The sequence below is a fragment of the Paenibacillus sp. PAMC21692 genome (assembly GCF_014303795.1).
GTDB lineage: Bacteria > Bacillota > Bacilli > Paenibacillales > Paenibacillaceae > Pristimantibacillus > Pristimantibacillus agaridevorans.
On sequence record NZ_CP060293.1, the window covers coordinates 110001 to 167671 of the forward strand.

The following is a 57671-nucleotide window of genomic DNA, read 5'->3' on the forward strand; positions in this document are numbered from 1 at the left end:
TGTCACCTCATCCGCATATTCCAGGTCGCCGCCCACAGGCAAGCCATGGGCGATTCTTGTGACCTTGATGCCAAATGGCTTCACCAGCCGTGACAAATACATCGCCGTCGCTTCTCCCTCAATATTGGGATTCGTCGCAAGGATCAACTCCTGAACGCGCTCGTCACTCAATCGTCGGAGCAGCTCAGCGATGCGAATCTCGTCAGGACCAATGCCTTCCATTGGGGAAATCGCGCCCTGAAGGACGTGATAATAGCCGTCGAATTCCTTCATCCGCTCCATCGCGACCAGATCCTTCGACTCCTGAACAACGCAGATGACAGAGCCGTCACGGGACTTATCCTGGCATATCCTGCAAGGATCGGTATCGGTAATATTGCAGCAGACCGAGCAATAGAACAAATTCCTCTTCACGCTGACCAGCGCTTTGGCGAAATCGATCACATCGTCTTCCTTCATCCGCAGCACATGGAACGCGAGTCTTGCCGCCGTTTTGGGACCAACGCCCGGGAGACGGGTAAAGGCATCAATCAGCTTCGCTATCGGTTCCGGGTAATACAAAAAAGTGCAGCTCCTTTCAGCCCTTCAGCCAGCCATAACCATATTCGGAGCCGTTCGTTACCCGAGCGGCTGCTCTATTAGAACAAGCCGGGGATTTTCATGCCGCCCGTAAATTTGCCCATATCCTTGTTCGCCAGTTCATCCGCTTTCGTAAGCGCGTCATTGACGGCGGTCAACACAAGATCCTGAAGCATTTCGACATCATCCGGATCTACCGCTTCCGGCTTAATAACAATGCTAAGCACTTTCTTGTGTCCGCTCACTTCAACCGACACGACGCCGCCGCCTGCCGAACCTTCAACGACTTTGGTTTCGAGCTCTTCTTGCGCCTTCATCATCTGCTCTTGCATCTTCTTCACTTGCTTCATCATTTGATTCATATTGTTCATTAGTAGTCACCTCGTAAATTAGTATAATTAAGTCTTATCCTTCACAACAACCAAATCTTCTCCAAAGAGCTTTACGGCTTCCTCGATCCATTCTGCCCTTTTGGGAGGTGGGGCGTCTACCGCCTCATGCTCCAATGCGAAATCTCCCGGCTCTTGGGAAGGAGACTCCCCGGCGCCATCCAGTCCCGTCTGCCAATCCTTCTGCATCACGGTTACAAGACCATACGGCTTCCCGAGTACATCTCCGGCAATTCGTTCAATGATTTCACGGTGGTTCGGCTTCTCGGTCGTTTCTCTATGAATTTCATTTTTGAAGGCAAGAAGCAGGTTGCTCTCCGACAAGGATACGAGCTCCCCGTCCTTGAGCCAGGCATGCAGCGTCACCTTCTCTTCCTTGACCCGCTGCAGCACGTCGCCCCACTTCATGCGGGCCGCTCCCGATTCGGGACTGCCTGCGGAAGCGAGATAGGCGTCGAGCTTCACCTTGGCGCGAGCGATGCCGCTTCCGCCGCCGAAGGCTCCGCGGGAAGGGGAACGCGTCGCCGCCGCTCCCTGTCCCCCGCGTCCGGCTGCTTCTCCCGCCGCTGCAATGGCTGCCCCGCCGCTGAGCAGTCCTTCCAGCTTGCGTTCAAGCGCAGCGATCTGCTGTCGCATGGCCTGCACCTCGGACGAGCTCGCCCCGCCTCCGGAAGGCGGCGGAGCGCCAGCGCTTCCAGCCGAAACCTTTGCCCCTTCGTCAAGCGTACACAGCTTGAGCAAGGCAACCTCGAATACGGTCTGCGGCTGCGCGGCGTGCCTAAGCTCCATCTGATACTTGTTAAGCGTATCGATCATCGCGAACAACCGTTCAGGCGAATACGCCTCGGCCATTCCCTGGAACTTGTCGCGATCCACGATTCGCTCGGTGGCGGCTCCGCTGTTCGGCGCCAGCTTAAGGACCAGCAGGTCGCGGAAATAATAAATCAAATTCTCCAGGCACTTGTCCGGACTCTTGCCTGCCACCGTAAGGCCTTCGACCAGCGGCATAATAGCCGCGGCATTTCGCTCTTGCACCGCCTGTGCGAGCTGATAGAATTGCTCGGACGCCAGCCCGCCCGTCACATCGACGGCTGCCTCCAGCGTAATGCGCGAATCCCCGAACGCCGCAACCTGCTCCAATAAGCTGATGGCATCCCGCATGCCGCCTTCCGACAATCGCGCAATATATGCGATCGCATCCTCGTCGGCTTCGATACCTTCTTCCGAGCATATCTGCAGCAATCGTCCCGTCTGCTCTTGAAGCGACACTTGGCGGAAGTCGAACCGCTGACATCTGGATATGATCGTAGCCGGGAGCTTATGAGGCTCCGTCGTCGCCAAGATAAAGATGACATGTCCCGGCGGTTCTTCCAACGTCTTGAGCAGAGCATTAAACGCTTCGGAGGTCAACATGTGCACCTCGTCGATGATGTACACCTTGTATCGAACCTCAGATGGGGCATACCTGACTTTATCGCGTATGTCACGGATCTCGTCGATGCCGCGGTTGGATGCCGCGTCGATCTCGATCACATCCATAATATGTCCTGCCGTTATGCCTTTGCAAGCGTCGCATTCATTACATGGCTCTACGGTTGGTCCATGCTCGCAGTTTACCGCCTTGGCCAGCACTTTGGCCGTGGTCGTCTTGCCGGTCCCTCTAGGTCCGTTAAACAGATACGCATGAGATACCCGATCCTCGCGAATGGCATTCTGCAGCGTCTGTATAATATGTTGTTGTCCAACCATGTCCTGGAACGTCTGAGGACGCCAGGCACGATATAAAGCGATATGTGTCACGCGGCTCTTCCCTTCCGGTTGCATCAGATTCCCTTATTATACTACATTGCAGAGGGAAGCGTAAGCGCTAACCAAAGCTTGCCTGAGTATACCGGAATGGCAAACAACTGCTTGTCCGTGTTGACGTGCAAATATGCCGCTTAGCCGGCTCTGCGCTTTTTTAGCCAAAAATGCCCGCAATTGCCGAAACCGGCAACTGCGGGCATTTGTTCAGGGCATTCAAGCCCTTATTGATTAGGCAGAACCGTGCACCTGCCCCCGATATATACGACCCAAGCGGCATTCTTGCTACACAGCTCGAGTCAGGCACTCCCCCGGCACATGAACTAACTTGCTTACGGCTGCTTCCTTCCGGACCTGACCGGGTTCACAAGCGTCCATTGCGGAGGACCCGACTGTCAACACTGCTTGCAAGCGCCAAGCCTCACATCAGTATAACCTCAGACAGGAATTCAACCTCGCTACAGCGGATTGCGAGTTACAGGGCACCGCTACCTCCCCGTCTAGCACGGCAAAAACAAGTATAGTACATTCCGGGACAAAGCGCAACCGATGGCGAAATTTACAACGGCTTGTTTAGACTTCAACAAGACGATCTTCGTATATTGCATTTTGGAATGCCGTGTATACAAGCCCGTCAACGACTCGCTTTTACATGCACTTCGTATCTCGGCATATTCGTCTGTACGATCGCTTGGGCCCGCGCGCGCAGCTTCTCCAGCTGCGCATCCGTCATTTCCGGATCTGCCGTCAGCCGGACATGCAGCTCGCTGCCGTTAAAGCTGACCCGCGTGGAACGGATGCCGGCAACCGGCTTCAGCACTTGCTCGATCATCCGGGTATCCTTTTCGTACAGGAGCGTCGTATTGCGGTTCATCAAGCTTGGGTTGCTATTGGAATAACCCATATATCCGTCATGGCCGTAGCCCTTCTCTTTTCCCGGTTCCGCGCCGGAGCACCCCGCTCCAAGCAACAGCGCCGCGCCGATCAAGCCGGCAAGCATCCATTTATGCAGAGCCGTTCCGGACCCAGTATGCCTATCCAATTTGTCCATTAAAAAAACCTCCCTTATAACCATAGGATGGCTGAGGGAGGTCCTTGTATTCTGCCAAATAAAGGCCGAATTGGCGATAGGAATTAAATGCCGTATTTCTTCTTGAAACGGTCGACGCGGCCGCCGGCATCCAGGAACTTCTGCTTACCCGTAAAGAACGGGTGGCATGCGGAGCAAATCTCTACGCGAAGAGTCGGTTTAATGGAACCAGTCTCGAACGTATTGCCGCAAGCGCAAGTTGCTGTAACGACGTGGTATGTCGGATGAATACCTTGTTTCATCTCGTTCACCTCTTTCTGCCCTGAGCCACATGCGGGCCCAGAGTATAAATCACACAATGTGGATTATAGCACGACGCGGCTCTCCATGCAATGATTAACCACTGTATGGCTACAATTCCTCACAGTGGTTGTTCCACGCATTTATAGAACTATGGGATTAACACATTTTTGGGACGGCGAAGCCCGACAGGCGGCACATGCGTGTAGGAGCCGATGACGACATCCGGCAATTCTTCCCGGAAAATCTCGAGCATCGTCTTCATTCCATAAATTTCTCCTTGCGCCTTGGGGATAAGCGCCAGGTAGCTCTCGGGATCGATATTGAGATTCCGCATTTGGATCAGCTTGAGCCCCGTGCGTTTCGCGAAGCCGATCATGGCCTCAATCTCTTCCTCGCGATCCGTCACCCCGGGGAAGATCAAATAGTTGATGGACGTATACACGCCCTTGTCGGTTGCGTATCTGAGCGACTTCTCGACATTTTGCAGCGTATAGCCGCGCGGCTTGTAATACGCATTGTAATGATCGTCGAGCGCGCTGATCGTACTGACGCGCATCAAATCCAGACCGGAGTCCACAATGGCGCGAATGAAATCGGTTAGTCCAGCGTTGGTATTAATATTGATGTAACCGTTCGAGGTTACCGCGCGCACCCGTCTCATCGCTTCCACGATGATCTTTACTTGCGTGGACGGCTCGCCTTCGCAGCCTTGGCCGAAGCTGATAATAGACTCCGGCTCTCGAAGATGCTCCAGCATGATGTCTACGACTTCGTCCACCGTCGGCTTGAAGTTCATCCTTGTCTGAGGAGCCAGAAAACCGCTGTCGTCCGGTTGCTCCGAGATGCAGCCGAAGCAGCCGGCATTGCACGAATAGGAGACAGGCACGGCGCCCTCCCAACGATTTAGAAACGTATTGGATGCCGTGAGACACTCATAGCCGAGCGCGCAGTTGGACAAGTGTTTGTACAGACGATTGTCCGGATACTTCTGCAGCAGCCGCTCCACTTGCACGCCAAGCTCCCGACGATCGCAGTTCAGCGGATCCCAACGCTCCGGATCGTCGCATTGCTCGGCGGCAACATGGAAACCGCCGTCCTTCCAGACAACGGCCGTGTAGCCGAAGAGCGGCAGCTTCTCGTTTTTGTCCGCCTTCACGTAGCCGGGCAGGCATAGCCGCGTATAACCTTGGGGCAGCAACGCGCCGACAGCTTGGGCGCCGCCGGGCAATACTTGCATCTCTCCGCTGTCCGGGTCAAGGCCGACGGGACGCGTAAACGGCAAGCTGACCAGCGTCGCTCCTTCCGGAAGAGGAATGAGTTCCTCCTCCATCATCTCGACGACCATGTCGCCGCTGCGTCCTAGACCGTAAAAATCGGGATGGTCGAACACATTGCCGTGTTCGTCCGCATATACGAGATTCATGATGTCCTCCTTCCAGCCGGGCTGCGGCCTTCTATGACCCCTGCGTCGAACGCGCTACGGGTCTGCGGCCTGCGGATGTCGACGAGGATGCGGGGCTCTTCGCCGGCGGTCTGTCGTTCCTGGACGGCTCGGCCGTCGTATCCAGCGACATAAGGAACTGTTCGTTGTTGTCGGAGTCCTTCAGCTTTTTGAGGAAATTATCGACGAAGTCCGGCGAGTCGCTCATCGTTTTGCGGATGGCCCATATCTTATCGAGCTCTTCCTTGGTCAACAGCATTTCTTCCCGCCGAGTACCCGATCTGCGCATATCCAGCGCCGGGAAGATTCGGCGTTCCGCCAGCTTGCGATCCAGATGCAGCTCCATATTGCCCGTACCCTTAAACTCTTCATAAATGATGTCGTCCATACGCGAGCCCGTCTCGATCAAGGCCGTCGCCAAAATAGTCAGGCTTCCGCCTTCCTCCACGTTGCGCGCCGAGCCAAAGAAACGCTTGGGACGGTGGAAGGCTGCCGGATCGATACCGCCGCTCAATGTGCGGCCGGATGGCGGGATAACAAGGTTGTAAGCACGCGCAAGGCGCGTGATGCTGTCCAAAAGAATGACGACATCCTTCTTATGTTCGACCAATCGAAGCGCGCGCTCGAGCACAAGCTCGGCAACCTTGATGTGATTCTCCGGAAGTTCATCGAACGTCGACGCGACAACTTCGCCTTTTACCGAGCGCTGCATATCGGTCACTTCCTCCGGACGCTCGTCGATGAGCAACACGAACAGCTCAATATCAGGGCGATTCTCGGAGATGCTGTTGGCGATCTCCTTCAGGAGCAGCGTTTTGCCGGCCTTTGGCGGAGCGACGATAAGTCCCCTTTGGCCAAGTCCGACAGGGGCTAACAGGTCCATCATACGGGTGGATAACTTCGACTTAGAGGTTTCGAGCACTAATTTCTTCTCGGGATATAGAGGAGTAAGAGCAGGAAAATGGAGTCGTTCTGCCGCCGTTTCAGGGTTTTCCCCATTAACGGCATTTACTTGGAGCAAGCCGAAATATCGTTCGTTCTCCTTTGGAGGCCGACACTTGCCGGAAACAAGATCGCCGCTTCTCAGATCAAACCTACGGATCTGGGATGCCGAAATATAAATATCTTCCTTGCTGGGCAAATAGTTGATGGGTCGCAGAAATCCGAATCCTTCTTGCAGGACGTCCAATACGCCTTCCATAAACATAAGTCCGCTCTTCTCCGCTTGCGCCCGGAGGATGGCGAATATAAGTTCCTTCTTCTTAAGTTGACCGTAATAAGCAATTTGATATTGCTTGGCGAGCTTATACAGCTCCGTCAACTTCATCTCTTCCAGATCCGCAATCTGAAGATCCGACATATTCTCACCACTTTATTCGAATTGTTGAAAACCTTTTAATTCATCATTACCAGATATTACCCAATTTATTCCAAACTGTTTTCGCGCCATACTTCCGCACCCAGCCTGGTCAGATTCTCCACCAGATGATCGTATCCCCGGTCGATGTACTCTACGCCGGTAATTTCGGTCACGCCATCCTCCACGGTCAATGCCGCTACAACCAACGCCGCTCCAGCCCGCAAATCCGCCGCCTTTACCTTGGCCGCATTGAGCTTGCCGCCTTCGATAATGGCGGAACGTCCTTCCACGCGGATATTGGCGCCCATGCGCGTAAGCTCCGGCACATGCTTGAACCTCGTTCCGTAAACGTAGTCCGTCAGAATGCTGACGCCTTTCGCTTGCGTAAGAAGCGTTGTCATCGGCGATTGCAGATCGGTTGCGAAGCCCGGATAAACCAACGCTTTCACATCGATGGCCGTGTATTCCGGCGAGCCGATAATCCGAATGGATTCATCCATCTCCACCACCTGCACGCCCATCTCCTCAAGCTTGGCCGTCATGGCTTCCATATGCTTGGGAATAACATTATCTATAAGTACGTCGCCGCGCGTTGCTGCGGCCGCAATCATATAAGTTCCCGCTTGAATGCGGTCGGGAATGATGGAATGCCGGCAGCCGTGAAGTTTTCTGACACCTTCGATACGAATCGTCTCCGTTCCGGCACCTTTCACATTTGCTCCCATGGCGTTCAACAAAGTAGCTACATCTATGATTTCAGGCTCTTTTGCCGCATTTTCGATAATGGTGGATCCTTGGGCCCGAGAGGCCGCAAGCATAATGTTAATCGTTGCTCCGACGCTTGCAACGTCCAGGTAGATCTTGGCTCCGCGCAGCTGCGCGGCCTTAATATGGATGGATCCATGCTCATTCGTTACGGTAGCGCCCAACGCTTCGAAACCTTTAATATGCTGGTCTATGGGACGGGGCTCGAAATTACAGCCTCCGGGCAAGCCTATAATCGCTTCTCCAAATCGGCCTAACATGGCGCCCATCAAATAATACGAGGCTCTAAGCAGCTTGACCTTGCCGTTTGGCATTGGCCTTGCAATAAGCTCGGAAGGATCGATTCGCATCGTATCCCCATCGCGAGTAACCGTCGCGCCAAGCTCTCGCAGGATGTCGCTATAAACCGCAACATCGCTAATCTCAGGCAAATTGTCTAATACAACTTCCGATTCCGCCAATATTGCAGCAGGAACAAGAGCGACCGCGCTGTTCTTGGCTCCACTGATCTGAACCGTGCCGCGCAGCGGTCGACCTCCGCGAATCATCAATTTCTCCATGAAAAGTAGGTTCCTCCTCTTAAGCTTAGAAGGCAGCAAAACTAGCAGCTTTAATGATTGACAGGCAGAAAGTATTGCGGCGCCCTTGTCAGAGGACGCCACATTTTCTGTTAAAATTCTAATCTAATTGGGACAAGGTAAAACGGCTGTTGCCGTCTTTCGGCGGTGTAGTATGCAAGAAATAGAGGTCAAGTATGAAGTAAATCTATACAATCCTGTATTTCAAAAAACCGCCGCAGCCATAAGGCCTGGAGCTTGAAGGCTCGTCCTGTCGGCATTGTTCAGGCGGTCACTCTGAGCTATTATATCACACCGATGCGGCAAATGGTAAGATCTCTTTCCTTTCCGAAATAGCAAAAAGAAGCAACGCCGCGCGCCGCGCAAGCGATGCTTCCTTTTTCAAAATATAAGAAAATATAAGTTTTTGTCTCCTTATACTTGTTCTTATATTTCATCGGTAAACGCGCTCGTCCAAAGGACGGCGTAAGCCGTTTATCCTTGTTTCATTAAGAACCTACAGCGAACCGGCCCGACGAGCTGCCTCCCTGCAGATGGCGATTCACTTCCATTCTCATCTCGTCGATATCGAACGGCTTGGTGAAGTGCATCAGCGCGCCGAGATCCGTCGCTTCCTTAATCATATCGAGTTCGCCGTAAGCCGTCATCATAATGACCTTGATGGAAGGATCGATCGTTTTGATATGCTTCAGGATCTCCAAGCCATCCATGCCCGGAATCTTCATATCGAGCAATACCAAATCCGGTGAATCGCGTCGCACGATCTCCAAGGCGATCTTGCCGTTCGCAGCTTGAAACGTATTATAGCCTTCGCTGCTGAACACTTCTAACAACAAGACCCGAATTCCGTTCTGATCGTCGACAATCAATACCTTCTTCTTATCCAAGCTCCTCAACTCCCCGAGAATGAACGTCGTAATCTTCATCAAACGATAAGAGACTGCTCCGTCAATTTTTTATATCTATTCGAGAGAGAGAAGGGATTATCCTGCTATGGCATACAAAAAATTACTGGATGGAAGAAAGGATGACAAGAATGTGTCAACTTCTCGCTAATTAGCGCGCCAAACGCTCCGAATACGATAGTGCCGATTGCACGAACCCTCTAAACAGCGGCTGCGGGCGATTCGGTCTGGACGTAAATTCCGGATGAAATTGTACCGCAAGGAACCAAGGGTGATCCTTGAGCTCGACCATCTCTACCAGGCGTCCGTCCGGGGAAGTGCCGGAAATGATCAGTCCCGCGGACTCAATTACTTCCCTGTATTCATTATTGAACTCATACCGATGACGGTGGCGTTCGTACACCAGCTCGTCCCCGTATTCGCGAATCGCGATCGTCTCGGATGCGATTTTGCACGGATACAGGCCAAGGCGCATCGTACCGCCCAAATCCTCGATATCCTTCTGGTCTGGAAGCAGATCGATAACCGGATACGGCGTAGAGGAATTAATCTCCGAGCTGTTTGCTCCCGCAAGACCAGCCACGTTGCGAGCGTACTCGATAACGGCGACTTGCATCCCGAGGCAGATGCCGAAGAAAGGAATCTTCGCTTCGCGCGCATACTTGATGGCGCAAATCTTGCCTTCGATGCCGCGATCCCCGAAGCCGCCCGGCACCAGAATGCCGTGTATGCCTTCCAGCGCGTCCGCGACGGTATCGTCGGTCAGCAGCTCGGCATCGACCCAGCGGATCTTCACTTCGGAATCCGCAGAGATGCCGGCATGTCCAAGCGATTCCACGATGCTAAGATAGGCATCATGCAGGGCAACGTATTTGCCGACGATTGCGATCTCCGTTGTGTGATGCAACGACTTCACTCGGGCGACAAGGCTCTCCCATTCGCGCATGTCGGGCTGCTCCGTCTGCAGCTTAAGATGGTTTACGACGAACTCGTCGAGTCCTTGCTCGCGGAGCATGAGAGGCACCTCGTACAAAGTCGACGCGTCGCGGCATTCAATGACCGCGTTTTCGTCGATGTCGCAGAACAAGCCGATTTTGCGCTTCATGTCCTCGGCAAGAGGATACTCCGTGCGGCAGACGATTACGTTCGGTTGGATCCCGATGCTGCGCAATTCCTTAACGCTGTGCTGAGTCGGCTTCGTCTTTACTTCGCCTGCTGCCTTAATGTAAGGAATAAGCGTTACGTGGATATACATAACGTTGTCCCGGCCGATATCGCTCTTGATCTGGCGAATCGCTTCCAGGAAAGGCAGGCTCTCGATGTCGCCGACCGTACCGCCGATCTCCGTAATGACAACGTCAGAGCCATGCTCCTTGCCCGCGCGGAAGACGCGATCTTTGATTTCGTTCGTGATATGCGGGATGACTTGCACCGTTCCACCCAGATAATCGCCGCGGCGTTCCTTGGTAATCACGTTGGAATAGATCTTGCCCGTGGTGACGTTGCTGTTCTTGGACAGGTTGATATCAATAAACCGTTCGTAGTGACCGAGGTCAAGGTCCGTCTCTGCGCCGTCGTCCGTGACGAATACTTCGCCGTGCTGGTACGGGCTCATCGTGCCCGGGTCGACGTTGATGTAAGGATCAAACTTCTGGATAGTAACTTTAAGCCCTCTGTTCTTGAGCAGTCTGCCTAGCGATGCCGCGGTGATTCCCTTGCCCAGGGAAGAGACCACGCCGCCGGTTACGAATATATATTTGGTCACTGTGATGATACCCTCCATGCTCCTATGTTAATAAATAGTTTACCCAAATCCGCTGCCTTATGTCGCACATGCGCCATGAATATGTAGCGCGCAAGGCCTATGATGCTATCCGATTGAATCCAAGATGAATCGGCTGTCGCCGTCTTTTGTCGGCGCAGCGCGTTTCATTTCGACAATTCTAAGTCCAAATAAGTTGCTAAAACTTATAAATTCTTAGAATTCAAACAAAAAAAGTGACACCCGTAGCTACGGGGGCACTTTTCTCTTATCGCATGTCATATGCGTATTATTGGTTAACCGAATCTGAAGCCCATGCAATAGTGTACTCTGCTTAATAGTACATGTCAAGCGAAACTAGGCGGACTTTCGATTACTTATCGTCGTCGTCATCTTCGTCGTCGAAAGAGTCCTCTTCCTCGTCTTCTTCGGCGTCGAGTTCGTCTTCGCCTTCTTCCAGATCCTCTTCCTCGATGTCGATCTCCTCTTCGACCTCGGCCTCTTCCTCGGCCTCCTCGAAGTCTTCGGAGTCCTCGTCGTAGGCATCGTAATCTTCTTCCTCAGCCGCGAAATCGTCCTCTTCTTCTTCTGCGAACAGATCCTCGTCATCGAGATCGTCGTCGTCGTTAATGATGCGCGTACGCTTCGCGTTGCCCACCGGATCCTCGGAGCGCTCTACCGGATACCAGCGCTTGAGTCCCCACATATTGCTGCCGACGCAAGCGAATCTTCCATCGATGTTGATCTCCGTATATACCTGAGCGATAAATTGATTGATGCCTTCCTGGGACAGACCGCGAATCTTGGCGATCTCCATCATCAAATCGCGATAATAGTATGGCGTGTTGGCCGCTTTGAGCACCTCGAACGCCAAGTCGACCATTGGCATTTCCTTCACGCGTTCAGGATCCAGCTTCAATGTAATATTGCCGCCGCTCATATGGACACATCCTCTCTTACTTGCTCTGGAATGATGTACGTTGCCGTACCTTATGCATTCTCGGACGAAGCTTCCGAGCCCGCTCCTAGCCGAGCGGCCGTTCTCCTTCGCACGCATTAGTCAAACTATAGTAAAACCTATTTCAATCGAAAAATCAAGTGCAGGCCTTTCTCTGAGCGCAGCTCGTCCGACAGCCGTTCGACGAGCACCCTTCGTGCGTCAGTGCGGGAAATGTCGGAACATGCCGGATCTGAGCGGTCACGGCAAAAAAGCGAAGGGAAGCTCCCTTCGCTTTGACTGTATCCATCCGACTCGCGTCGGAGATGCAAGAGCGTATCCAGCTCTTCATTCATCCTATGAGCGAACGCGGATTTTGCCACGGTCTGACGCCTATTTATTTGAAAAAAGGCAAGTGGCTCATGCCGTCCCGCTCCATCCTTCATACAATAGTGCAGCATCGTCCTTCGGGAGGGGGAGCTCTATTGAATATCGCCGCATTCATTCGTTCGCTGCAGCAATCGCGTTCGATATCTTCCACAGAAACTACAAAACGCATTATCCGATTCAAGCATGTCAGCGATTATCGCACGTTCGTGCGGCAGTTGTCACAAAACGACAAACTTAGGCCGCTGCGCAAGCTCGTAAGCCCCCTGCCCATCATAAGAGGTATCGTCTGCCAATTGCCAGCTTCAACCGTGCTTGATTGCTCTGGAGGACACATCTGGATGGAGAAGGACTGCCTCATCAGCGTCAACCCCTCCTCTCAGAAGTCGCTCGCGCTCGATAACGGCATGCCATGGGGCGTGCAACAGATCAAGGCGCCGCAAGCATGGGGCGTCACGACCGGACATCGCGTCAAGGTTGGCGTCATCGATACCGGAATCGACTTTAATCATCCCGATTTGCGACATTCGCTGCTTCGGGGAATCAACCTGCTAAATCGAAGCAAAATGCCTTACGACGACAATGGACACGGCACGCATATCGCGGGTACGATCGCCGCGGCCAATGGCATGCATGGCATGATCGGCGTGGCTCCGCGTGCGCTGATTGCTCCGGTCAAGGCGTTCGACCACAACGGAAGCGCCTTTGTCTCCGATATTATACTCGGCATCGAGTGGTGCGTTCGCAATGGCATAGACGTCATCAACATGAGCTTCGGGATGAAGAACAGAAGCAAGGCGCTGCTAGGAGCTGTAACAAACGCCTACAACTCCGGCGTCATCATCGTCGCTTCCTCCGGCAATGACGGCAAGCTTCGCTCCGTCGACTATCCCGCCCGTTATCCTCAGACGATCTCCGTAGGCGCCACTAACCGCTCCCGCAGGGTCGCGCCCTTTAGCAACCGGGGGGCGCATATCGATATCTACGCTCCCGGCGAGAAAATCACATCGGCATGGCTGAGAGGAAACTATAATGAGATGAGCGGCACCTCTATGGCAACTTCTCACGTGAGCGGGGCCATAGCCCTGCTGCTGTCACTCTACCCGCATCTGACGCCGGCGGAGATTAAGCTCATCATGAAACGTTCCATGCAGCCGCTACGCAACGCCAAAAATCGGCGAAGCAGTACCGGCGAGCTGGACATCGTCCGAATGCTGCAAGCCGCGGAGAAGCTATAAGCTTCTTGCGCGGCTTGTCGTTTTTTCCTTTTTCAACCGCCGGATGCCGCCCTGACCTTGGGACACTTCCGGCAATACTCCGGCGCCATCACGTAATACAAGCAGCATGTCAATCTCGGCCTGGCCGAATAAATACCGGAAGCTCGCGCCGCACCTCCCATGAACTTAGCCAGTGGATTACGTTTTTCACCGAATAGGGATGCCGACGAAGGGCTCGACATATAGACATAATCTTCCCCGGCATGCGGGCCCTCGAACTCCTCCTCTTCGTACGGCGGAGCGATCCGCACGGCGGCGTTTTCCCACAAAATCGCCATCGGGACTCGAGCGCACTCCGACAGCTTCTTAAACAAAGGGGCCACATGGTCGGCGAACAATCCGCAGAGCACGTCCTCTCTCCACTTCTCCCGCTCTCCGGCCAACGGTACCGTCACAGTCAAGCCTTCCACTGCCAGCTCGGGAAAGCTGGACTTGCCCTCGGCGCAGCCACTGTAGTCCGGCGAGATTAAGCGGCATTGCATGGGCGTCAGCATCAGCCCTTTATTGAAACCGGTCATCGCATGCAGCACGGGCGCGACTAGCAAGTAGCCATACCTTTTCGCCAGCATGGAAGCCGTCACCCTCCGGGACGGAGCCCCGATATGCTTCCCCAGCCAATCCAGATAGTCCCCGCACATCTCCTTGCTCAGCAGATCCGATACCCGCACGTCCGCCAGCAAAGGAGGAAGATCGGCCCCATCCTCGATCATTCGGAATTCTCCAGGGAGCTCCCTCCGTTCCTCCTGCGATAAAAACGTTCTTCCGTTAGTGGTCGCCAAGCAGCGTTTCTCCCACCTGATCCACGATCATATTAATTGCGATCGGGCCGTAGTAAGCGATCCATAACGTCGTGTCGACGTTGTATATCCGGTTGTGCTTAACGGGCTCCAGCGACTGCCAGGTTTCCGTCTTCTGGTACTCCTCGGCCTCTTCCTTGAACATATCGTCGGTCAGCAGGAAGTAATGGTCGGCCCCAACGCCGGGCAATGCCTCCAACGCGATCTGATAAGCGGTATCGTCCACCTCGGTTACCGCTTTCGGAGCGATCAATCCCAAGTCCCCGTATAGAATCGCTCCCGTGCGATGATCCGGCGTATGCACTCGAATGCCGCCGTCTCTAGGCCTTAGCAATGCGATGCTCTCCCCGTTCATCTTGGCCTGCAGCTTCTCCTTGAGGCTGGACACCTTCTCTTGGTAAGCCTTAAGCACGTCGGCGGCAGCCTGTTCCTTGCCGACGATCTTCCCGAACGTAACCAATGTGTCCTTCCAGTCTTCGTCGAAGTCGAGCACGATCGTCGGGGCGATCTTCGAGACGCTGTCATAGATTTTCTCCTGGAAGCCGGTAATAATGATCAGATCGGGATCCATCGCCACGATGGCCTCGAGATTTGGCTCGTCGCGCGTGCCCAGCACCTTGACGTCCGCCAACTGATTCGCCAGATATTCCGGGAAGTCCTCCGAAGAGCCCGCCGCTGTGACGCTGCCCGCCGGCTGTTCTTGCAGGGCGATCAACTGATCGACGAACTTCGTGTCGAGAACCGCGATGCGCTCCGGCTTCTGCTCCAGCACGATGTCATCCTTCAGATGCTTAATGGTAACGGGGTAACCGGCTTGCTCCGCTTGGGCCGGACTGGGAGCGGCCGTCGAGGACGCTGTGGACGTCGGAGACGCCGTGGACGTCGGGGACGCTCCTTCGTTCGTATTGGACCTCGCTCCGCCGTTTCCGCCCGAACATGCCCCCAGAATCAGGGCCAGACTCAGAATTAGACTAACGGCCAGCATGGATTTCGTACGTTTGATCACTTGCCATTCTCCTCCGCTTGGATATTGATAATGATTCGCACTATCAACATCACTATAAGGGAGTTTGGCCGCCTCTCCAATGGGATTTCGCGACAAGCTGGATGCACTTATGCGACAGGACCGGCGGCATTGGAGCGGAGAGATGCCGTAATGCTTCTTGAAGGCGCGGCTGAAGTAATAGCTGTCTGAGTACCCCGTCGCCTCCGCAATCTCGCGCAGCGTTGCCTGCGTCCCCGTAAGCATCGCCTGAGCCTGGTCCATCCGAATTCCGATCAAATACTCCATCGGACCAACCCGGTGCCGCTTTTTGAACTGCCGCTGCAATTGTCGAGGTCCTGCTTCCAATACGATTGCGAGCTCTTGGAGGCCTAGAGGCTCCGCGTAATGGTCTTTCAGATAACGAACGGCCCTGGCGACAAGATCCGGCCGGTACACGTCCGTGCCTCCCTGCTCGTGAACTTGCCGCAGCATTTCGTACACCAATTGATGGAACAAGGCTCTGACGTGGAACCGGTCCAAGGCGGAGGGAGCTTGCCACAGCCCCAGCATCTGCTCCGACTTCGCATACAGTACCAGCGGGTACCCCGGCACAAAGCCGTACGAAGACTGGAACGGATTGTTTTTCTTCAGAATAGCAGCCAATTCCTTGCGTTGCGGCGGCGCGGGAGCCGCTTTGTAGAAGATCAGATCGTATTGCACCGCTTCCCTGACCTGAACGATGTCCAGCAGCGAGCCCTTGCCTGCATGGCAAGCGTAAGCGCCCCGAACCGAGTGGCGGCGCTCGTCGATATAAATATCCGCGCACCCTTGATGAATCAGCAGGAACCCGCTGGCGGGCATGCGGAAGGAAGCCCGCTTCTCTTCCGGCCCGATCCTGGAACGCCTGATATCCAGCACTCTGATCGCGGAATGATTCCACAGCTTCAAATGATCCTCCAACGAAATCCCTCTATTTCCCTCCATGACCATCTCATTCTCCCACTCGTTTAACTCGCCGCGCCCCCGACCGGTTTTGATTGGTCGGGTTGCTTCCGATTCGATTTGATATGGCTCGTTTTGCTTCATTTAGATTGATTCGATTCGATTCGGATTGATTCGATTTGCATCGATTATATCAATAATAATTCTCATTATCAATTAAAGTAGTCATCATAACACCAACACCAACACCAACACCAACACCAACACCAACACCAACACCAACACCAACACCAACACCAACACCAACACCAACACCAACACCAACACCAACACCAACACCAACACCAACACCAACACCAACACCAACACCAACACCAACACCAACACCAACACCAACACCAACACCAACACCAACACCAACACCAACACCAACACCAACACCAAGGGTAGCTGAATAAAACAAACGTGTCCAGTCACTTCCCGCCTATCGGACATAGAGATGCTGTCGATTCATTGTGTGCAAAACCGGAAATGAAGCTGCAATCAATCGCCGGCAACCTGTTTACGGAAATGAGGGCCCTTATATGGAACGTTTGGCGTGATAATAAAATCTAACGGAACTCTGCGACGTTATTCGTGAGAAATCCAGGCAAATCGCGAGCTTTTGCCCATCATAAGGGCTGTCAGTTCCATTAGATTTGCGAAGTGCCGCTTTTTGCCGAAATAACGCCTTTCATTTCCGTTGCAGTTGCTCCCGTTTATTTCTTTCTGGACACTCGCCCGCAATTTCACCTTTGCACAATTAATAGACAGCCTCTTCCTGTCTGTTAGATTTGATTATAGTTAAAAATCGGACAAATAGAGTCGCTGGTGTCTGTTAGATTCTCCACCCTTATGTTCACAAGTCATGGAGTATTATCATTTTTTATGCAACAAGGAGAAACGGCTGCGCCTTCTTTTGCCGGGCAGCTCGTCCGCTCGTTTCATGCCGAGAATTCCAAGTCCAGATAAGGTGCTATGGCTTTAAATTCGCGGGACAGGGTGATACGGCTGTCTCCGTCCTTTGGCGGCACAGTAAGTTTCTTTCCGAGAATTATAGACAAAGTATGGAGAAAACCGATACTTTCCAATAATTCAAAAAAAAGAACCTCCCGTCCCGTCGCTTAGACGAGTCCGGAAGGTTCCAGTATTTATAGCCCTAGCAAAGCGAGCGTCTACTACATCCGTTCCGGCGCCGATACGCCGACGAGCCGCAGCACGTTGGCGATCGCGAGGCGGACAGCGCCTAACAAGGCCAGGCGCGCCTGCGTTTGCTTCGCATCGTCCGTAATGACGCGTTCAGCGCGATAGTAGCTATGGAATTCGGCTGCCAGTTCGTACACATAGCGGATCAGGCGATGCGGCGCGTAACCTGCGGCAGCTTCCGCAATCTCTTGCGGCAGCTCGCCGATCTTGCGGATCAAATCGAATTCCGCTTCGCTGTTCAGCTTATCCAGCGCGACGCCCGCGATACCCGCGAAATCGATGCCCTGCTCCTCGGCTTGGCGGAAGATGCTGCAGATGCGCGCATGGGCATATTGCACATAAAATACCGGATTCTCGTTGGATGTCGAGATCGCCAGATCCATATCGAAGTCCAGATGGGAATCCATGCTTCTCATCGTAAAGAAGTAACGGATCGCGTCTACGCCTACTTCGTCCATCAGATCTTCCATCGTGACGGCTTTGCCGGTACGCTTGGACATCTTCATCTTCTCGCCGTTCTGGAACAGGCTGACCATCTGCGCGATCAGCACGGTCAGCTTCGCCGGGTCGTTGCCCAACGCTTCCATCGCCGCCTTCACGCGAGGAATGTAGCCATGATGGTCCGCGCCCCAAATATTGATCATACGATCGAAGCCTCGGCCATACTTGTCGCGGTGATACGCGATGTCAGGCGTAAGGTAGGTGTAAGAGCCGTCGTTCTTCACGAGCACGCGGTTCTTGTCGTCGCCGAACGGCACCGTGTTTAGCCAGGTTGCTCCTTCTTCCTCGTAGACGTGTCCGGATGCCTTTAGCGCCTCCAGCCCTTGTTCGACAAGCCCGTTCTCGTATAGCGAAGTTTCGCTGTACCAGACGTCGAAGCCAACCCGGAACCGGCCGAGGTCGCGCTTGATCTTGTCGAGCTCCTTCTCAAGCCCGAAGTTGCGGAAGTACGAGAAACGCTCCTTGTCGGATAGTCCCAGCAGACGGTCGCCCTCTTGCTCCGCAAGCCCCTTGGCGAAGCCGATAATGTCTTCGCCGTAATAGCCGTCTTCCGGCATCTCCGCTTCTTGTCCGAGCGCCTGACGGTATCTTGCCTCTATCGATACGGCCAGGTTTTCGACTTGTTTGCCGGCATCGTTAATGTAATATTCGCGCGTGACGTCGTAGCCGGCGAAATCCAGCACGTTGCACAGCGCATCGCCGACGGCCGCTCCGCGCGCATGCCCCAGATGCAGGCTGCCTGTCGGGTTCGCGCTCACGAATTCGACTTGCACGCGCTGACCCGCGCCTTCGGTTACGCGGCCGTAACGCTCGCCCGCTTCCAGCGCGCTCCGAACAACGGGGTACAGATAACTTTTGTCCATGCGGAAGTTAATGAAGCCCGGACCTGCAATCTCCGCCGACTGGATCGAAGCGCTTTTTGCATCCAAATGCTCGATAATCGCTTCCGCGATCTGACGCGGATTGCGCTTCGCCAGCTTCGTCAGCTGCATGGCCGCATTCGTCGCCAAATCCCCATGGGTCTTGTCCTTCGGTACCTCCAGCACGAAAGCCGGCAATTGCTCCCGCTCCGCCAGTCCCGCCGCTACGGCCGCATCGGCGATCGCCGTTCTGACCTGCTCATACATAACTTCAAGTACATTAACACTGTTGCTCATTATTCATGCTCCTCCTGTATACAAAGACGGATATGGAACCGTCCCGATAATCGCTCTTCCACCAGCAAGCGGTACTTCCATTCCAGCGTGAACGGCAGCAAGGCAGGAAGTCCCTGCTCATCGTGCTCTGCACCGCCGCCTTGAATCGACAGCTTCGTCGTATCCGTCTCCAGCTCGAATGCCGTCATCGCGGACCGATAGCTCCCTCGTCGTCGCTGACCGTCCACGAAGGTCTGCTCCATCTTTACGGCCCCGCTGCGGGTCAGCGCGAGCTCCCCCCGCGAATAACGAATCAGCGTGCGGATCTCCCCGTCCGCTTCGGTATATCGAATATATAGCGATCTCGCCTTGCGGAACCACTCTCCGTGGTAAATCTCCTGCACCCGTTCCCCATCCTGTACGCTCTCCAGCGTCAGCAAGGCCTTGCCGCTTGCTTCCATAGATTCTCTAACTCCCGCGTTCATTGAAATGTCATGTTACTACTATATACAGGAAGTGCCGTAATTTCAACGTTCTCCTGCTGGGAGATGCCCTTGCGCATAGGGCAAAATCGTCTTCCATGCTTCGACCCGGTCATGGAGATTCCTCATATGCTTGGTCGGAATGGGACTCGTTGACGGCATTTTGAGGAGCGCCACCTTGCGCGGAAGAGCGCCGCCGTCCTTGCCGTAATATTTGCGGAACGTGTCGAAAGCCTTGCTTCCATTAAACGCGATGCAGACGATACCCGGATAATGCTCCAGTAAACCTGGGAAATCATTGGGCAGCTCGCCCTTAATGTTCACATCCAGGCTCCCTTCCCGCTCGCAGGAGTTAATTACGTCCCATAGGGCCAACCTATTCGCCTGCAGGAAATCCAATCGTTTGCCATAGTCGGCGTCAGGCGAAGGATAAAGAATTTCAGAAGCCGGCGTTGCGGCAGACTGCTCTGTTTGCGGTTCGCCGAATAACGCGTACACGACGCGCCAGAAAAAATTTTGCGGATGTCCGTAAAATTGTCCGTGCTCCAACGACTTCACGCTTGGCGCCGTGCCGGATATCAATACCCGTGCCCGATCGTCGATCAGGGGCGGGAACGAATAGATGCGCTCGCTCATGCACGTCCTCCTTTAATTGCTTTTATATCTCAGCTTGGCCCTCAACACCCCCAAAAATCCCCATTCCGTGCTGCTGAACAGCAAAAGAGTGTCGACTGGTTACAAAACGGACGAGGAACGGTGGGGAGAGGTCACGGCGGAAATCTAACGGACAAAAGTGAGGCTATCGATTCATTGTGAGTAACGGAGCCGAAACGTTCTGCTTTCGCTAACGGAGAGGGTTCTTCGGCAGAAGAACCGCCGTGATTTTCCGTTTTTTCGAATAAAACTTCCTGAGGCGCAGTGGGACAAGTTTAGCTCTCATATAGGTAGATATACAATACCGGGGGATGAATCGCAAGCAGCTGGAAGCTGCTCCGACCGTTCGAAAAAACCAAGAAGCCAAGCGGCAAGCCGCCTGACTCCTTGGTTTTGCACTTTCCATCCAATCAATGACTCGCTCAGTTGCTGCGCCACGCGATAAAACGCGCAAGCATGGCGGACACTTCAGCCCGGGAGGCAGCACCAACGGGCGCCAGAAGATTCCCCGGCTAGCCGCTCAGGATGCCCGTCTCCACCGCCCAATCCATGGCTTCTCTTGCCCATGCGGAAACTTCGCCGCTATCCGCAAAGCTCTTGCTGCCGCCGTTCGCTGCAGGCTGTCCGGCGACCGGTACAGCAAAGCAATCAACTGCTCCCGGGTAATGGCCGCCTCCGGGGCGCTGCCGTCGCTGATTCCCGCAGCCATAGCCCAATCCCGCGCCTTGCTGTACCAAGATTCGCCGCCCTCGGTTTCTACTCCGTCCAGTCGGGCCAGCACGGTAAACAGCATGGCGCGGCTCATGGATACGCCGGGGGCAAACATCCCTACCTCCGTTCCGAGGAACAGTTCGCGGCTGGCAGTAAAAGCAATCGCCTCGGCTGCCCAATAGTTGTCAGGCACATCCTGGAAGACGATCACATTGTCGATCAGCTTCACCGTAAAGACTCCAACCCACAAAATATGGTTGAAGTCTTCTTCACTTCTTGCTACTGCATACCCGCCGCTGCTGCGTGACTATACCCGCTCGATCACGAACGAGAAGGACATAGGCGCGTCAGACTGAATCGTATACGGCTCGTGGACCGGAGCGCCCCAGCTGTCGTCGCCCCCGACGCCCATTTGCCGTCCTGCGACGGTGATGACGGTGTAATGCGCCTGCGGCAGCTCGTAGACATGCTGCGCATTCTCCAACTCGAACGCCGTGTAAGGCGATACGCCGCATTCCACGGGCGCTCCGTCCGCGGCGATCCGAATGCCGTGTCCCAGGACGTCCGTTACGTCCAGACGGCGCACGCCCGTCCGGTTGCCGGATTCCTGCGGCATCACGTAGCCGGACACGTTGCCGGCCGCCGTGCCTTCGAAGGAGCATAGGCGCGCGCCTTGGGCCCGATCGGCATAGTTCTCCTCCGGTCCCAGCGCCAGCCACTTCAGCTGATCGTAATCCGCCGACACCTTGAAGGTTACCGCGAAGATCGGCAGCTTAGGCAGACCCGCCGCGCCGCTGTAATCAGCCTGTACCCGGATGCTGCCATCCGGGCGAACCGTATAGGCCATACGCGTCTCGAGCTCGTCGCTGACTGAGAAGCGGAAACGGTAAGCGATCGTGATCGAACCGTCCTCCCCATTCTCTTCCACGTCGATTCCGACGCACTTGCGAGCCAGACTGGCTGCGTACCAGACGCCCGCGTCGAAGCCTTGGGAGAATCCTCTGTCATTGTCCGTCGTCGCCCTCCAGAAGAGCGGGGCCGGCGGAGTCGCTATCATCTCGCGTCCCGCATAATTGAGCGAGATCAGGCTCATCGCCTGCTTCGAGAAAATCGCGCTGAAGTCTCGTCCCTTCACGCCGATGTTGACATCGCCATGCACGACCGCAAGCTTCGCTCGAACGCTCGGCGCCGCCCCTGGAAGCGCGCAGCCGTCCGGGCCGCAAATGTCTGCCGCTCCGCCGACGAAGATCAAGCCGCCGGAAGCGCCTGCGCCTGCCTCCCCGGAAGTCCCGGTCAAGCCGTCCATGCCGCCGCCGAGCCCCCATGCCGTGTTAATGTCTACGTTTTCTGCGGCATCCTTCGCTCCTGCTCCGTCATTTACTCCTGATGCGCTGCCGCCGAGGCCCCAAGCATCGCCGGCACTGCCCCCGGAGATGTCCATCGCGCCGACTCCGCTGCCCGAAGCGCTCTCCACGCGGAACACATGCTGACCGAAAGCGACCTCATGGCCGGCCTCTGCCCACAACGTGTCTTCCTTCAGGCGGAAGGAAACGTCCACCGCGTATTCGCCAGGTACAAGCGTCAGCGCGCCTTCGGCGAATTCGAATGGAACATAAGCTTCCCCGCCGGCAGCCACGTTAACCTGCTCGACGCGGCTGGCCAGCTCTCTGCCGTCGGCCGACAAGACGAAGACCAAATCAAGCTCCGACGTATCCGCGAACAGATTTTCGTTGCGGATCGCAACGCCTTCGCGGTCCGGCATCAGCTTGATGTTCTGATATAGGAATTTGACCTCCTGCATCTTCGGCGATTCCTTGCGGTCCGCGTACACAATGCCGTTCGTGCAGAAGCCGTAGTCCGTCGGACGATCGCCGAAGTCGCCGCCGTAGGCCAGAAATTCCTTGCCGTAACGGTCCTTCTTATATACGGATTGGTCGATGTAATCCCAGATGAAGCCGCCCTGGTACATCGGATACTTCCGCTCCAGATCGGTGTACAGGCTCATGCCGCCCAGCGAGTTGCCCATGGCGTGCATATATTCGCAGCTGATGTACGGCTTGTCGGGATTTTGATCGAGATACTCTTGGATGTCGGCCGGCTTCGCGTACATCCGGCTCTCCATGTCGCTCGCTTCCGTATAGGCACGGTCGTAGAACACGCCTTCGTAGTGGACGAGACGTCCGCTGTCTACCGAGCGGAAGTAACGCGACACGTTTACCAGCACATCGCCAACGTACGATTCGTTGCCCAGCGACCAGATCAGGATGGACGGATGGTTTTTGTCCCGCTCGTACATAGAGACGGCGCGGTCCATAACGATATCCTGCCACTCCGGCCGGCTGCCCGGAATGTTCCAGGATGGCTCGACGGCGCCCATCTTCTGCCAGGAGCCGTGCGTCTCCAGATTCATCTCGTCGATGACGTAAACGCCGTATTCGTCGCATAGCTCGTACCAGTAGCTCTGGTTAGGGTAATGCGAGGTCCGGACGGCGTTCATGTTATTCCGTTTGATCGTCTCAATATCCCATAACATATCTGCCTTGGAAATAGCGCGCCCCGTACGCGGGTTGAACTCGTGGCGGTTCACGCCTTTAAAGACGATCCTCTGGCCGTTAAGCGTCATGATCTTGTTCTTCATCTCGAAGCGGCGGAAGCCGACGCGGCTCGGAATCGCTTCGACCAAGGCGCCATTTGCGTCCAAAACCTCCACGATAAGCTCATACAGGTATGGCTTCTCGGCGCTCCACAACTCCGGATTTCCAACCTTCGTCTCCAGTACGGCGTTCAAACCTTCGCCCAGAGCCGTCGCTGCGGAAGCAACCTCGTTGCCCTCGGCGTCATACAGCTTGACGACCGCCTTCGAGCCCGCTTGCGGCGCCTCGCGAAACGTCAGCGCTCCTCGCAGCAAGCCTTGCGTCAGACTTTCGTCCAGCTCGGCTCGTACGTCAAGATCGTACACATGGATGGAAGGCACGGTGTAGAGATACACGTCGCGGAAAATGCCGGAAAACCGCCAGAAGTCCTGATCCTCCAGCCAGCTTCCCGTGCTCCGCTGGAACACCTCCACCGCCAGCTTGTTCTCCCCTTCGCGAACGTAAGGCGTCAGGTCGAACTCGGACGGCGTAAAGCTGTCCTCCGAATAGCCGACGAACTTGCCGTTAAGCCAGACGTAGAACGCGGTCTCTACGCCCTGGAACGAGATGCAAACCGGCTTGCCGGCCATATCGGCAGGAAGATCGAACAGCTTCACGTAGCTGCCGACGGGATTGTCTTCCTTGGAGATAAACGGAGGTCTAAGCACCTCATGTCCGTCCCATGGATACATCGTATTCACATATTGCATTTGGCCGTAGCCCTGCGTCTGAATGTGACCCGGCACCTGGATATCGCCCCAGCTTGACGTGCCAAACTCCTCGCTGAAAAAGCCAGCCGGCCTGCTGGCCGGGTTCGGCGAATAATGGAACTTCCAGGAGCCGTTCAAAGAATGGCGCATTTCCATCGGCACCCGGCTGCGAGCCTCCGCCACCGAGCCGTAATAGGCATGGTCGGAATGCGCGGGCAGTCGATTTACCGCGAATACGTTAACGTCCTCCAGCCAATCCAGAGTTGGATTGGCTGTTAACTTTACATTTTTATCATTAAATCGCGAAGTTGTAGTCATGTGGTTTCCCCCTTCACCCTTCTGTTACTTCACCGAACCCGTCATGCCCGCCACGAAATGCTTCTGCATCAGAAAGAACACGATGGCCGTAGGCAGTGTCGCGATCAGAATGACAGTCATAATAACTCCGTAATCCGGCGAATAGCTCGAGCCCAGATTCGAGATAAGCAGCGGAACGGTACGTTTCTCTGGCGATTGTAACACAACGAGCGGCCACAAGTAATTGTTCCAGCTCGACATAAACGTAATAATAGCCGCCGCGGCATAAGTCGTCTTCATCGTTGGCACGTAGATGCGGAAGAAGACGCCAAGCTCGCTAAGTCCGTCGATGCGGCCCGCTTCCAGCATATCCCTCGGAAACATCTTCGTGCTCTGGCGAAAGAAGAAGATCAGGAACGCCGTTGTCACCGTCGGCAGAATAACCGAAGAGATCGTATCGATCCCGATAAAAGGCATCGTCCGCGAGATGCTGCCGAACATTCGGTATAGTGGCACCATCAACGCGGCGAACGGAATCATCATGGACAGAAGCAGAATGCTGAACACGATATCCTTCGCTTTGCTCCGGTAAATTTCGAAGCCGTAACCCGCCAGGGAGGCGATCAACATGGCGAGAATCGTCGTCGTGATGGAAATTTGGGCGGAATTAAGCAGCGCCGGCACCAAGTCGATCGTGTCGAACACTTTGCGAAGGTTCTCGAACAGCTCCGCGCCGGGAAGCAGTCTGCCTTGCGTAACGTCGATGGATTTGTTGGTGGCGCTGACGATCATCCACAAAAACGGGAAAATCGAGATAACCGCTGCCAGGCTTAGAAAGACGTACATCAGCGCTCTTTTCACTTTATGCATTCTTATCACCTGCCAATTTGAACTGGAGAATCGAGAAGATCACGATAAGAATAACGATCGCGTACGATACGGTCGCCGCGTAGCCGAAGTCCGGCGTATATTTGAAGGACAGGTTGTAGATATACTGGGACAGCGTCATCGTCGCATTGCCCGGTCCGCCCTTCGTAATGTTCATGACCTCGTCGAACAATTGCAGCGTGCCTATCGTCGACGTGATGGACGTAAACAGAATGATCGGCTTGAGCAGCGGAACCGTAATGCTGCGGAACTGCCTGAATGCCGATGCGCCGTCAATGCGCGCGGCTTCGTAGATGGAGCTGTCGATATTTTGCAGGGCCGACAGATAGAAGATCATGTTGTACCCTGTCCAACGCCAGGTAATGGCGATTATGATCGTAATTTTGGCCCAGAAGGGATCCGTGATCCATTCGATAGGAGCATTCACGATATGCAGCTTGAGCAGCATCGTGTTAATCAGGCCATCAGGCCCGAACAGGTATTTAAAGATAACCGAATAAGCAACCAGCGACGTAACCGCCGGAAGGAAAATCGCCGTACGGAAAAAACCTTTGAGCTTCAAGTTTTTGTCGTTCAGAAGCACCGAGATGAACATGGCAAGCAGGATCATGATCGGAACCTGAATAATCAAGTAAATAAACGTATTTTTCAGCGCCGTGATAAATGTAGAATCCGACAGCAGCCGCTTATAGTTGTCGATCCCGACGAAGTCCAGGTTCGTCCCCGTACCCGACTGGAAGGACATGATAAGCGCCTGGATCATCGGGTAAAAATAAAACAAGCAGATCATGACGATCGCGATGGCTACAAAGGACCAGCTGATGGTGTTCGTCTTCGCCTTCAGATTCATGGCCAGGGCCTCCTCTATTCCAAAAAGAAACCTCGGAAGCCGCCCGCCTGCCACTTCTCGTATAGGCAGCAAGCGGCTGTCCAAGGTTCTCGTTCTCTGTGTTATTGCTTATTTAATTTGGGAATCGGCTTGCTTTTGAGCGTCTGCAAGAACAGCATCGATTGCTTTGCCGTTCAGGAAGTTCTGCATTTCCACCACGAGAATGTCTTCAATCGCGTAAGTGTGCATGCCATAGTTGACGTTAGGGATTTCCGCAGTCCATTTCGCGAAGTCCTGTACGATCTCTTGGCCGCCGAAGAAGTCGTTTTTCGCTTTGTACGCTTCGCCCTCGGATGCGGGCTTGTAAGTGCCGATCGCGCCGATCTCCGTTACGAGCTTCTGGTACAAATCCACGTCTTTGCCAAGCGTAGCGCCGAGGAATTCGGCTGCCGCTTCTTTGCCCGGCACGTTAAGGACGTACCACGAGCTGCCTCCGAGGCTGGATGCGTGTACGGAATTCGCATTGTTCGTCAGCTTAGGCAGCGGGACGATCGCCCATTTGCCGGATTGGTCGGCTGCCGCCGTGATGGATGGGGTAAACCAGTTGCCAGTTGGTACGGATGCCGCTGCGCCGCTATTGTAATTGGCCACGAATTGGCTCCAGTCGGAGTGGATTTTCACGATGTTGGCGTCCATCATTTTTTTGTACGTTTCAAATGCTTCCTTCAGAGCGACGTTGCCGGCCAGATCTGCCGTCTTGCCGTCTTCCTTCAGATACCAGGAGCCCGCGGATTGAATCATGACGCGCAGGATGCCGAGGTCGTTCGGATCAAGGGACAACATTTCTTTTCCTGTCTTTTCCTTCACGGCTTTACCGATTTCGATGTACTGGTCCCAAGTGATGTTTTGCATATCTTCTACCGTGTATCCGGCTTGCTCCAGATAGTCGGTTCTTACATATACGCCGGTAACGCCGGAGTCGAATGGAAGTCCGTAGTTTACGCCGTCCACGCTAGTCGGTCCCAGCTTGTATTCTGCGAAGTCGGAAGCCGTGAAGCTGTCCGTCAGAGGGTGGAACATGTCCGGATAAGCCTGCAGGAAGCTTTGTGCTCGGTAATCCTCGATCAGAACGATGTTCGGAAGACCTTTTGTCGTGCCGGAGCTCATGCCCGTGTTCAGCTTCTGAACGATATCATTTTGAGCGTTCTCGAGGATTTCGATGTTTACGTTAGCGTTGTCGTCGGCGTAAGCTTCCTTAGCCAGATTCATCGCTTTAATATTGAAGTTCGGATCCCATGCCCAAACCGTAAGGTTGGTTTTTTCCGCCGCGTTGTTGCCGCCGTTCGCGCCGCCTTCGTTCGGCGTGTTGTTCGTGTTCGAAGAGCACGCCGCCGTAACAACCATCATGCCGGCGAGCAGAAGAGCCATCATTTTTTTCATTAGTCCAGACCTCCGTTTTATATATGTGGCGAAAGCGGTTCCCGCCTTCTGATAACATCTTAGCATCGGGACAAAAGCGTGCGTTATGAGGATCTTTGCCTTCAATTGTCGGATTGTTATCAGTTGCGCATAAGACGCTTTCTGTCATTTGGAGTATCTTTGGATTATTGGACGATTTTTATTCCTCGATAAGAGGGATGCGGATCTTCACCTTCGTTCCTTGTCCCGGCTGGCTCGTCATCGTCACGCCGTAACTCTCGCCGTAGAGAAGCTTGATGCGCTCGTGCACGTTCTTTACCCCGATGCCGGTAAACAGCTGCCGCCGTCCCTCCCGCTTCGCCAGCTTCTCATCCTCGATTGCCGCCGGATCGAAGCCGTCGCCGTCGTCGACGACCTCGCAGACAAGCGCGTCCGGCTCCTTCGCCGCCATAAAGTAGATGCTGCCTGTCGCCTTGCGGTTGAAGCCATGAAAGAATGCATTTTCGATAAAGGGTTGGATCATCAGCTTCGGCACATGGTACCCCATGCAATCCGGCGCGACAAAATAGTTCATCTTGATCCGATCGCCGTACCGGACATGATTGATGAATACGTAGTTGCGCATATTGACGAGCTCCTGGCTGAGCGTAATCGTCTCGCTGACATTGCCGATCGCGTTCTGCAGCAGCGAGATCAGGGAATTGATTGTTTCGGCCGCCTTCTCCTTGCTGCCCTGCTGCACCATAAATTTCACCGAGGTAAGCGTGTTGTAAAGGAAGTGCGGATTAATCTGCTGCTGCAGCGCCTCCAGCTCCGCATTGCGTTGCTGCTTCTGGGTGTGCACCAGCTCCTTTACGTATTCCTGCAGTTCGTCCATCATGGCGTTGAAGGCCTGCCCCAGCTGCCTCGTCTCGTAGCTTCCGTCCACGGCGACATGATGGTCGAAATCATATTTCGAGATCGTGGAGATCTGCTTCACGAGCCGGGTAAGAGACTTCGTCAGCCTTCTGGAGATGAGAAATACGATAATGAGCGCCGCCGCGACGATGGCAATAACGCTGAGCACGATGGTTCTCGTATCAGTAAGCTGGCCGATCGCCGCTTCCTTGTCGACCAGATTGATCAGGTAGAACCCGAACGGCGCCAGCATCCGAGACAACACGATGCCTTCTTTGCCCATCATCTCCGCATTGACGTAGGGCAGCTCCTTCTCCTCGATATCCTTCGCGTACCGGAGCAGGTCGGGGAACGGCTGTCCCAGCCAGGCTGTACGGTTACTTGATACGATGGCGCCCGCTCCGTCCATAATCGCGACGTCGTTGCCGAAGCTGGTAAAGCTTTCGAAAAACTTCTTGAAGTCCCTCTCCCGAATCGCAAAATAAATCGCGCCGTACACGTCGTCCGTCGTGCGGTCGATGAGCGCCTTGGACGCGACGATCGTCGGCTCCGTTGCCGCTACGCCGGAACGGCTCGAATCATCATATTGATAGTGGATCTTGCGCGGCTCCGCAAGCGTGCGATCGGTTAAGGGATGCTCGCGAAGATTGGCCCCGTACACCGGCCAAAGCGCGGGATCCGTCGTATAGTTCCTTCCGTTCATTCCGATGACCGTAATGCCTACCTCATAAGCGTCCACCAGAGATTGAATTCGTTTAACCTGTTCCACCAAATTGTAATAGGATCGATATTGCTCCAGGGAGCTGCCGTCTCCCTCGGACAGAGCGCCTCTGATCGTGCCGCTCTGCTGGGCGTTGTTGGCCGCCATAACGATGGCATAGCTGAACGCGTCCATATTGCTCGTAATCTGGGCGATGACCTTTGCGTTCGTAATACTGAACGTCTGCATGAATACCCTCTCCGACGTATTGATCGTCGTCCAGGTAGAGGTCACGGATACGGCAATAATCGAGACCACCATAATAATGAACATTTTAATAAACAAACCGTTGTACTTGAATCGATCGAATACGTTCCTCATGACCGCCCCTTCTCTTCTCCCACGAATTGCCTTCGGTAGCGGCTCGGCGACAGCCCCGTCGACTTCTTGAACACCTTGCAGAAGTAGCTGTGGTCGGAGTAGCCCACCATGCCGCTAATCTCGGAGATCATCGCGTCACCCTTGCGCAGCAGCTCCTCTGCCTTCTCGATTCTGACCTTGTGCAAATAATCGACGAACCCCTCGCTGTTATGCGCGGAGAAGTAGCTGGACAGATAGGAGGCATTAAAGTGGAAGTGTTTCGCCATATCCGTCAAGTTCAACGGCTCCGCATAATGCTGGTGGATGTAATCAAGCAGCTTCTTCATGTTGGCGTTGCCCGGCAAAGCGGCTTTGTCCGAGATACATGCCTCCGCCTCGGCGATGAAGGCATCCAGACAACTCAGCGCCTCGGAGGCGGACTTGGCATCCTCGATCGCCTTGAAGTGGCGATACTTGTCCTTCTCAAGCTCTCTCGCGTCATACTCCATATTGCCCAGCAGCACCGTTATATTGAAGACGAGATTGCCCAGGAACGACTTGAAGGCGAACACATCCGTCGTATAATCGCCGGCCATCGCCTTCGCGTGATCGCGCAAATAATGGAAAGCCTGATGGAATTGGCCTCGCTTGAAGTCCTCCGTAAAACGGTTTAAATGGAAGCTCTCCGTTTGCAGCACCGGCGGAGGCAGCTTGCCCTCCTGCAGAACGCCCATATCCGGCAGATAGAAAGCATAACCCAGCAGCCTGGTCAAAGGGCCGTTGTACACGTCGCGCAGCTCCTTCACATCCGGGAACGGCTTCGTGAACGCGATCGGAATACGCTGGCCAGCTGCGGACAAGCTGTCAGCCGCCACGCCTGCTGTACGAACCACCTCGTCCATCGCGCTCTGGTCGGCGTTGATCAACACGGCTCTCAGCTGCCCTTCTATTGGAAGTGCTCGTATAACGGGCAGGTTCCGTTCAGAGCTGGAGCTCGACGCCAGCAAGACCGTTAACTTCTCCTGCAGCTGAACCGCAGAAAGCTGCACGCCTTCCTCCAATACTCGCGGGTCAAAACCGGCTAGCAAGAAGAGCGGATGCGGAAACGTCTCCCGAAGCTCGTCCGCCGAGAAGTCCGCATCGTATCCGGATAAAAGACGCTCCAGCTTCTGCTCCAGGGATGGAGCGTAGCCGCCCCCCGACGACTCCTCGACACCGAGCGAGGGAATACGCTGTGCCGTCATCTTAAGCACCGTCAGCAGATGCTGGAGATCGAGCTTGGGCTTTAAAATATAATCCGCGACGCCGCTCTGAAACGTCGAACGGACATAATCGAATTCGCCGAAGCTGCTTAACACGATCACTTCTATCTCGGGGTAATGCTGCTTGATCTGCCTGGTCAGCTCTTCTCCATCCATGACAGGCATCACGATATCCGTAATGACAATATGCGGCCTCAGCTCGGCGATCCGCTCCAGCGCCTCTTGTCCGTTTGACGCCTCTCCGACAATATGGAAGCCTTCCTGCTCCCACGCCATAAAATGTTTGATTCCCTGTCTAATGAGCACCTCGTCGTCGACGATGAGCACCCTGCAGTATTCGGACGCTGCCATATGGGCCGCACCTCCCGCGCGTAATGAATGTGCTTCTAGTATAGCCGTTCTGCGCGACAACTGTAATGCCCCTTGAAAGCACATGAGCGTAAGCCGTCGATGCTGCGTTTTTCCGAAACTCTGAAATTCTTATTTTGTGCGACAGAACATCAGAAAAGTACCTGCGGGTTACAAATAGACGGGGCGTAGGTAGGGGTGGCAGATGAGGAATGACGGGGAACCAACGTGAACGAACGCGGCTCGAACTCGGAACGGAGGGGGAACTAATGTGGAAAGAACGCGAAACGACAGTGCGGATGGGAACAAGCGTGGGAAAGAACGCGGCTCGAACCAGGGATCGAACGAGCATGGGAAGAACACGCCTCGAACGCGGAACGGAGTGGGAACGAACATGGAAAGAAAGCCGCGGAAGTCTAACGGACATGGTTGAGGCTGTCGATTCATTGTGGACGGCAGCGCAGTGAAGTAAAAGCTGATCGTAACGGACACCACAGTCGCTATTTCGCAAAAATGGGGCCTGTTCAAATCGTAACGGACACAGACGACCTCACTTCCGTCAAAACCGCATAGAATGGGCGGAAATGCACCAAATAGCGTTTCTCCTGTCCGTTAGATTTTCAATTTCGCGAAAATGCTGAAAATAGAGGCTCTGAGGTCCGTTAGCGAAAGCAGAACGTTTCAGCTCCGTTACTCACAATGAATCGACAGCCTCATGCTTGCATCTTAAACGCCGTTATTGCGTCAGCTACGATTCTAACGGACACAGTGGACGCTAAGCCGCGATAATGGGGCGATTTACCTTGCATTTGGTGTTCTAAGAGTTGCTGATGTCCGTTAGGGATTTGAATTTAGTGTTTTTGGTGCGCTAAGCGTCGCTAATGAGGCTGTCTATTCATTGTGCAAAGGTGAAATTGCGGGCAAGTGTCCTGCAAGAAATGAACGGGAGCAACTTTAACGGAAATGAAAAGCGTTATTTCTGCAAAAAGCAGCACTTCGCAAATCTAACGGAACTGACAGCCCTTATGAGGGGTAAAAGTCCGCGGTTTGCCTGGATTTCTCACGAATAACGTCGCAGAGTTCCGTTAGATTTTAAAATCATGCCCAAAGATCCATATAAGGGCCCTCACTTCCGTTAACACATTGGCGATGATGGATTGCAGCTTCATTTCCAGTTTTGCACACAATGTATCGACGGCCTCATTGTTGCAACTTAGACGCCGTTATTGCGTCAGCCCCGATTCTAATGGAAGGCTAATGGAACAACTTTAGCTTATAGCGGACATTTCCACTATATTAAATGGCTATAGCCAAGCCCATTATAGTGGAATTTTCCTAGCGGTTTTCGGCTAACTTGGGTGAATTATAGCGGACTTTCCCGCTATAACAGACGGTTTTGGCCAGGTTCGGCTCAGTATAGCTGACTTTTCCACTATATTGAGCCGAGCCTAAGCCAATCAACTTGGACAGCCTATCATCGGCCGGCAGATACCCCCCCCTTTTTTTTATTTGACCAAATCCTCTACGAATTTCGGCAGTACGAATGCCGCTTTGTGCAGACGGGGCGTGTAATACTTGGTCGCAAGCTCCGGAATGGACGATTCCTCGACCTCAAGCGGATCGTATGTCTTGCTGCCCATCGTAAATGTCCACAGGCCGCTTGGATACGTCGGGATGTTAGCGCCATAAACGCGCACGATCGGGAACACTTCCTTCACGTCGCGGTTCACGCTTTGAATCAGATCCGCCTTGAACCAGGGATTGTCCGTCTGCGCGACGAAGATTCCGTCCTCCTTCAGCGCTTCGTAGATGCCTTGGTAGAAACCGCGCGTGAACAGGTTCGCCGCAGGGCCGACCGGCTCCGTGGAATCCACCATGATGACGTCGTACGCATTTTTGCGATCGTGAATATGCATAAAGCCGTCGCCTACGAGCACTTCGACGCGGGGATTGTCCAGTTCGCCGGCAATGCTCGGCAAATACTTTTTGGAATATTCGATGACCTTGCCGTCGATGTCGACAAGGACCGCTTTTTTCACCTTGGGATGTTTCATCACTTCGCGAATCACGCCGCCGTCGCCGCCCCCTACTACGAGAACATGCTCCGGATCAGGATGCGTGGACAATACCGGATGCGCGACCATCTCGTGATAAACGAACTCATCCTTAACGGTTGTCATAACCATGCCGTCCAGGACCAGCATCGTACCGAACTCTTCCGTTTCGATCATATCCAACTGTTGAAAATCGGTTTGCTCATGGACATACGTTTTCGTAATTTTAGCCGTTATGCCGAAGCTTTCGGTCTGTTTCTCGGTATACCACATTTCCATCGTTGATCCCTTCTTTCCTTTAAAGGTTGTTCAAAAAGTCCGCTTTTGACAATCATACACTCATGCGCTAAAAACCAAACTTTTTGAACTCGCATATTTTAGAAGCGGCACATTTGCTCGCGGTTCAACCTGTATTATAGTGTTTCAAACTCGTTCATTTCGTATGACAACAATATCGGCAAATGAATAGCCTATGCCGCAATTTTCCATACTAGAGGTAGAACTTATGAACATGAAGAACAGAACAACCTCTGCGAAAGGGAGTCGGCAGCTATGACCAAGTCTTCCAATCAGCCCGTCAAGCGGCAGGGCAAGCTGCGCCGCGCCTTCAAATTCCCTCGCCTGTCGGAGCGGCTCCTGGGACCCGCTCTCGTTTTCCGCAAGTGGTCGATTAGGGCAGGTCTGGCCGCTCTGGCCTGTCTGATCCTGCTTGTTGGGCTTTATCTCTATATAAGATCGCAAACCCTGCCAGCATCGTCGGTGAGCCAAACCTCTCAAATGCTGGATATCCATGGAAACGTCATCGACACCTTCCATGCCGGCGAGAACCGACGGTCCGTCGCTCTGGTGGACATCGCGCACGAGCTGATCGACGCGACGCTTGCCATCGAGGATCGCCGCTTCTACGACCATTCCGGATTCGATCTGAGGGGGATGGCGCGAGCCGTCGTCGTTAACGTGCAAGGCATGTCCAAGCTTCAAGGGGCCAGCACGCTCACCCAACAGCTCGCTCGCAATCTCTACCTGAGCCATGAGCGGACTTGGGAACGCAAGCTTAAGGAAGCCGCGTACACGGCCCAACTCGAGATGAGCTACTCCAAGGACGAGATTCTCGCCATGTACTTGAATCAGATCTATTACGGTCATGGCTCGTACGGCGTCGAAGCTGCGGCCATGATGTATTTCGGCAAACACGCCTCGGAGCTGTCGCTGGCCGAAAGCGCCATGCTCGCCGGCATACCGAAAGGACCAAAATATTATTCGCCTTACATGAATATGAAGAACGCCAAGGACCGTCAGTACATCATTCTGGAATCCATGCTGGAGGGCGGCTCTATTACGGAGGAACAAGCGGCGGCGGCTTATGCCGAAGTGCTGGAATTCCAGCCGTTCGGCGGGACGGAGCAAGAAGGTTTCGCCCCGTACTTCCGGGATTATATTAGAAGCGTTGCCGTGGACAAGCTTGGCTTCGACGAAAAGCTGCTTAACGAAGGCGGCATTACGATCTATACGACGCTGGACCAGGAAGTGCAGGCCGCGGCCGAAGAAGCCATCAAAAACGGCATGCCGGAGAGCTCGGAGCAACAGGCCGCGCTGGTCTCCATCGACCCCCGTACCGGCTATATCAAAGCGATGGTGGGAGGACGCGATTATTCGAAAAATCAATACAATCGCGTATTCGCAAGCACTCGTCAGCCTGGTTCGTCGTTTAAACCCTTTTTATATCTGGCCGCCATCCGCAGCGGATTTATGTCTCCCATCACCCGTTTCAAAAGCGAACCTACCGTTTTTACCTACGACGAAGGGCGCAAAACTTACAAACCGAGCAACTACGGAGACAAATATACCGGCGATTATATCGATATGCGGAAAGCCATCAGCGGCTCCGACAATATTTATGCGGTTAACACGATTATGACTGTAGGGGCCGATAAGGTGGTCGAGACGGCCCGTACGTTGGGCATTGACAGCAAGCTGACTCCCGTGCCTTCGCTTGCGCTCGGCACCTCTCCGGTCAGTCCGTACGAGATGGCCTCCGCATACGGCACGTTCGCGAACGGCGGAACGCGGATTGAGCCCGTTGCCATCCTCCGGATTGAAGACCGGAAGGGCAACGTATTATATGAAGCGAAGCCAAAGGCGCAGGAGGCCATTACGCCGGCCGAAGCCTATGTCATGACGAGCCTGCTGGAGAGCGTGTTCGACGAAGGCGGCACCGCCCATCGCGTGGAGGCAACCATTAAGCGCCCCGTCGCCGGCAAGACCGGAACGACGTCGACCGACGCCTGGCTCGTGGGCTATACGCCGGAGCTTGCTACGGCGGTCTGGGTCGGCTACGACAAGGACCGCATGCTCACCGTCGCTGAAGCCCATCGCGCCGCGCCGATCTTTGCGAACTTTATGGAGGATGCCTTGGATGCGGTGCCTCCGAAGATGTTCACGGTGCCCGAAGGCGTCGTTAACGTCTACATCGAGCAAGAGAGCGGCAAGCTGGCGGCGGCCGGCTGCGCCGGTACTACGCGGCTGGAGTCCTTCCTCGCCGGCACGGAGCCGACTGAGGTATGCGGCAACGCGGCTGTCGGAGGCGCCGGAGATTCAGGCGCCGATGGCAGCGGAGGCGCAGGCAAAGGCCGTGCCGGTTCGGAGAAACATCGCTCTTGGTGGCAAGATCTAAAGCGTTGGTGGACGAACTGACATTTCGCTTGCCGAGATCGTTCCCCCGTTCATGCTTGCATCCATTTGTGCCATCCCGCGGTTGAGATAAGTTCGTCAAGTTTCGCATGCTTTTGATCGCATATGCAGCAGGCAGGATCGCCCGTTTTTACGACGGCGGTCCTGCTTTTTCTTTGGCGATTTAGGCATATAAACCTTGTCTCCGGAGGAAGCAAGCTCTATTTGTGACAGCCAAAATAAGATTCCGTGTCAAAAATATGTGCAAATCGTGAATTTTCTTTGAACAATCGACATAAGATGTGTTATAGTGGGTATAAGAATGAAAGAAAGCACTTACATCAATACGTAAGGAGTGTTTCCCCTATGACGACGAAGACTGCAACTATAAGCCAACTGCGGCCAACCAAATCCGACGTTAAACGTCTAGTAAACGTAATGACCCTGATTGCATGGGGTGTCCTCAGCATCGGCGTCCTGCTCTGCCTCATTAATCTTAGCCACTTCAGCGACAAAAACATCGGCCTTATGGTCGGGATCGGCTTTTTAATCGGCAGCGTTCATATCTACGTCATCGGTACGGCTATCGGTCTCGTTCATGCGTGGAAGTCCGAGATGGCGAAGTCGAACTCGAACAATCAATCGCAAGAGTAGCTGCAAACGGCGGATATCGGCCTCGAGTCGAGGTTTTAGCTTTGCGAGGTCCATTTGCGCCAGCTTATAGCAAAAACAGAGAGGAAGCGACAGGGCAACTGTTTCGCTTCTTTTTGTTTTGCTAAAAATATCACAGCACCCCTTGTGACAACTTCCCCATACCTTGCTGCGATGCCTGAAACTCGTTTCGACGTCCACGGACAAGCCTGTTTCAAGCCGCCTGTAATCGCGTTACAAATAGATGAATGCCATTTTACGGGAGGGCTTCGCCTCTTTTGTCTAACTGGTGACTGACAAGTGACGGAACTTTGTCAGAACTAAGTCGAATTGTTTACATCGTCATTCGCGATAGTGTTATTCCGGTTTGATTTTGTTACATTATTCACAAGCTAATGAAATCGAGGAGTGGAACCGCAATGAGACGTTATTATCGAATGCTGGCAACAGCGCTCTTTCTGGCGATGGTTGCCGTGATCTCGGGCTGCAGCAGCGAGCAGTACATCGTGCTTGACCCGAAAGGACCAATCGGACAGCAGCAGAAGGATCTTATCATTATTACTACCCTTCTGTGCGCGGTTATCATCGTGCCCGTCCTTATTTTAACCGCGGTCATCGTTATGCGTTACCGTGATCGCCCCGGCCGCAAAGCGCGCTATACGCCGGATTGGGAGCATAGCACGAAGCTTGAAGTGACATGGTGGACGATTCCGATTGTCATCATCATCGCTCTTGCCGTCATTACTGCTATCTATACGTATAAGCTCGAACCTTCCAAGCCGCTTGAATCGGCGAAAGAACCGATTACGATCGAAGTAACGTCTCTCGACTGGAAGTGGCTGTTCACTTATCCGGATGAGGACATTGCGACCGTCAACTATATCAAGTTTCCCGAAGATACGCCGGTCCGTTTTCAGTTGACGTCCGACAAGGCGATGAATTCCTTCTGGATTCCGCAGCTCGGCGGACAGCTCTACACGATGTCGGGCATGGCCATGACGCTGTTTCTGCAAGCGGATGAGCCGGGCATCTACTACGGCTCGGGCGCTAACTTCAACGGCGAGGACTTCGCTCAGATGACGTTTGACGCGGAAGCTGTCTCGGATGAAGAGTATCAGGCTTGGATACAAGAAGTGAAAGGCGATTCTCCTGCACTGACCCTGGATGGTTACGAGCAGCTCAAGAAGCCGGGACGCTCCGACGTGCAGCTGTTCTCGAGCTTCCCGGAAGGACTGTTCCAATACATCGTGACGCAGTATGTCGAGGACGGCAGCGGCGGTGCGCATGCCCATCACGGTCAAAGCGGGGACAGCGGACAATAACGACCCGCGCATACGAAAGGAGAAAGCTTCATGTGGGATAAAATCAAGGAATTTTCATCCGAGTTTTTCGTGACGGGTGACCCGCTCATTCTCGGCGCACAAGTCTCCATCGCGCTGACGCTCGTAGCGATCATCTTCACGCTGACGTATTTCAAGAAGTGGCGCTGGCTCTGGACGGAGTGGCTTACTTCTGTCGATCACAAGAAAATCGGCATTATGTACATCATCGCATCCATTCTGATGCTGTTCCGCGGCGGCGTCGATGCCCTGCTCATGCGTGTGCAGTTGGCAGCGCCTGAGCTGGAATTCCTGAACGCAGAACACTATAACGCGATATTTACGACGCATGGCGTTATCATGATCCTGTTCATGGCGATGCCGCTCATGTTCGGTCTGTTTAATATCGTCGTGCCGCTCCAGATCGGCGCGCGCGACGTCGCGTTCCCGTTCCTGAACTCCCTGAGCTTCTGGATGTTCTTCTTCGGGGCAATGCTGTTCAACGTTTCGTTTATTATCGGCGGCTCTCCCGATGCGGGTTGGCTCGCATATCCGCCGCTCTCGGAGCTGTCAGGCAGTCCGGGCGTCGGGCAGGACTTCTATATATGGGGCATACAGATATCCGGTATCGGCTCGCTCGCGACGGGCATTAACTTCGTCGTCACCATTCTCAAGATGCGTGCTCCCGGCATGAAGCTGATGAAGATGCCGATGTTCAGCTGGTCCGTTCTGTCTTCTTGCGTAACCATCATGCTAGCGTTCCCGATTCTGACAGTTACGCTGTTCCTGCTCTTCTTGGACCGCTATCTCGGCGCGCATTTCTTTACGCTCGACGGCGGCGGCAACCCGATGATGTACCTCAACCTGATCTGGATGTGGGGACATCCCGAGGTATATATCGTTATCTTGCCGGCATTCGGTATCTTCTCGGAGATTGTCGCTACCTTCGCGAAGAAGAAATTGTTCGGCTACAAATCGATGGTGTTCGCCCTGATGTCCATCAGTTTCTTCTCGTTCTTCACCTGGGCGCATCACTTCTTCACGATGGGCTCCGGCGCGAACGTCAACGCGTTCTTTGCCGTTACGACCATGATTATCGCGATTCCGACCGGGGTCAAGGTGTTCAACTGGTTGTTCACGATGTATCGAGGAAAGCTATCGTTCCCGACTCCAATGCTTTGGACAGTCGCCTTTATCCCATGTTTCGTCGTGGGCGGCATGACCGGGGTTATGTTGTCGGTCGCGCCGGCGGACTTCCAGTTCCATAACAGCTACTTCCTGATCGCTCACTTCCACCAAGTGTTGATCGGCGGCGTCGTGTTCGGTTATTTCGCGGGACTGTACTACTGGTGGCCGAAGATGTTCGGCTTCAAGCTCCACGAAGGCCTTGGCAAATGGGCGTTCTGGTTCTGGAACATCGGCTTCTACGTCTGCTTTATGCCGCAATACGCGCTTGGCTTCATGGGCATGACACGCCGCTTCAACGAATACAACTTCGACATGGGCTGGCAGCCGCTTAACGTCGTGTCCACAGTGGGCGCGTTCCTGATGGGTATTGCGTTTATCTTCCAGGTATGGCAGATCGCGCACAGCATCAAGTTCCTGAAGAAGGAAACAACCGGCGACTCGTGGAATGGCCGTACGTTGGAATGGTCGATTCCTTCTCCGGCGCCGCACTATAACTTCGCCAGAATTCCTGTCGTAACAAGCCAGGACGACTTCTGGGAGAAGAAGCAACGCAAGCTTCGCGGAGAGAAGGATGCTCCGGAAGTCATCGCGGCGGAGCAAGCGCCGCTTGAGCCAATTCATATGCCGAAAAATTCCGGCATACCGTTTATCATGTCATTGTCCTGGTTCGTCGCCGGCTTCGGCTTCGTCTGGGATTGGAAATGGATGATCTTCGTCGGCATGGGCGGCGTCATCGCCTGCATGCTGGCAAGATCGTTCACCTACGATACAGACTATTATATTCCGGTCGATGAGGTGCAGCGTACGGAAGCTGCGGCAAGGGGGGCTCACTAATGGCACTACTGAACAAATTTCTGTCCGGCGGCAAGAGTCAGCCTCTTGCCGCGGCGCACGGCCAGGGCGGCGGTCAAGCCGCGCATGGCGGCCATGACGCCCATGGGCATGATCACCACGATCAGGAAGGCATGAAGGTTTTCGGCTTCTGGCTGTTCCTGATTACCGACGTTATTCTTTTCGGCACCTTGTTCGCGACCTTCGTCGTGCTTCGTCTCAATACGGCTGGCGGTCCGACGGGCGCCGAACTGATCGAAATCAACGGCATCATCATCTCCACGTTCATCTTGCTGACAAGCAGCTTTACCAGCGGCGTCGCGCTGCTGGAGATGAACCGGGGCAACAAAAAAGGGCTGATCGCCTGGCTCGTCATTACCGCGCTGCTTGGCGCATCCTTTATCTATCTCGAGGTAACGGAATTTATCCACCTCGTTCATGAAGGCGCCACGATCGGCACGAGCGCCTACTGGTCTTCGTTCTTCACGCTGGTCGGCACGCACGGACTTCACGTCTCGATCGGCCTCGTCTGGATGGTAGCGCTGATCATTCAGCTCGCAAGACGCGGCATTACCGATGTTACGAAACGCAAGGTCAACGTCATCAGCTTGTATTGGCACTTTCTCGACGTTATCTGGATCTTCGTCTTCACGATCGTATACTTGATGGGGGTGATGTAAGATGGCCAATCCTAACGCTCACGGCGCTAAGCACGGTCATGACAGCCACGGAGGCGGCCACAGCGGCTCGCTGAAGTCTTACGTTATCGGCTTCGTCCTCTCGATCGTCTTGACGATCATTCCGCTCGTCGTCGTCTTAAACGATATGTTCAGCAAGCAAGTCAACACCTTGATCATCCTGGTGATGGCCATTCTGCAATTCGCCGTACAGCTTCTGTTCTTCATGCATATCCGGGATGAAGAGAAACCTCGCTTCAACCTGATTGCCCTGATCTTCGGTCTCGTCATCATGCTGACGATCGTCGCGGGCTCCATCTGGATCATGACTTACAATGCGGTAGCAACCTAAGGCGTGTTGGCGGATATAAACGGTGGGGCTCTCCCAAAAGTGTGCGCATGATATGAAGATGTCCCCATTTACACGCGCAAGGACCTCGAATTCCACTGTAAAGTGGGGACGAGGTCCTTTTTCTTGAAAAAATCCGGCTTAACGCGGGGAACGAAGAATCACAAACCGGCTTTGGGACAGCCCCTTGCTTGAAGAGTGGGATGTCGCTTTAAAAACGTAAAATCAACATATGACTCTATAAATCTACCCATACCCTTTCTTCGCCTCTGAATAGTATAGATTATTCGGAACGGAGAGGGGGGATTGGGATGAGCAAAACCATCGTAATTAGTTGTGACCGCGACCGTGATCGGGACCGTGATTGGGACCGGGACCGTGACCGTGATGACCGTGACCGTGACCGCGACCGTGATGACCGTGACCGTGACCGCGACCGCCGCTGCAGCAGACGCGACCGCGAACGCATCCGCAGACTCAGACGTTTGATCAGACGTTTGGAAAGACGCTTACGCCGTTTGATTCGCAATGGAGGCAACCGTAACGAAATCCGCAGACTGAGACGTTTGATCAGACGCCTCGAAAGACTCTTGCGCCGCTTGGAAAATCGTTGTGATCGTCGAGGTTTCTAATCCGACCGCCCTGCTCGGCTTCTAGCCGGGCAGGGAACGAAATCACCTGAAGGCGATTGGAAACCCAAAAACGTCCAGTCACTCACCGCCTATCGGACATAAATGACGCTATTCTTCGATTTTATAGACTATCGAAAATCTAACGGACTTACACGACCTTATTGGCATCATCCTAGCGCAAATTGGTTCCTTTACGGGCGCATAGTGGCTTTCCTGTCCGTTAGATTTATTTGAAGTTAAAATCGAACTAATAGCGTCGCTGGTGTCCGCTAGATTCTTCAACCATTACAAGAACGAAAACCCGCAACGGACACTCGAATAAGTGTCTGATGCGGTTTTTTTCTGTACCAAGGATTTGCATTGGCTGCATAACATCTATTTAATAGAAGGCCGACACGGTGCTGTATAGGTGCAGAAATACGGCTAGGATAACCAATCCGAAAGCAGCAGGATCAAGGTGCCTAGCAGCAAGATCGTCGCCACCGTATAGCCAAAATATCGAATCGGCTTTGGCATCTCGCTCATGTTCACCTTGCGAATCGGCCCGCCGCCTTCAACACGCTGGATGCCGTCCATATTCATGTCCCTGTATGTCTCATCGACCGCTCTTTCCGTTTCCGGCTGCGTCTCGTGGGTATTATTAGGATATGACACCTGCCTCGCCTCCTTTGATTTTTCGGCCAATCTTTATCCTGCTTCTGGAAACTAATGCTCCATGCCGGCGTATAGTTGGATAAGACTTTGACATCAGACGACAAGGAGGAACGTCCATGTTTTTTGTGTTCTGGCTGATTGTTTTGGTTATTGGCATTGTCATTCTGTACAACAATCGTGAGCAAGAAGAAGAGCTTCTCGCGTTAAAGCTGGTGGGATACTACCTTCTCGGCACCTTCTTTTTTTCAATTAACGGCCTCGTTCTCCCCATTGGCTTTGTCATCAGCTTGTTTATGAGGCCTAGTCAAAACAGGGGCGTCAAACGCGGTTCCGCGATCTTCGGCCTGGTGCTGATGATCATCGGGCAGTTTATACTTTGAACGATTGCCAATTCGTTGAAAGTAGGCAACGGGCACTCTCCCTATAACTTCCTTTACAATTCCGGCTTGCCATAAAGTTGTCCGAACTCGCTTGCGGTCATGCCGAAATGAAGTTCGTCATGGTACTCTCCATTCGTATAAATCATGTCCCTCAGTCGTCCCTCTTGGACGAAGCCCAGCTTCTCATGCAAACGTATGGAAGCCGTGTTAAATGAATAGACATGCGGCGTCGCCTTGTGGTAATTCATCTCGTGAAAATAAAACCGCAGTACGGTACGAATCATCTCGCTCGCATATCCCTTAGAGCGATGCTCCGGCAGCAGGGCGATGCCATATTTGAACGTTCCATATCTTTTGTTGCACAAAAACGTATTGATTGTCCCGAGGAGCTCTCCGTCACTCGTCTCCGCGACCCATCGGAACGCATCGCCCATTCGATTCCGTTGCTCGGCCTCCAGCCATTGGATCTGCTTCTCAGGAGATTGCGGGAAGTGGATCATGTCCACCTTTCGGTTCACCTCGTCATCCAGCGCTTGAAATAAAACAATATCCGATGATTGCAGCGCTCTTAACGTCAGTCTGTCCGAACGCCAATAATGGAAAGGCATATGCATCCTCTTTTCGTCGCGTAGTGAAAGCGGAAGTTCCAGTTCCCTATTCCTTCGACAAATGAATTTCAAATCCCTTCCAAAAAACAACACATAAGGACGAGCGAGCGGCCTGATCTTTCGATTGTTGCTGCGGAAAAGGGTATAATACAGATAACCAATGTCAGAAGAAACGGGTGAACCGATGAGCGATACGCAGAACAAAGCCGGAACGACCGGTTGGAACTTGGAAAATAGCTATGCCGAATTGCCTGCTGCCCTGTTCACGGCTGTAAAACCTACGCCCGCGAGCGAGCCTCGGCTCGTTGTATTAAACGAATCGCTTGCAGCCTCGCTAGGACTAAATCATGACGAGTTGTCCGGCGAAGAAGGCGCCGCTGTGTTGGCAGGAAATAGGATTCCCGAAGGAGCTTTGCCGCTCGCTCAAGCCTATGCCGGGCATCAATTCGGCAATTTCACGATGCTAGGAGACGGCAGAGCCATCCTGCTTGGCGAGCAGATCACGCCGGACGGACGGCGAATGGATATACAGTTTAAAGGCTCCGGCGCTACGCCCTATTCGCGGCGCGGAGACGGGCGGGCTGCGCTGGGCCCCATGCTGCGGGAATATATCATCAGCGAGGCCATGCATGCGCTGGGCATCCCGACGACGCGCAGTCTGGCTGTCGTCGCGACGGGCGAGCCCGTCTACCGCGAGACGGTGCTGCCCGGCGCCGTCCTGACCCGCGTCGCAGCCAGCCATCTCCGCGTCGGCACGTTTCAATACGCTGCCAATTGGGGCGGCGCGGAGGAGCTTTACGCGCTCGCGGACTATGCTCTGCAGCGTCATTATCCCGACATCCCGCTGGATGATGGGCGTTATTTGGCCTTGCTGCGCGGGGTTATCGACCGTCAGGCGGAATTGATCGCCCAGTGGATGCTGGTCGGCTTCGTCCATGGCGTCATGAACACCGACAACATGACCATCAGCGGCGAGACGATCGATTATGGACCGTGCGCGTTCCTGGATGCTTTTGATCCGAAGACGGTATTCAGCTCCATCGATGCGAACGGCCGTTATGCCTACGGCAATCAGCCTTATATCGGCGTGTGGAATCTGGCGCGGCTTGCGGAATCGCTGCTTCCCCTGCTGAATGAGGATGAGGAGCAAGCGGTGAAAATGGCAGAGGAGGCTTTGGGCGAGTTTACGGACTTGTATCACGGTCACTGGATGGCTGGCATGAGACGCAAGCTGGGTTTGTTCGGCGAAGAGGATGAGGATGAGTCGCTCGTGAAAGAGCTTCTGGGACTGATGCAGCAGCACGGAGCGGACTATACGAATACGTTCATTGCTCTGACGTTCGGCAAGACCGGAGGCGAAGCGCTGTACGGTGACGAGGCGTTCGCCGCGTGGCGCGATCGGTGGCAGGGGCGACAAAGCAGGCATCGCAAGCCGGAAGAGGAGTCGCTGTTGCTCATGAAAGCCAGCAACCCTGCCGTCATCCCTCGCAACCATCGCGTCGAGGAAGCGCTGGAAGCAGCTGTGGAAGGCGATCTCAGCGTCATGGAGGATCTGCTGCGCGCGCTGGCGAATCCTTATGATCATCGACCAGAGCAGGCAGAGTATGCCATTGTGCCGGAGGCTTGCGGACCCTATCGGACGTTTTGCGGGACGTAGGTTTTTGGAGTGCATGCAATTTCAAGAAGGTCGTGTATCCCTTTATGATCAGGGAGAGCACTGCCTTCTTTTTTTGTCGGTACCCGCCTTTATAACGAAATCAAGCTATCGCTGTCAGTATCATACCGATACTGTTTCGTTTCATTATTGATGATCATCTCGAACACGTTTGTTTGACTGTTGTACGTGACGCTATTTGTGAGGCCGATCTCCTCGTTCAGATTAACCTTCATGATTTGATCGCCAATCCTTTTATAGACATGGATCTCGATTTGGGGAGAGCCTTGCATCATAACGACTTCTTTCTCTCCATCCTCGTTCAGATCAGCAACCAATACATGTCCGCTAAGTTTCAAAATGAGCTGAGGCTGCCCGTCCACCTGCTCAAACAAATAGTTTTCGACGCAGTTTGCCCCGCATATCCCGGTAATAAGCGTCATTGGTCGTCCGAATAACGACTCTTCGTTTTTCGTAAAATCTTGTATATAAGTCTCCTCGCCAACAAAGCCATATTCCGTTAATTGTTTGTCGCGCACAGACCCGAGATATAAGTGAGAATCGGACGCCGTTTTTTTATAAACCATAAACGAGTTATCGATTTTTTTAACCTCATGAACGTCATCGTACGCGAGCTGAACGCCTGCATCGGTAATCGTCTCTATTTCCGAAAACTCCAGGATTATGCTGCTGCCCGTCGCTTCGCCCGATTCTTGACTGAAAGAACATCCCATCAAAATCGTCAAAAACAGGGTCAGCAGGCAGATGCTCATCGTCCTCCAACTTTTCATTGCGATTTCCTCCTCTTTTTAAATCCGCTGATTCCGAATGTATCGCGTTCCGCTTTCGATTACTCTACTTCATTGACAACTTTTTCATTCCAAAAGTTGCACTCCCAGCCAAAAGCCAAGATCGATTACCGCTCATAGGTTTGCTTGGCCAATTGATGCGTCAGCACCGTCGCTCCTGTTACGAGAATGCCCTGCAGCACGCCCTCGAGCGGAGAATTCAGCAAAAAGACGCCTCCTGCGATTCCGCACGCCAGAAGTATCCACGGAATAGTCCAGTCAGGTACCTTGGGGGAATTCTTAAGCAACAGGCCGATAACAAAAAGCGCCGGCATCAATGCCAGCGCTTCTTCTTTGATATAATGGATGATCTCATTCATCATGTCGCGGCTTTCGCCTCCTTATCGAGTAATTGCATTCGGTCCAGCAGAACAGCAAGCTGTGCCCTCGTGATGGGCTCGTCTGGGCTGAATCGGTCTGCCGCCGTTCCGACAAGCAGGCCGGTTTGCAGCGCTTTGAGAATGGATTGCTCTGCCCAGTGCCCTTCAATGTCTTTCATAGCGTGGGCAGGCTTCGCTACAGGAGTTGTCTTGCTTGGTGCGGTTGCAGCAGCAGGAGGCTTATAGGGATGGGCGATGTAGGCGCAGAAGCCTTGAACGACCGCTTCCGCGTAGGTTTTCCACTGGTTCTTGAGCCTTTCGGCATCCTGCGCGTTACTGCAAAACCCGTATTCGACGATGACCGTCGCGACTTTGCCCGTATTGCGGTGCATATAGTAATAGTCGCCCCCTGACTCATTGGAGCGCGAAAACGCGCGTCTTCGCGGCTGGCCCGCGCCTACAATGGAATCCAGCAAGGCGTTTGCCATTTTGCCATTCGCGTACACGCTGTAGATCGTCTCCGCCCCTGCCGCCGTACTGGATGGCGCCGCATTGATATGATTGCTGATGGCGTATTGCGCACCGCTTTGCTTCACCATCTCCGCTCTAGGCGTTGGCTCCAGCGTCGTGTCGCTGTTCCTGGTCAATGCAACTTTGATTCCCAACTCCCGGAACCTGTTGTACTGGTATAACGAAATATCCAGCGTCATCGCCTTTTCCACGATGCCGTTGCCTCCCGCTCCCGGATCCGCTCCCCCATGGCCGGGGTCGATGATCAGGAGAGGTTTCGAATCTCCAATCAAAATGGATCTCCTTCTTTCTTGTTGTAGTTAGTGGAAGTGTTTGTTCTAGCCGCCATTGTACGACGCGAGCAGTGCCCGATGTAGCCGGTGCCTGACAAGATCGATCGTCTCCATCAGGCGCGGCTTTTCCCCTGCTCTATGCGATCGATTCGATGATGAGCCGATTTCGCATACTCTTCCAATCTCGTTACTCGTTCGGACAACTCGTCGAATCGCTTGCTTTGAGCTCTCTGCTCAAGCCGGACTTCATCGATACCCCGTTTGATGTATTCCATATCTGCGCTGATGCGCGCATCCCGGTGCACGTCGTCCTTGAGCTCCTGTTTTGCCGCCCGGGCCCGCCCAATCCAGCCTAAGAAGATACCGCTGATCCCGGACATGGCCCCGACGACCGCGATAAACGTTGCAACGTCTTTCACCATCCGTTCACCTCGATTTCATAAAAATAAGGCTCCGGTTGGGGCGGAGCCTTTGTGTGGCATATAAAAGTTAATTTATTGAACGATATTTAGAATTTAAGCGATTATTTTCTTGTCCCACTCTTTCCACCGATGTGCTTTTCTTCGCGGCACCTTCCTTGCTACAAAGTGATGCACTCATTTTGCGACCCCATCCGTTATCATCCGGCTATGGGTAGGCGCTGCAGCCTCTTCACCATTTATTGCATTCGTACAGCCGAGTCCGAGCATAATACCTCCCAGCGTGTCCATATCGACCTTGTCGAGCGTTCGGGGCTGATACAGCCTACCGTCTGCTGTTACGCCGCCTGCGACCCTGTAGTTCTGCCCTTTCCAGAAGCTGTCGGAGAGTTGGTCCCGCTTAACGCTTTCAGAGGTAAAACTCTTGCCATCCTTAAGAATGCGCGGAGAACCTTGTACAGCATGAAACGCGTTAGCTGGTGCCTTGCAGATATGCCATGATCCATCAGGCAACATAAAGAGCTCGTCGCGGGCTTTGGTCTTGGACTGTCGGAAATTACCGTTTTGCCGTCTGCTATAACTCGCCCGATCGGTATATCGTTGTCAGTGCCAGCAGAATTGAAGTCGATTGCAGCGTCAGCGCCAGCCACCTGCCCGATATCTTTGACCGTCGCACCGAGTTTGAAGGAAACGAATGCCTCGTCGACGCCTAGAGTTGCGATTGCATAAACAACATTGACTCCATTGATTTTCATTGTCTGAATCAAGGATTAGTCACTCCCTACAATAAAATAGGCCCGCTTATGCGGAGCCCTCGTATGGCTGGAGGCCAAATCAACTACATATCGTTATTACTTATGCAGCTGGAATTTCAATTTCTGGACGTAATGCAACGATCTGAGCATTTATCAGAGAGTTGTTCTCGGGAGTAAAGCCGTAGCTCACAACGATTTCTTGAATTGTACCTTCGCCCCTGTCGAAGCGGATGATACAAGCTTGGGCTACGATTTTAACCTTCAATGGAGTCAACATACATTTCACCTCTTTCCATCAGAGTATACCCTACAGACTTGCGATAATGTCGGCCATCATGAGACGCAAGTCTTCATTGGTTGCCTTTTGAGCAGCAAGCTCTGCGCGTAGCTCATTCAGTCCGTCATCATGCGTCGGGTTGGCAACAAACCCTTCGCCCGCAATGTATAGGTACTTTCCTTGAGAATAGTCTACAGGCAATTCTACCTCTACAATTTCCAGAGATTCTGATGGATCGTGATATATAGAGGTGCCATCAAAGTAACCTGCTTCCGTCGCCTCAATGTGCCTGCTTACCGTTGCGATTTGACCGTTAAGAGTGTTGAATAGTGTTTTCATTTTATTCGCTCCTTTACCAGAAGTAGTCACCTATAATAATTTCTGAAGGTGATATGGCCATACCTACTGTAACGCCTGTCTTTCTTGGGCCATCTCCTGTCGTCCATGCCCAGTTAGACCTATTCGTTTGCGTACCCAGCGGGTATAGGTCGCCAAAAGCATCTGACATGTATATTACTCCGGCCGTTAGCGTAGCTCCAGGCAGTTTAAGGAGACCCTTTAGCATGACACGGCCATCAATAGTTGCCATTCCTACCCTAATTCCAATACCTTTGGTTAGAACGGCTTCACTAAGATCAATGACTTTCACAAAACCTTGATAATAGCTGCCAAGATTTGTGGGAAACCGATTCCAATAGGGAAATGCAACCTTGCCTGAACCCAAGTACATAGACGCTCTGACCGGAGAACTTCCACCTCCGCCTAAGTAAATGAATTGATCATCATCAGAGTAGGTATTTACAGGGTCGGTACCTACTAATCTCGTTGCATGTTCAGGGGTGACTTTATTGGTGCTTACACCATCCCATTTTGCTACCATTACTTTGTTAAGGTTTAATTGGCTGCTTCCCGAAGTTATAGAGCCAACGATGGAGCCTGGGATACCTGGACCATTACTATAGCGACCGTATCCAAACCATCGTCTTGTAACATAATCATACCCAACTATGTCGGTAAATGCGTGTTGTGTCACATTGAATGTTGATGCGTCATCGAGCAACTTTGTCATCGTGTTGTTTGTATTGAACCTAACGACTATTAAGCGAGTACTGCCAGTAAGCGTCGAACCTATCGTAAAAGACATTGGCATAGAAGTATTTGCCGCTGCTGGATAAATATAATTCAGATAAGAGGTGGTACCCTTGAATATTGAGTTTGTCATAGTAGCTTGAGGCAGAGACGACGTTGTGCCTGAAACTGTAACTATATCAAGATAGACTCCTGAAGTTGTAGTCCCGTAGCAGACTACCGCTCTATTGTCATCTAACTTTTGTACAAACTGTATATAATACTCGTTTCCTGCTGCACCGCATTGAATTATGTTGCCAAAAGATAAGGTAGTTCCCGACAACGTAGCTGCAAATACCCTAACATAGTTAGTCCCCAATGTTACGGCATATAGCAGTTTACCCGCTGCTATCGATGCTGATGCAAAGTAAGACCCTGATCCAGACAAACCTGATAGCGAAGGGTAAACAGGTGAGGCAGCTGTAAATACTCTACCTGAATATGTGGCGGCAACTACTCCGAGCATCTGGCCTCCTGCAGTGAAGTTTACAACTAGGCTTGTAGACGACATATTAATTACTTCTAATCTTGCTATATACGTCACACCAGTTGACCATGAAAAGATTACATGCGGAGAGCCTAATGTAATGGTTGTGCCTGATATAGTTAGTGCGTAAAGGGTTATATTGCCCGAAGCCAGCCCGCTACCCGTTCCAGTAACAAGCGCTACGTTTCCATTTCCCATTACCGCGCAATAGGACATTACACTATCTACACCAAATGCGGCGCTGATATTACCGTTGAAAACAACTGGCGTCCCGAACGTGGCATTGCCGTTTGCATCGAATTTAATTACCCGAACTTGCCATTCCGATCCGCTACTCCTTTGCTCGAAACCCAAGAATGTAGTGCTGTCTACCTTGAAGGAAACCTGTATTTCAGGTCGATAGGACAGGTCTGTATCTGTTGTCGTTGGGTAGTCGTTTATAAGCCCATACTCGCCCACAGGAAATGATTTGACTGTCCCATCTGGCCGCAGGTTAACGGGCGCTCCTGGAGTAAGCGGTTTTCCTTCGAATAATGGGTAACTCTTTATTACATCCAACGTCCCTTCACCTCCCGCACTTCTCCATGGCGACCAATTAGACCCGTTATAATGAGTCCTTTGAAATGTTGCTCCTTCTAGAATTTCAGTGTATCGTTGTATCAAATATCCGCCATCCCTTACAACTTCAAGGATACCGTAATCAGCAGATGCGGGAGGACGATTAGGTGAACTGGATATAACACTTGCAACATAAACGCCCATAATAGTGTAATTGTTAAAATCCGAGTTTGGTGATATCGCCCCTCGCGAACGATTCAAGTCGTTGCGGCTATCGATTGCTTGCTTTGTCCGGAGCGGCGTCATATCCGTCGTATCGTCTATACCAGCCTCTGCCTGCGCTTGCGTAGCGATCGAACGGTTGGCTTGTGCCCCTGAAGCGATCCCGTCGAGCTTTGTTTTGTCCGACGCGGACAAAAAACCCGCTGTCGATGTGGTAGCCGCAGCGTGAGCGTTTCCGCCAGTTCCAACATGTGAAAGCGGGGCCTGTTGCACGTTATCGACGTTACCGAGTCCAACATCGCCTTTGACCAGCGTTACCGCTCCTGTTTTTCCTGCTACACTTTGTACCGGGGAAGATGGAGCAAGCGCTGAAATTGCTTGCGCTACCCGCAGCGGAGTCATATCCGTCGTGTTGTCGGTTCCAGCTTCCGCTTGGGCTTGCGTTGCTAGCGGGCGGTTGACCTGTGCTCCGGACGCAATGCCATTTAGCTTGGTCTGGTCCGAAGCGGATATAAACCCCGCTGTAGATGTCGTTGCTGTAGCGTGGGCTGCGCCGCCAGTTCCAACATGCGTGATTGGAGCTTGCTGAACGTTGTCCACGTTGCCGAGTCCGACGTCTGCCTTGGCAAGTGCAACAGCACCAGTCTTGCCTGCAACACTACTCACGGCGTTCACCTGAGCTCCGGCCGCGATACCATTGAGCTTCGTTTTGTCCGCTGCTGACATTCGGCCTGCTTCCGTAGTGCTCGCCAGCCTCGTTACTTCGGCATCCAGAATATCTGAATTGCTATTCAGATCGTCAATATTGACATTATCCGTCGATTCCGGCTTCTTCAAATTTAAATTCGATGTTAACTGCATTCGTTATCCTCCTCCATATGTTCGTAATTGCCCCCATGTCCGCGTTCCTGCTTCTTGCCATGTCAGATCAGACACCATATCCCATGTGGTGTACGTGTAGAGGAACGAAACGGACAGATGCGCGGGCTTGATCTGCTCCAGCATCGCCATGAATCCGGCCAAGTTAGCCGGAACGCCTAGCACCCCGATAAACTGGATCACGAACCGATATTCGTCCGGATATTCCAGCACGTCGACCTCGCCGCCACTAAAAGCAGCAGCAACGCCGATCAGCATCTGTTTGCTTACTGTGCCATGACCGCGAAGCTTGGCGAAAATGATCTCGCGACGCCATTCGTACGACATGGACGGGTCAGTCGCCAACCCAAACTCCTGCTCCCAGTAAGAAAGCCCCCAGGTCGCCGTTGACACGTAAAACTGATTCGCCAAATCAGCGGCAAACGCGATGGAAATACCCAGTTCCTCAGCAAGCGTCGTCTGCAACTCAACCATGTCGCGTATGCCGTGCCAATATGCCGGCAGGTACGCCATCAAGTCAGGCGGCATCACATCGGGCGGTTCCGGAGGCGCTGCCGTATGTCCAAACAAAAGTGTTCCGTATTGACCATCGCCGTAGGACATCAAACACCACCTCGCAATTGACCCCATGTGACTCCGGGAGAAAGCTTGCCCACTGCCAGATCATAGGCAGCTTTGACCGCGCTTGGCGTAGCAGCTTGCGTCGTGCTAGTGCTATTCGTCGCACTATTCAATTGCGCAATGCCCGCAGCGCTCGTACTCGCCGTAGGGAGCCGCGCTGCTGCAACGGTACCGGACGCGATGTCCGCGCCGCTATGCTGATGGGCAGTTGGTGCAAACGTTGCAGGTTTGCCGCTAACTCCAGCCCAAGGCACACTATCCGCCGCATCTGCGCTATCCACTTTGCCGTTATTGTTCGTGTCGTAGATACTCTTGAGCATGTCGCCTGCGGTCTGAGCGGCAACGAGCAGTACATTTCCACCTGCAGAGCCAATGTACAGTTTTTTCGTATCCGTGCAGAATCCAAGCTCACCTGTTTCTAAGGTGCCGATGTCCGCTTCCAGACCTCGACGCACCTGCATTAATACATTTCTGGGCATCCTGTAGCCCCCTTAGAACGTCCCGCCATCGACGACCGCGACCATGAGGCGGTTGCCGTTGGCGGCATCGTAAACGATGCTGGCCGCATCTATATTAGCTTCAATGCCAGTGCCATTGACTAGAATACCCTTACCCGGCTTGGCCGCAACCGTTGTCGATCCGACAGTAATGCCGTTGCCAGCCCCAACTGTCAACGTCACCGTATCCGCAGTGCCGCCTCCAGTCAGGCCGTTACCTGCTGCGATCGTCTGCAACGCGCCGCCAGTACGCACCCACGCCGTTCCGTTGTAGGTGTACTGCTTCGCTTCGTCATCGACGATACAAGTCATGCCGACCGACGGTACGATAAAGCTCCAAGCCGAGCCTGTCCATTCAGCTATCTGGTTTGCGCGGCTTGCCCAGGCACCCGTTGGAGATGCGCCGATGATATAACGATCCTTGGCAGCAGGCGATCCGGGAGGCGCGGCCAAGTCCTTATCCTTGACGCTGTCCTGATACTCTTGTCCCGCACGCGCCAGATCCAGCTCGTTCTTGACCTTCTGCGCAGACCATAACTCGGTTGGAGAGGTCCCGGTGTCATTAATAATGCGGTGCCGAGTGGCATCGTCAATATGCGTCTTGATCTCCGCTGCCGTCTTCGTGTTCGTTCCGTCGGATACCCGACTCACACGACCTCCGGTCAACTCCGTCAGTCGCACCTTGCCGAAGGTCGCGCCATCCGCAATATCGTCCAGATCGCCGGTTAGGTCAGCCAAGTCGAGTACATTCACATTCGCCCAGGCTGTGCCGGTGTCCAGATACAAGCGTCCAATGTTTTCACCAGTCGTGACGTAATACATACGGCCAGAGCTGGCGGCCGATGGCCGTGCTGCATATGCCCCAGACATCACCCGGCCTACAAAGACGTTAGACGTCCCGTCTCCGATAAAAACTTCTTTCGTATCGCTGCAGAAACCCATCTCGCCGCTTTGCATTGCGCCATGAGCCTGCAATTGCGCTTTCGTACCGCGCATAATCAATATGGTTTGTGCCATTCGCTACATCTCCTCATCAAAATATCCGCCGTCGATGATGCCATTGCCCTTATACTGCACGACTTCCGTTTGCACAGCCGATACAGCGGTCTGTAGTCGATTAATGTCATCTGCATCTACTTGGTCGCCTGGCGTCTGGTACGTGACATAAACCGCTTCGACATTAGCGAATACACGAATATACCTCCGCCAAGGTGTATCCGCTGGAATAGATACGGTAAAGGCCGTAATCTCGGTACCACCCATATTCGGACCGGTATATACACGAACAGTACTATTGGCTATATTGTCATGAGCGAGCATCCCCTCGAATTTCCCATCAGTCATCCTCAGCTGTTCCTGAACCGTATAGGCTGTTCCGTCAGCCCGCTTGTTCAATTTCTCGGGGAATACCTCTATCTCATCCGGATATGGCATGGTCTACACCCCCAATTCGGCGTCGGCCAGAGTAGGAATTTCTTCGTCATCCAGCGCGACGTTGCCCGTTCCGCCGTTCAAGGTCAGTCCCGAATAATCCAGCACGCCAGGCACGGATAGCAGTAGAACCCCGATACCGGCAATGCTGACATAGGAAGCCGAGAACGCAATGGAACGGAAGTGAGTCTCGAGCGCCGCAGCAAAAGCATCCGTAACGGCCTGCAGTGTATAACCAGCCGCCAACACGACTGTAGATGCCACTGTGATTGGAGCCGCCGAGGCAGACACCACCGTTACCGCCGCGCCGATGGGGCGTTTCGTCTCGATTTGTCCAGCCGTCTCCTCCACCAGAGTCGGACTGGCTGGCCTTTTGTCGCTATCCACGATGACGACCTTTACCGTGCCGGGTCCGTCCCATAACGGATACACCTTCGCCCCGCCGACTCCCGCGACCGACATCGCCCAGTCCCGATAATCCGCCGCATTGCCTCCGCTGGAGGGATTGCGTACCCGGTGCAAGTAACGCGCTCGCAGAGCTTCGTCCGACTCGTCGTCCTCGCCCGGCACCAGCACGTCCCCCAGTTCAGCCCGATCAAGACCATTCACGTAATCAACCGGAAGCAAGGGGCCATAATACGTATTGCCAGCCGCGCCAGGCGTCTCGCATTCGAGCACGAACACCCCGCTGCCCATTTTCTCCCGAACGACATAATTCAAATCCTCGGCGCTATATCTGCTGCCGATCGGAACGTCAAGCGGTTCATCCCCGCTGCCAAAAAACAATCCTTCGCGGCGCGAAGGGGAGGCAAGCTGTCGATCCACGCCGTAGTCCGCCGTGCGCAACGCCAAATATTCGCCGCTGGATGTCGTGCCGTATGCAAATCGCAGCTGCAAGTCCAATTCGATATGCAGTTGCGCAAGCTCGGCCGCTGCAGGAGCTAGAGCATCGTAGATGATGCTGCCCTCCCGCTTGTCGAGATCGTTCGGAATGCGGTCCAACATGCGCCCCATAATGCTCTCCATCGTTGTCCCTTCGTTCAAGTCATCACCTCCCAAGTAGAAGAGAACGAGCCGTGGCTGGTGACGACCGTAAACGTAATGACTGCCTGGTCGCCCCTTACCACAGTCTCTATCCCCTCTATTCCTTCGATTCTTTCGTCTTGGCCAAGCGCCTCTTTCAGCATCCGCTCGGCCTCCATCGGAATCGCTGACGGACTGCGTCCGACTAGGCTTCTCAATTCGCACCCGTAATCGGAGCTGTAGATGAGGTATTTGAAGCGCTCGGTCTGCAAAATTTTATACACAGCTTGCCGAACGGCTTCCAGTCCATTCGTCATCCCGCCGGCCCGACCCTTCTCGAAGTCGATCCGCCATGTACGGGACGGCAGCTCCGCCCTCTCGGTCGACGCATCGATCGATGCTCCCGTCGGAATCATGGCGTCACCATCCGATCCAACACCACGTAGCTCTGGCCGCCCTGCATTCGAAGCAGAATCAGGCTGTCTCCGACGGCAAGCGCGCGAGCTGCCAGACTTTCCGGCACGACAAGCGCGCCTGACGGAAGCGTCAGTCTCTGGTCTAGCCGGACAGCAAGCGGCTGCAGCGACACGACCTGGCCGAATTGCACCTGCACGGGCTGGCCGGCCTCTACCGCGCCGATCCCGGCTTTTTTGATCACATCCAACATGCTCATGAAATCACCTTCACATCCAGCGACATCGTATGGACGGCGCCTTCGAATTTATGCGTGCATTCGTTGACGAGGAACGGCGCATTCAGCCCCTGCTCCTGCAGCAAGACCCGGACGTAGCTGCCCGCCCGGACCCGGAGATCGCCCAGCGCGTCGAGCTTGAGCGTCTTCGACTCCCGGTTGTGCAGCGTCGTAAGCGTCGTGAGCAGTTCGTTGATCTGCGCATCGTTCTTATTTTCGTCGACGGACTGGTAAAGCTGGAGAATGCCCCACTTCGCGATATTGGCGCTATCTTGAGCCATGTACACATCCCGCTTGCCCGTCGTTTGATTGTTTTTGTACAGCACGATCCGGTTGTACGTATCCCCGTCGATGGAGGTAGACATACTGTAATCCGTCAGCAAGCTGCCGTCCCCAATGTAGAAGTCAACCAGCAGGTCTTCTACGTTCCGCAGGGCCAACGATCCAAAATCGTCGTAGAGGACGTAGTTTTTGCCCCCGTGGATTAACGTCAGCGTCAGTGCCTTGCCGCACAGATCCAGCAGCTTCTCTCCATCGCCGATCAACACGGGAATGACATAAGGCGTCTCCGCGATCGTCCCCGTGCGCAGCTTATATTTGGCGGCAATGGTACGGATGACGTCGGAAGCCCGTTTGTTCTCGAAGGAGTAGTGGTCCGCCGTCAGCAAATAACGGATCTGATCGAACGCCTTGATTCGAATGCTCTCCCCGCGCCCGTCTTCCACCGTAAACACATAGCCGTAAAAGATCGGCTGCTCGTCCTTTTTCGCCCAAATGACATCGCCGTTCTGAATGCGGTAGTCGGCCGACTGATTGAGTCCGCCTTTCACCAGCGTCAGATCCAGACTGCCTGCCTTGCCGATTCGGCTGGTCTGCCAGCTCATGCTGACCGCCAGCTCCGACACATCCCAGACGTTGCCGTTCTTGTTGTCCACCAACACCTCGATCATGGCAGCTTCAGCACCTTTCCGATGGGCAGCCGTCTGATTTCGGTGTCCTTGATTCCATTAAGGCGCTGAATTTCTCCCCAGCGTGAACCGTCGCCCAGCATGGACTGCGCCACCTTCCACAGCGAGTCTCCGGCTCGGAGCGTATAAGTCTTGGGCTGTACCCTTTCATCAGGGCGCTTCGAAGACGGGGAAGTCGCTTGACCATTCTGTACCGTCATCTTCCGGGCCGAGTAGAATACGTAATGTTTCAGCTTAATGGAATACTCAATGTCTCCTCCGCCGCCAGCCGTTTCCTTCCATTGGAATGATTCGATGCTGACCGCCGAGTCGATGTCGAAGGTCGAGCCTTTATATTTGAGTCGAATGGGCCGCTTGGACTCCATCCATTTCATAATCAGCTTGACGCACTCCCCGGGCGGCTTAAAATCTTCCTTCACCCGCGGTGCCCCGGTGTCCTCGGGAGCCGGTTTCACGAGCTCCGGCCAGAAGGGCGAACCTTCTTTCGGGAAAAAGCTCGCGAAGCTGTACTCCGACAGCTTCCTGTCCTTGATGACGTTGATTTCCCCCAGAGCGGCCACGTTGAACGTGGAGCCGCTTCCGCTCTCCGACATTTCGATGGAAGCCGGCAGCACGGGAATATAGAACCACTCTTGCCGGTTGTTAAAGCTCAGCTCCATCCAATAACTCATGCGTACACCCCTTCCGCCGATGCCGCGATCTCTTCCTGCAACACTACGGTAATGGCTTGAACCATGGAGCTAACATCCATGCCGTTACGAATAT

General features: G+C 53.7%; 55 protein-coding genes and 1 other RNA gene (2 of these 56 cut by a window edge). 10 read left to right on the forward strand and 46 right to left on the reverse strand.

What is annotated here, in order from left to right; all coding sequences use genetic code 11:
* The 12 genes from recR to rpoE all read right to left on the reverse strand — a co-directional run.
* Positions 1–561 carry the 5' portion of a recombination mediator RecR gene (gene recR / locus H7F31_RS00485; RefSeq protein ID WP_087571724.1) on the reverse strand. 39 nt of this gene lie to the left of the window's left edge, so 561 of the gene's 600 nt are visible here — the first part of the coding sequence; the start codon lies at positions 559–561; its stop codon lies off the left edge, out of view.
* Positions 562–638: 77 nt separating this feature from the next.
* Positions 639–950 (reverse strand): YbaB/EbfC family nucleoid-associated protein, encoded by a 312-nt coding sequence (locus H7F31_RS00490; RefSeq protein ID WP_087571723.1) that lies wholly within the window; start codon positions 948–950, stop codon positions 639–641.
* A gap of 27 nt (positions 951–977) precedes the next feature.
* Positions 978–2768 (reverse strand): DNA polymerase III subunit gamma/tau, encoded by a 1791-nt coding sequence (gene dnaX, locus H7F31_RS00495; protein WP_187102543.1) that lies wholly within the window; start codon positions 2766–2768, stop codon positions 978–980.
* 244 nt (positions 2769–3012) lie between these two features.
* Positions 3013–3280, reverse strand: an RNA gene (gene ffs / locus H7F31_RS00500) — signal recognition particle sRNA large type.
* 125 nt (positions 3281–3405) lie between these two features.
* A complete protein-coding gene (locus H7F31_RS00505) occupies positions 3406–3822 on the reverse strand; it encodes a hypothetical protein (protein ID WP_187102544.1) in 417 nt (138 codons plus the stop codon).
* An 83-nt stretch (positions 3823–3905) separates the two neighbouring features.
* The gene (gene rpmE / locus H7F31_RS00510) at positions 3906–4103 is read right to left on the reverse strand and encodes a 50S ribosomal protein L31 (protein WP_087571721.1); all 198 of its coding nucleotides are present in this window, start codon (positions 4101–4103) and stop codon (positions 3906–3908) included.
* A gap of 149 nt (positions 4104–4252) precedes the next feature.
* Positions 4253–5527 carry a radical SAM family protein gene (locus H7F31_RS00515; RefSeq protein ID WP_187102545.1) on the reverse strand — a complete coding sequence of 425 codons (1275 nt, stop codon included), beginning with the start codon at positions 5525–5527 and terminating at the stop codon, positions 4253–4255.
* Positions 5528–5558: 31 nt separating this feature from the next.
* Complete coding sequence (gene rho / locus H7F31_RS00520) at positions 5559–6905, reverse strand: transcription termination factor Rho (RefSeq protein WP_087571719.1); 1347 nt, start codon at positions 6903–6905, stop codon at positions 5559–5561.
* Positions 6906–6970: 65 nt separating this feature from the next.
* Positions 6971–8230, reverse strand: coding sequence for a UDP-N-acetylglucosamine 1-carboxyvinyltransferase (locus H7F31_RS00525; protein WP_187102546.1), 1260 nt, complete (start codon positions 8228–8230; stop codon positions 6971–6973).
* Positions 8231–8736: 506 nt separating this feature from the next.
* A complete protein-coding gene (locus H7F31_RS00530; protein ID WP_108995675.1) occupies positions 8737–9135 on the reverse strand; it encodes a response regulator in 399 nt (132 codons plus the stop codon).
* 169 nt (positions 9136–9304) lie between these two features.
* Positions 9305–10918 (reverse strand): CTP synthase, encoded by a 1614-nt coding sequence (locus tag H7F31_RS00535; RefSeq protein WP_187102547.1) that lies wholly within the window; start codon positions 10916–10918, stop codon positions 9305–9307.
* Between the two features lie 370 nt (positions 10919–11288).
* Positions 11289–11855 carry a DNA-directed RNA polymerase subunit delta gene (gene rpoE / locus H7F31_RS00540; RefSeq protein WP_187102548.1) on the reverse strand — a complete coding sequence of 189 codons (567 nt, stop codon included), beginning with the start codon at positions 11853–11855 and terminating at the stop codon, positions 11289–11291.
* A 482-nt stretch (positions 11856–12337) separates the two neighbouring features.
* Here rpoE and H7F31_RS00545 point away from each other — a divergent pair, with 482 nt between their 5' ends.
* Positions 12338–13477, forward strand: coding sequence for a S8 family peptidase (locus tag H7F31_RS00545; protein WP_397374623.1), 1140 nt, complete (start codon positions 12338–12340; stop codon positions 13475–13477).
* Positions 13478–13509: 32 nt separating this feature from the next.
* Here H7F31_RS00545 and H7F31_RS00550 read toward each other — a convergent pair whose 3' ends face one another.
* The 13 genes from H7F31_RS00550 to H7F31_RS00615 all read right to left on the reverse strand — a co-directional run bounded on the left by H7F31_RS00550 (position 13510) and on the right by H7F31_RS00615 (position 31315).
* Complete coding sequence (locus tag H7F31_RS00550; protein ID WP_187102549.1) at positions 13510–14295, reverse strand: ferric iron reductase; 786 nt, start codon at positions 14293–14295, stop codon at positions 13510–13512.
* Positions 14282–16282: an AraC family transcriptional regulator gene (locus H7F31_RS00555; RefSeq protein WP_261800249.1), complete on the reverse strand. Its 2001-nt coding sequence runs from the start codon at positions 16280–16282 to the stop codon at positions 14282–14284. Before H7F31_RS00555 ends, H7F31_RS00550 begins: the two co-directional genes overlap by 14 nt.
* A 151-nt stretch (positions 16283–16433) precedes the next feature.
* On the reverse strand, positions 16434–16703 hold the full coding sequence (locus H7F31_RS00560; protein WP_187102550.1) for a hypothetical protein: 270 nt from the start codon (positions 16701–16703) through the stop codon (positions 16434–16436).
* 754 nt (positions 16704–17457) lie between these two features.
* Positions 17458–19143, reverse strand: a complete 1686-nt coding sequence (gene argS, locus H7F31_RS00565) for an arginine--tRNA ligase (RefSeq protein ID WP_187102551.1) — start codon at positions 19141–19143, stop codon at positions 17458–17460.
* The gene (locus tag H7F31_RS00570) at positions 19143–19583 is read right to left on the reverse strand and encodes a YwiB family protein (protein ID WP_187102552.1); all 441 of its coding nucleotides are present in this window, start codon (positions 19581–19583) and stop codon (positions 19143–19145) included. Before H7F31_RS00570 ends, argS begins: the two co-directional genes overlap by 1 nt.
* A 66-nt stretch (positions 19584–19649) precedes the next feature.
* Positions 19650–20240: a DNA-deoxyinosine glycosylase gene (locus H7F31_RS00575; RefSeq protein ID WP_187102553.1), complete on the reverse strand. Its 591-nt coding sequence runs from the start codon at positions 20238–20240 to the stop codon at positions 19650–19652.
* A 538-nt stretch (positions 20241–20778) separates the two neighbouring features.
* Positions 20779–21198, reverse strand: a complete 420-nt coding sequence (locus H7F31_RS00580; protein WP_261800250.1) for an S-layer homology domain-containing protein — start codon at positions 21196–21198, stop codon at positions 20779–20781.
* Between the two features lie 78 nt (positions 21199–21276).
* The gene (locus tag H7F31_RS00590) at positions 21277–24630 is read right to left on the reverse strand and encodes a beta-galactosidase, LacZ type (protein ID WP_261800251.1); all 3354 of its coding nucleotides are present in this window, start codon (positions 24628–24630) and stop codon (positions 21277–21279) included.
* Between the two features lie 24 nt (positions 24631–24654).
* A complete protein-coding gene (locus tag H7F31_RS00595) occupies positions 24655–25479 on the reverse strand; it encodes a carbohydrate ABC transporter permease (protein ID WP_187102554.1) in 825 nt (274 codons plus the stop codon).
* Entirely contained in the window at positions 25472–26347 is an 876-nt protein-coding gene (locus tag H7F31_RS00600; RefSeq protein WP_187102555.1) for a carbohydrate ABC transporter permease, read from the reverse strand. The genes H7F31_RS00595 and H7F31_RS00600 overlap by 8 nt, the downstream gene beginning before the upstream one ends.
* A gap of 108 nt (positions 26348–26455) precedes the next feature.
* On the reverse strand, positions 26456–27766 hold the full coding sequence (locus H7F31_RS00605) for an ABC transporter substrate-binding protein (RefSeq protein WP_187102556.1): 1311 nt from the start codon (positions 27764–27766) through the stop codon (positions 26456–26458).
* A 178-nt stretch (positions 27767–27944) separates the two neighbouring features.
* Positions 27945–29723, reverse strand: coding sequence for a sensor histidine kinase (locus H7F31_RS00610; protein WP_187102557.1), 1779 nt, complete (start codon positions 29721–29723; stop codon positions 27945–27947).
* Positions 29720–31315: a response regulator transcription factor gene (locus tag H7F31_RS00615; RefSeq protein ID WP_187102558.1), complete on the reverse strand. Its 1596-nt coding sequence runs from the start codon at positions 31313–31315 to the stop codon at positions 29720–29722. The genes H7F31_RS00610 and H7F31_RS00615 overlap by 4 nt, the downstream gene beginning before the upstream one ends.
* A 266-nt stretch (positions 31316–31581) precedes the next feature.
* Between H7F31_RS00615 and H7F31_RS00620 the strand changes: the two genes are divergently transcribed.
* Positions 31582–31779 (forward strand): hypothetical protein, encoded by a 198-nt coding sequence (locus H7F31_RS00620; RefSeq protein ID WP_187102559.1) that lies wholly within the window; start codon positions 31582–31584, stop codon positions 31777–31779.
* 1038 nt (positions 31780–32817) lie between these two features.
* Here the strand turns inward: H7F31_RS00620 and speE are convergent.
* Positions 32818–33645, reverse strand: coding sequence for a polyamine aminopropyltransferase (speE, locus tag H7F31_RS00625; protein WP_187102560.1), 828 nt, complete (start codon positions 33643–33645; stop codon positions 32818–32820).
* Positions 33646–33918: 273 nt separating this feature from the next.
* Here speE and H7F31_RS00630 point away from each other — a divergent pair, with 273 nt between their 5' ends.
* The 6 genes from H7F31_RS00630 to cyoD all read left to right on the forward strand — a co-directional run bounded on the left by H7F31_RS00630 (position 33919) and on the right by cyoD (position 41054).
* A complete protein-coding gene (locus tag H7F31_RS00630; RefSeq protein WP_187102561.1) occupies positions 33919–36060 on the forward strand; it encodes a transglycosylase domain-containing protein in 2142 nt (713 codons plus the stop codon).
* A 342-nt stretch (positions 36061–36402) separates the two neighbouring features.
* Positions 36403–36690, forward strand: a complete 288-nt coding sequence (locus H7F31_RS00635) for a hypothetical protein (RefSeq protein WP_187102562.1) — start codon at positions 36403–36405, stop codon at positions 36688–36690.
* Between the two features lie 416 nt (positions 36691–37106).
* Positions 37107–38009, forward strand: coding sequence for a ubiquinol oxidase subunit II (cyoA, locus tag H7F31_RS00640; protein ID WP_187102563.1), 903 nt, complete (start codon positions 37107–37109; stop codon positions 38007–38009).
* 30 nt (positions 38010–38039) lie between these two features.
* The gene (locus H7F31_RS00645; RefSeq protein WP_187102564.1) at positions 38040–40028 is read left to right on the forward strand and encodes a cbb3-type cytochrome c oxidase subunit I; all 1989 of its coding nucleotides are present in this window, start codon (positions 38040–38042) and stop codon (positions 40026–40028) included.
* A complete protein-coding gene (gene cyoC / locus H7F31_RS00650; RefSeq protein ID WP_187102565.1) occupies positions 40028–40705 on the forward strand; it encodes a cytochrome o ubiquinol oxidase subunit III in 678 nt (225 codons plus the stop codon). Before H7F31_RS00645 ends, cyoC begins: the two co-directional genes overlap by 1 nt.
* 1 nt (position 40706) lies before the next feature.
* Positions 40707–41054 (forward strand): cytochrome o ubiquinol oxidase subunit IV, encoded by a 348-nt coding sequence (gene cyoD / locus H7F31_RS00655; protein WP_187102566.1) that lies wholly within the window; start codon positions 40707–40709, stop codon positions 41052–41054.
* 1052 nt (positions 41055–42106) lie between these two features.
* Here cyoD and H7F31_RS00660 read toward each other — a convergent pair.
* Complete coding sequence (locus tag H7F31_RS00660; RefSeq protein ID WP_187102567.1) at positions 42107–42337, reverse strand: hypothetical protein; 231 nt, start codon at positions 42335–42337, stop codon at positions 42107–42109.
* Positions 42338–42453: 116 nt separating this feature from the next.
* On the opposite strand from H7F31_RS00660, the gene H7F31_RS00665 reads away from it, so the two are divergent.
* Positions 42454–42717 (forward strand): hypothetical protein, encoded by a 264-nt coding sequence (locus H7F31_RS00665; RefSeq protein WP_187102568.1) that lies wholly within the window; start codon positions 42454–42456, stop codon positions 42715–42717.
* A 53-nt stretch (positions 42718–42770) separates the two neighbouring features.
* Here the strand turns inward: H7F31_RS00665 and H7F31_RS00670 are convergent, their stop codons facing one another.
* Positions 42771–43325 (reverse strand): GNAT family N-acetyltransferase, encoded by a 555-nt coding sequence (locus tag H7F31_RS00670; protein WP_187102569.1) that lies wholly within the window; start codon positions 43323–43325, stop codon positions 42771–42773.
* Positions 43326–43485: 160 nt separating this feature from the next.
* Between H7F31_RS00670 and H7F31_RS00675 the strand changes: the two genes are divergently transcribed.
* A complete protein-coding gene (locus tag H7F31_RS00675) occupies positions 43486–44982 on the forward strand; it encodes a protein adenylyltransferase SelO (protein WP_261800252.1) in 1497 nt (498 codons plus the stop codon).
* Between the two features lie 89 nt (positions 44983–45071).
* Here the strand turns inward: H7F31_RS00675 and H7F31_RS00680 are convergent, their stop codons facing one another.
* From H7F31_RS00680 to H7F31_RS00765, 18 genes are all read right to left on the reverse strand, one after another.
* Positions 45072–45770 carry a hypothetical protein gene (locus H7F31_RS00680; RefSeq protein WP_187102570.1) on the reverse strand — a complete coding sequence of 233 codons (699 nt, stop codon included), beginning with the start codon at positions 45768–45770 and terminating at the stop codon, positions 45072–45074.
* Between the two features lie 125 nt (positions 45771–45895).
* On the reverse strand, positions 45896–46150 hold the full coding sequence (locus H7F31_RS00685) for a phage holin family protein (RefSeq protein ID WP_261800253.1): 255 nt from the start codon (positions 46148–46150) through the stop codon (positions 45896–45898).
* Entirely contained in the window at positions 46147–46950 is an 804-nt protein-coding gene (locus H7F31_RS00690) for an N-acetylmuramoyl-L-alanine amidase (RefSeq protein WP_187102571.1), read from the reverse strand. The genes H7F31_RS00685 and H7F31_RS00690 overlap by 4 nt, the downstream gene beginning before the upstream one ends.
* Before the next feature lie 113 nt (positions 46951–47063).
* Positions 47064–47369 (reverse strand): hypothetical protein, encoded by a 306-nt coding sequence (locus tag H7F31_RS00695; RefSeq protein ID WP_261800254.1) that lies wholly within the window; start codon positions 47367–47369, stop codon positions 47064–47066.
* 177 nt (positions 47370–47546) lie between these two features.
* On the reverse strand, positions 47547–47885 hold the full coding sequence (locus H7F31_RS34520) for a hypothetical protein (RefSeq protein WP_397373636.1): 339 nt from the start codon (positions 47883–47885) through the stop codon (positions 47547–47549).
* A gap of 339 nt (positions 47886–48224) precedes the next feature.
* Complete coding sequence (locus H7F31_RS00705) at positions 48225–48401, reverse strand: hypothetical protein (protein WP_187102573.1); 177 nt, start codon at positions 48399–48401, stop codon at positions 48225–48227.
* A 30-nt stretch (positions 48402–48431) separates the two neighbouring features.
* Complete coding sequence (locus H7F31_RS00710; protein ID WP_187102574.1) at positions 48432–48740, reverse strand: hypothetical protein; 309 nt, start codon at positions 48738–48740, stop codon at positions 48432–48434.
* Positions 48741–48753: 13 nt separating this feature from the next.
* A complete protein-coding gene (locus H7F31_RS00715; RefSeq protein ID WP_187102575.1) occupies positions 48754–51657 on the reverse strand; it encodes a pyocin knob domain-containing protein in 2904 nt (967 codons plus the stop codon).
* 3 nt (positions 51658–51660) lie between these two features.
* Positions 51661–52278, reverse strand: a complete 618-nt coding sequence (locus tag H7F31_RS00720) for a putative phage tail protein (RefSeq protein ID WP_187102576.1) — start codon at positions 52276–52278, stop codon at positions 51661–51663.
* Complete coding sequence (locus H7F31_RS00725) at positions 52278–52775, reverse strand: tail fiber protein (RefSeq protein ID WP_187102577.1); 498 nt, start codon at positions 52773–52775, stop codon at positions 52278–52280. Before H7F31_RS00725 ends, H7F31_RS00720 begins: the two co-directional genes overlap by 1 nt.
* Positions 52776–52787: 12 nt before the next feature.
* Positions 52788–53810 (reverse strand): DUF2793 domain-containing protein, encoded by a 1023-nt coding sequence (locus tag H7F31_RS00730; RefSeq protein WP_187102578.1) that lies wholly within the window; start codon positions 53808–53810, stop codon positions 52788–52790.
* Positions 53811–53813: 3 nt separating this feature from the next.
* Positions 53814–54227, reverse strand: coding sequence for a phosphoglucomutase (locus H7F31_RS00735; RefSeq protein WP_187102579.1), 414 nt, complete (start codon positions 54225–54227; stop codon positions 53814–53816).
* 3 nt (positions 54228–54230) lie between these two features.
* Positions 54231–55268 carry a baseplate J/gp47 family protein gene (locus H7F31_RS00740; protein ID WP_187102580.1) on the reverse strand — a complete coding sequence of 346 codons (1038 nt, stop codon included), beginning with the start codon at positions 55266–55268 and terminating at the stop codon, positions 54231–54233.
* Positions 55265–55663 (reverse strand): DUF2634 domain-containing protein, encoded by a 399-nt coding sequence (locus tag H7F31_RS00745; RefSeq protein WP_187102581.1) that lies wholly within the window; start codon positions 55661–55663, stop codon positions 55265–55267. Before H7F31_RS00745 ends, H7F31_RS00740 begins: the two co-directional genes overlap by 4 nt.
* Positions 55660–55920: a DUF2577 domain-containing protein gene (locus tag H7F31_RS00750; protein ID WP_181376940.1), complete on the reverse strand. Its 261-nt coding sequence runs from the start codon at positions 55918–55920 to the stop codon at positions 55660–55662. Before H7F31_RS00750 ends, H7F31_RS00745 begins: the two co-directional genes overlap by 4 nt.
* Positions 55917–56888, reverse strand: coding sequence for an XkdQ/YqbQ family protein (locus H7F31_RS00755; RefSeq protein WP_187102582.1), 972 nt, complete (start codon positions 56886–56888; stop codon positions 55917–55919). The genes H7F31_RS00750 and H7F31_RS00755 overlap by 4 nt, the downstream gene beginning before the upstream one ends.
* Positions 56885–57577 (reverse strand): LysM peptidoglycan-binding domain-containing protein, encoded by a 693-nt coding sequence (locus H7F31_RS00760; protein ID WP_187102583.1) that lies wholly within the window; start codon positions 57575–57577, stop codon positions 56885–56887. The genes H7F31_RS00755 and H7F31_RS00760 overlap by 4 nt, the downstream gene beginning before the upstream one ends.
* Positions 57574–57671: the 3' end of a hypothetical protein gene (locus tag H7F31_RS00765; protein ID WP_187102584.1), read on the reverse strand. It continues 2233 nt past the right edge of the window; the window shows 98 of its 2331 coding nt (coding positions 2234–2331); its start codon lies off the right edge, out of view; its stop codon occupies positions 57574–57576. Before H7F31_RS00765 ends, H7F31_RS00760 begins: the two co-directional genes overlap by 4 nt.

What these genes read in the sequence shown, in the direction of transcription:
- H7F31_RS00490 (WP_087571723.1), bottom strand. Translation starts at nt 950, where the DNA reads ATGAACAATATGAATCAAATGATGAAGCAAGTGAAGAAGATGCAAGAG.
- H7F31_RS00505 (WP_187102544.1), bottom strand. Translation starts at nt 3,822, where the DNA reads ATGGACAAATTGGATAGGCATACTGGGTCCGGAACGGCTCTGCATAAA.
- rpmE (WP_087571721.1), bottom strand. Translation starts at nt 4,103, where the DNA reads ATGAAACAAGGTATTCATCCGACATACCACGTCGTTACAGCAACTTGC.
- H7F31_RS00515 (WP_187102545.1), bottom strand. Translation starts at nt 5,527, where the DNA reads ATGAATCTCGTATATGCGGACGAACACGGCAATGTGTTCGACCATCCC.
- rho (WP_087571719.1), bottom strand. Translation starts at nt 6,905, where the DNA reads ATGTCGGATCTTCAGATTGCGGATCTGGAAGAGATGAAGTTGACGGAG.
- H7F31_RS00525 (WP_187102546.1), bottom strand. Translation starts at nt 8,230, where the DNA reads ATGGAGAAATTGATGATTCGCGGAGGTCGACCGCTGCGCGGCACGGTT.
- rpoE (WP_187102548.1), bottom strand. Translation starts at nt 11,855, where the DNA reads ATGAGCGGCGGCAATATTACATTGAAGCTGGATCCTGAACGCGTGAAG.
- H7F31_RS00555 (WP_261800249.1), bottom strand. Translation starts at nt 16,282, where the DNA reads ATGGAGGGAAATAGAGGGATTTCGTTGGAGGATCATTTGAAGCTGTGG.
- argS (WP_187102551.1), bottom strand. Translation starts at nt 19,143, where the DNA reads ATGAGCAACAGTGTTAATGTACTTGAAGTTATGTATGAGCAGGTCAGA.
- H7F31_RS00570 (WP_187102552.1), bottom strand. Translation starts at nt 19,583, where the DNA reads ATGGAAGCAAGCGGCAAGGCCTTGCTGACGCTGGAGAGCGTACAGGAT.
- H7F31_RS00575 (WP_187102553.1), bottom strand. Translation starts at nt 20,240, where the DNA reads ATGAGCGAGCGCATCTATTCGTTCCCGCCCCTGATCGACGATCGGGCA.
- H7F31_RS00590 (WP_261800251.1), bottom strand. Translation starts at nt 24,630, where the DNA reads ATGACTACAACTTCGCGATTTAATGATAAAAATGTAAAGTTAACAGCC.
- H7F31_RS00595 (WP_187102554.1), bottom strand. Translation starts at nt 25,479, where the DNA reads ATGCATAAAGTGAAAAGAGCGCTGATGTACGTCTTTCTAAGCCTGGCA.
- H7F31_RS00600 (WP_187102555.1), bottom strand. Translation starts at nt 26,347, where the DNA reads ATGAATCTGAAGGCGAAGACGAACACCATCAGCTGGTCCTTTGTAGCC.
- H7F31_RS00605 (WP_187102556.1), bottom strand. Translation starts at nt 27,766, where the DNA reads ATGAAAAAAATGATGGCTCTTCTGCTCGCCGGCATGATGGTTGTTACG.
- H7F31_RS00610 (WP_187102557.1), bottom strand. Translation starts at nt 29,723, where the DNA reads ATGAGGAACGTATTCGATCGATTCAAGTACAACGGTTTGTTTATTAAA.
- H7F31_RS00615 (WP_187102558.1), bottom strand. Translation starts at nt 31,315, where the DNA reads ATGGCAGCGTCCGAATACTGCAGGGTGCTCATCGTCGACGACGAGGTG.
- H7F31_RS00620 (WP_187102559.1), top strand. Translation starts at nt 31,582, where the DNA reads ATGTGGAAAGAACGCGAAACGACAGTGCGGATGGGAACAAGCGTGGGA.
- speE (WP_187102560.1), bottom strand. Translation starts at nt 33,645, where the DNA reads ATGGAAATGTGGTATACCGAGAAACAGACCGAAAGCTTCGGCATAACG.
- H7F31_RS00630 (WP_187102561.1), top strand. Translation starts at nt 33,919, where the DNA reads ATGACCAAGTCTTCCAATCAGCCCGTCAAGCGGCAGGGCAAGCTGCGC.
- H7F31_RS00635 (WP_187102562.1), top strand. Translation starts at nt 36,403, where the DNA reads ATGACGACGAAGACTGCAACTATAAGCCAACTGCGGCCAACCAAATCC.
- cyoA (WP_187102563.1), top strand. Translation starts at nt 37,107, where the DNA reads ATGAGACGTTATTATCGAATGCTGGCAACAGCGCTCTTTCTGGCGATG.
- H7F31_RS00645 (WP_187102564.1), top strand. Translation starts at nt 38,040, where the DNA reads ATGTGGGATAAAATCAAGGAATTTTCATCCGAGTTTTTCGTGACGGGT.
- cyoC (WP_187102565.1), top strand. Translation starts at nt 40,028, where the DNA reads ATGGCACTACTGAACAAATTTCTGTCCGGCGGCAAGAGTCAGCCTCTT.
- cyoD (WP_187102566.1), top strand. Translation starts at nt 40,707, where the DNA reads ATGGCCAATCCTAACGCTCACGGCGCTAAGCACGGTCATGACAGCCAC.
- H7F31_RS00665 (WP_187102568.1), top strand. Translation starts at nt 42,454, where the DNA reads ATGTTTTTTGTGTTCTGGCTGATTGTTTTGGTTATTGGCATTGTCATT.
- H7F31_RS00670 (WP_187102569.1), bottom strand. Translation starts at nt 43,325, where the DNA reads ATGCCTTTCCATTATTGGCGTTCGGACAGACTGACGTTAAGAGCGCTG.
- H7F31_RS00675 (WP_261800252.1), top strand. Translation starts at nt 43,486, where the DNA reads ATGTCAGAAGAAACGGGTGAACCGATGAGCGATACGCAGAACAAAGCC.
- H7F31_RS00680 (WP_187102570.1), bottom strand. Translation starts at nt 45,770, where the DNA reads ATGAAAAGTTGGAGGACGATGAGCATCTGCCTGCTGACCCTGTTTTTG.
- H7F31_RS00685 (WP_261800253.1), bottom strand. Translation starts at nt 46,150, where the DNA reads ATGATGAATGAGATCATCCATTATATCAAAGAAGAAGCGCTGGCATTG.
- H7F31_RS34520 (WP_397373636.1), bottom strand. Translation starts at nt 47,885, where the DNA reads ATGTTGCCTGATGGATCATGGCATATCTGCAAGGCACCAGCTAACGCG.
- H7F31_RS00705 (WP_187102573.1), bottom strand. Translation starts at nt 48,401, where the DNA reads ATGTTGACTCCATTGAAGGTTAAAATCGTAGCCCAAGCTTGTATCATC.
- H7F31_RS00710 (WP_187102574.1), bottom strand. Translation starts at nt 48,740, where the DNA reads ATGAAAACACTATTCAACACTCTTAACGGTCAAATCGCAACGGTAAGC.
- H7F31_RS00715 (WP_187102575.1), bottom strand. Translation starts at nt 51,657, where the DNA reads ATGCAGTTAACATCGAATTTAAATTTGAAGAAGCCGGAATCGACGGAT.
- H7F31_RS00720 (WP_187102576.1), bottom strand. Translation starts at nt 52,278, where the DNA reads ATGTCCTACGGCGATGGTCAATACGGAACACTTTTGTTTGGACATACG.
- H7F31_RS00725 (WP_187102577.1), bottom strand. Translation starts at nt 52,775, where the DNA reads ATGCCCAGAAATGTATTAATGCAGGTGCGTCGAGGTCTGGAAGCGGAC.
- H7F31_RS00730 (WP_187102578.1), bottom strand. Translation starts at nt 53,810, where the DNA reads ATGGCACAAACCATATTGATTATGCGCGGTACGAAAGCGCAATTGCAG.
- H7F31_RS00735 (WP_187102579.1), bottom strand. Translation starts at nt 54,227, where the DNA reads ATGCCATATCCGGATGAGATAGAGGTATTCCCCGAGAAATTGAACAAG.
- H7F31_RS00745 (WP_187102581.1), bottom strand. Translation starts at nt 55,663, where the DNA reads ATGATTCCGACGGGAGCATCGATCGATGCGTCGACCGAGAGGGCGGAG.
- H7F31_RS00750 (WP_181376940.1), bottom strand. Translation starts at nt 55,920, where the DNA reads ATGAGCATGTTGGATGTGATCAAAAAAGCCGGGATCGGCGCGGTAGAG.
- H7F31_RS00755 (WP_187102582.1), bottom strand. Translation starts at nt 56,888, where the DNA reads ATGATCGAGGTGTTGGTGGACAACAAGAACGGCAACGTCTGGGATGTG.
- H7F31_RS00760 (WP_187102583.1), bottom strand. Translation starts at nt 57,577, where the DNA reads ATGAGTTATTGGATGGAGCTGAGCTTTAACAACCGGCAAGAGTGGTTC.